The organism is Nonomuraea sp. NPDC049400 (genome assembly GCF_044466425.1).
Classification (GTDB): domain Bacteria; phylum Actinomycetota; class Actinomycetes; order Streptosporangiales; family Streptosporangiaceae; genus Nonomuraea.
Map to the genome: position 1 here is coordinate 1 of NZ_JBITMP010000006.1, position 55,617 is coordinate 55,617.

Annotated in this window: 56 protein-coding genes and 1 pseudogene (1 of these 57 only partly in view); 26 read left to right on the plus strand and 31 right to left on the minus strand. The window is 71.1% G+C overall.

Features of this window, described 5'->3' with window-relative positions; translation table 11 throughout:
- Positions 1-91: 91 nt before the first annotated feature.
- Together ACIBVN_RS10005 and ACIBVN_RS10010 are read right to left on the minus strand one after the other, a co-directional pair.
- Positions 92-1,345: an extracellular solute-binding protein gene (locus tag ACIBVN_RS10005; RefSeq protein WP_397134636.1), complete on the minus strand. Its 1,254-nt coding sequence runs from the start codon at positions 1,343-1,345 to the stop codon at positions 92-94.
- A gap of 11 nt (positions 1,346-1,356) precedes the next feature.
- Positions 1,357-2,241, minus strand: coding sequence for a MurR/RpiR family transcriptional regulator (locus ACIBVN_RS10010; RefSeq protein ID WP_397134638.1), 885 nt, complete (start codon positions 2,239-2,241; stop codon positions 1,357-1,359).
- Between the two features lie 111 nt (positions 2,242-2,352).
- Between ACIBVN_RS10010 and ACIBVN_RS10015 the strand changes: the two genes are divergently transcribed.
- A complete protein-coding gene (locus ACIBVN_RS10015) occupies positions 2,353-3,993 on the plus strand; it encodes a bifunctional metallophosphatase/5'-nucleotidase (RefSeq protein WP_397134640.1) in 1,641 nt (546 codons plus the stop codon).
- Positions 3,994-4,062: 69 nt separating this feature from the next.
- Here the strand turns inward: ACIBVN_RS10015 and ACIBVN_RS10020 are convergent, their stop codons facing one another.
- Positions 4,063-4,809: a lysophospholipid acyltransferase family protein gene (locus ACIBVN_RS10020; protein ID WP_397134642.1), complete on the minus strand. Its 747-nt coding sequence runs from the start codon at positions 4,807-4,809 to the stop codon at positions 4,063-4,065.
- 18 nt (positions 4,810-4,827) lie between these two features.
- Positions 4,828-5,994, minus strand: coding sequence for a cytochrome P450 (locus ACIBVN_RS10025; RefSeq protein ID WP_397134644.1), 1,167 nt, complete (start codon positions 5,992-5,994; stop codon positions 4,828-4,830).
- Between the two features lie 53 nt (positions 5,995-6,047).
- On the opposite strand from ACIBVN_RS10025, the gene dhaK reads away from it, so the two are divergent.
- Genes dhaK through ACIBVN_RS10040 form a run of 3 tightly spaced genes read left to right on the plus strand, consistent with a single transcriptional unit; the run spans position 6,048 to position 8,063 of the window.
- Positions 6,048-7,028 carry a dihydroxyacetone kinase subunit DhaK gene (gene dhaK, locus ACIBVN_RS10030; protein WP_397134646.1) on the plus strand — a complete coding sequence of 327 codons (981 nt, stop codon included), beginning with the start codon at positions 6,048-6,050 and terminating at the stop codon, positions 7,026-7,028.
- Positions 7,028-7,645: a dihydroxyacetone kinase subunit DhaL gene (gene dhaL, locus ACIBVN_RS10035; RefSeq protein ID WP_397134648.1), complete on the plus strand. Its 618-nt coding sequence runs from the start codon at positions 7,028-7,030 to the stop codon at positions 7,643-7,645. Before dhaK ends, dhaL begins: the two co-directional genes overlap by 1 nt.
- A 43-nt stretch (positions 7,646-7,688) precedes the next feature.
- Positions 7,689-8,063 (plus strand): phosphoenolpyruvate--protein phosphotransferase, encoded by a 375-nt coding sequence (locus ACIBVN_RS10040; protein WP_397134650.1) that lies wholly within the window; start codon positions 7,689-7,691, stop codon positions 8,061-8,063.
- A 73-nt stretch (positions 8,064-8,136) separates the two neighbouring features.
- On the opposite strand, the gene ACIBVN_RS10045 is transcribed toward ACIBVN_RS10040, so the two are convergent.
- From ACIBVN_RS10045 to ACIBVN_RS10075, 7 genes and pseudogenes are all read right to left on the minus strand, one after another.
- Positions 8,137-9,795 carry a thiamine pyrophosphate-binding protein gene (locus tag ACIBVN_RS10045; protein WP_397135293.1) on the minus strand — a complete coding sequence of 553 codons (1,659 nt, stop codon included), beginning with the start codon at positions 9,793-9,795 and terminating at the stop codon, positions 8,137-8,139.
- Positions 9,792-10,367, minus strand: a complete 576-nt coding sequence (locus ACIBVN_RS10050; protein WP_397135295.1) for a cyclase family protein — start codon at positions 10,365-10,367, stop codon at positions 9,792-9,794. The genes ACIBVN_RS10045 and ACIBVN_RS10050 overlap by 4 nt, the downstream gene beginning before the upstream one ends.
- Positions 10,368-10,383: 16 nt before the next feature.
- Positions 10,384-10,566, minus strand: a pseudogene (locus tag ACIBVN_RS10055) (cyclase family protein); the annotation flags it as partial.
- Between the two features lie 32 nt (positions 10,567-10,598).
- Entirely contained in the window at positions 10,599-10,871 is a 273-nt protein-coding gene (locus ACIBVN_RS10060) for a hypothetical protein (RefSeq protein ID WP_397134652.1), read from the minus strand.
- Complete coding sequence (locus tag ACIBVN_RS10065; protein ID WP_397134654.1) at positions 10,861-11,736, minus strand: endo alpha-1,4 polygalactosaminidase; 876 nt, start codon at positions 11,734-11,736, stop codon at positions 10,861-10,863. Before ACIBVN_RS10065 ends, ACIBVN_RS10060 begins: the two co-directional genes overlap by 11 nt.
- Before the next feature lie 129 nt (positions 11,737-11,865).
- Positions 11,866-12,498 (minus strand): hypothetical protein, encoded by a 633-nt coding sequence (locus tag ACIBVN_RS10070; protein ID WP_397134656.1) that lies wholly within the window; start codon positions 12,496-12,498, stop codon positions 11,866-11,868.
- Between the two features lie 22 nt (positions 12,499-12,520).
- Positions 12,521-12,949, minus strand: coding sequence for a CBS domain-containing protein (locus ACIBVN_RS10075; RefSeq protein WP_397134658.1), 429 nt, complete (start codon positions 12,947-12,949; stop codon positions 12,521-12,523).
- Between the two features lie 259 nt (positions 12,950-13,208).
- Here ACIBVN_RS10075 and ACIBVN_RS10080 point away from each other — a divergent pair, with 259 nt between their 5' ends.
- The 13 genes from ACIBVN_RS10080 (at position 13,209) to ACIBVN_RS10140 (ending at position 25,734) form a co-directional block, all read left to right on the plus strand.
- On the plus strand, positions 13,209-14,000 hold the full coding sequence (locus ACIBVN_RS10080; protein ID WP_397134660.1) for an MlaE family ABC transporter permease: 792 nt from the start codon (positions 13,209-13,211) through the stop codon (positions 13,998-14,000).
- Positions 14,000-14,854, plus strand: a complete 855-nt coding sequence (locus ACIBVN_RS10085) for an ABC transporter permease (RefSeq protein ID WP_397134662.1) — start codon at positions 14,000-14,002, stop codon at positions 14,852-14,854. The genes ACIBVN_RS10080 and ACIBVN_RS10085 overlap by 1 nt, the downstream gene beginning before the upstream one ends.
- 4 nt (positions 14,855-14,858) lie before the next feature.
- Positions 14,859-15,878, plus strand: coding sequence for an MlaD family protein (locus tag ACIBVN_RS10090; protein WP_397134664.1), 1,020 nt, complete (start codon positions 14,859-14,861; stop codon positions 15,876-15,878).
- A gap of 1 nt (position 15,879) precedes the next feature.
- A complete protein-coding gene (locus tag ACIBVN_RS10095; RefSeq protein WP_397134666.1) occupies positions 15,880-16,914 on the plus strand; it encodes an MCE family protein in 1,035 nt (344 codons plus the stop codon).
- Positions 16,914-17,939 (plus strand): MlaD family protein, encoded by a 1,026-nt coding sequence (locus tag ACIBVN_RS10100; RefSeq protein ID WP_397134668.1) that lies wholly within the window; start codon positions 16,914-16,916, stop codon positions 17,937-17,939. Before ACIBVN_RS10095 ends, ACIBVN_RS10100 begins: the two co-directional genes overlap by 1 nt.
- Positions 17,940-17,947: 8 nt before the next feature.
- Positions 17,948-18,973, plus strand: coding sequence for an MCE family protein (locus tag ACIBVN_RS10105; protein WP_397134670.1), 1,026 nt, complete (start codon positions 17,948-17,950; stop codon positions 18,971-18,973).
- Complete coding sequence (locus ACIBVN_RS10110) at positions 18,970-19,992, plus strand: MCE family protein (RefSeq protein ID WP_397134672.1); 1,023 nt, start codon at positions 18,970-18,972, stop codon at positions 19,990-19,992. Before ACIBVN_RS10105 ends, ACIBVN_RS10110 begins: the two co-directional genes overlap by 4 nt.
- The gene (locus ACIBVN_RS10115; protein WP_397134674.1) at positions 19,989-21,353 is read left to right on the plus strand and encodes an MlaD family protein; all 1,365 of its coding nucleotides are present in this window, start codon (positions 19,989-19,991) and stop codon (positions 21,351-21,353) included. Before ACIBVN_RS10110 ends, ACIBVN_RS10115 begins: the two co-directional genes overlap by 4 nt.
- Positions 21,350-22,129 carry a hypothetical protein gene (locus ACIBVN_RS10120; protein WP_397134676.1) on the plus strand — a complete coding sequence of 260 codons (780 nt, stop codon included), beginning with the start codon at positions 21,350-21,352 and terminating at the stop codon, positions 22,127-22,129. The genes ACIBVN_RS10115 and ACIBVN_RS10120 overlap by 4 nt, the downstream gene beginning before the upstream one ends.
- A gap of 17 nt (positions 22,130-22,146) precedes the next feature.
- Positions 22,147-22,731: a 4'-phosphopantetheinyl transferase family protein gene (locus ACIBVN_RS10125; RefSeq protein WP_397134678.1), complete on the plus strand. Its 585-nt coding sequence runs from the start codon at positions 22,147-22,149 to the stop codon at positions 22,729-22,731.
- A 70-nt stretch (positions 22,732-22,801) separates the two neighbouring features.
- Positions 22,802-23,260: a MarR family transcriptional regulator gene (locus ACIBVN_RS10130; RefSeq protein ID WP_349447845.1), complete on the plus strand. Its 459-nt coding sequence runs from the start codon at positions 22,802-22,804 to the stop codon at positions 23,258-23,260.
- A gap of 60 nt (positions 23,261-23,320) precedes the next feature.
- On the plus strand, positions 23,321-23,965 hold the full coding sequence (locus tag ACIBVN_RS10135) for an LppX_LprAFG lipoprotein (RefSeq protein ID WP_397134680.1): 645 nt from the start codon (positions 23,321-23,323) through the stop codon (positions 23,963-23,965).
- Positions 23,962-25,734 (plus strand): MFS transporter, encoded by a 1,773-nt coding sequence (locus ACIBVN_RS10140; RefSeq protein ID WP_397134682.1) that lies wholly within the window; start codon positions 23,962-23,964, stop codon positions 25,732-25,734. The genes ACIBVN_RS10135 and ACIBVN_RS10140 overlap by 4 nt, the downstream gene beginning before the upstream one ends.
- A gap of 13 nt (positions 25,735-25,747) precedes the next feature.
- Here the strand turns inward: ACIBVN_RS10140 and ACIBVN_RS10145 are convergent, their stop codons facing one another.
- The 6 genes from ACIBVN_RS10145 to ACIBVN_RS10170 form a co-directional block, all read right to left on the minus strand.
- Entirely contained in the window at positions 25,748-26,827 is a 1,080-nt protein-coding gene (locus ACIBVN_RS10145; RefSeq protein ID WP_397134684.1) for a PP2C family protein-serine/threonine phosphatase, read from the minus strand.
- 93 nt (positions 26,828-26,920) lie between these two features.
- Positions 26,921-28,183 (minus strand): aspartate--tRNA(Asn) ligase, encoded by a 1,263-nt coding sequence (gene aspS / locus ACIBVN_RS10150; RefSeq protein WP_397134686.1) that lies wholly within the window; start codon positions 28,181-28,183, stop codon positions 26,921-26,923.
- A 294-nt stretch (positions 28,184-28,477) separates the two neighbouring features.
- Positions 28,478-29,869 carry a ribosome biogenesis GTPase Der gene (der, locus tag ACIBVN_RS10155; protein ID WP_397134688.1) on the minus strand — a complete coding sequence of 464 codons (1,392 nt, stop codon included), beginning with the start codon at positions 29,867-29,869 and terminating at the stop codon, positions 28,478-28,480.
- Positions 29,870-29,908: 39 nt separating this feature from the next.
- Entirely contained in the window at positions 29,909-30,631 is a 723-nt protein-coding gene (gene cmk / locus ACIBVN_RS10160; protein WP_397134690.1) for a (d)CMP kinase, read from the minus strand.
- Between the two features lie 115 nt (positions 30,632-30,746).
- Entirely contained in the window at positions 30,747-32,102 is a 1,356-nt protein-coding gene (locus ACIBVN_RS10165) for a carotenoid oxygenase family protein (RefSeq protein WP_397134692.1), read from the minus strand.
- On the minus strand, positions 32,099-32,773 hold the full coding sequence (locus ACIBVN_RS10170; protein ID WP_397134694.1) for a TetR/AcrR family transcriptional regulator: 675 nt from the start codon (positions 32,771-32,773) through the stop codon (positions 32,099-32,101). Before ACIBVN_RS10170 ends, ACIBVN_RS10165 begins: the two co-directional genes overlap by 4 nt.
- A gap of 77 nt (positions 32,774-32,850) precedes the next feature.
- Here ACIBVN_RS10170 and ACIBVN_RS10175 point away from each other — a divergent pair, with 77 nt between their 5' ends.
- Both ACIBVN_RS10175 and ACIBVN_RS10180 read left to right on the plus strand, forming a co-directional pair.
- The gene (locus ACIBVN_RS10175; protein ID WP_397134696.1) at positions 32,851-33,696 is read left to right on the plus strand and encodes a glycosyltransferase family 2 protein; all 846 of its coding nucleotides are present in this window, start codon (positions 32,851-32,853) and stop codon (positions 33,694-33,696) included.
- A gap of 88 nt (positions 33,697-33,784) precedes the next feature.
- On the plus strand, positions 33,785-33,979 hold the full coding sequence (locus ACIBVN_RS10180) for a DUF2795 domain-containing protein (RefSeq protein ID WP_397134698.1): 195 nt from the start codon (positions 33,785-33,787) through the stop codon (positions 33,977-33,979).
- Here ACIBVN_RS10180 and ACIBVN_RS10185 read toward each other — a convergent pair.
- The 10 genes from ACIBVN_RS10185 to ACIBVN_RS10230 form a co-directional block, all read right to left on the minus strand.
- On the minus strand, positions 33,954-34,277 hold the full coding sequence (locus ACIBVN_RS10185; RefSeq protein WP_397134700.1) for a hypothetical protein: 324 nt from the start codon (positions 34,275-34,277) through the stop codon (positions 33,954-33,956). The genes ACIBVN_RS10180 and ACIBVN_RS10185 overlap by 26 nt on opposite strands.
- 138 nt (positions 34,278-34,415) lie before the next feature.
- The gene (locus ACIBVN_RS10190; RefSeq protein WP_397134702.1) at positions 34,416-35,516 is read right to left on the minus strand and encodes a prephenate dehydrogenase; all 1,101 of its coding nucleotides are present in this window, start codon (positions 35,514-35,516) and stop codon (positions 34,416-34,418) included.
- Between the two features lie 64 nt (positions 35,517-35,580).
- Complete coding sequence (gene aroH / locus ACIBVN_RS10195) at positions 35,581-35,940, minus strand: chorismate mutase (RefSeq protein ID WP_397134704.1); 360 nt, start codon at positions 35,938-35,940, stop codon at positions 35,581-35,583.
- 68 nt (positions 35,941-36,008) lie between these two features.
- Complete coding sequence (locus ACIBVN_RS10200; RefSeq protein WP_397134706.1) at positions 36,009-37,796, minus strand: pseudouridine synthase; 1,788 nt, start codon at positions 37,794-37,796, stop codon at positions 36,009-36,011.
- The gene (gene scpB, locus ACIBVN_RS10205) at positions 37,793-38,431 is read right to left on the minus strand and encodes an SMC-Scp complex subunit ScpB (RefSeq protein WP_397135297.1); all 639 of its coding nucleotides are present in this window, start codon (positions 38,429-38,431) and stop codon (positions 37,793-37,795) included. The genes ACIBVN_RS10200 and scpB overlap by 4 nt, the downstream gene beginning before the upstream one ends.
- A gap of 508 nt (positions 38,432-38,939) precedes the next feature.
- Positions 38,940-39,758: a segregation and condensation protein A gene (locus ACIBVN_RS10210; protein WP_397134708.1), complete on the minus strand. Its 819-nt coding sequence runs from the start codon at positions 39,756-39,758 to the stop codon at positions 38,940-38,942.
- A complete protein-coding gene (locus tag ACIBVN_RS10215; protein WP_397135299.1) occupies positions 39,755-40,690 on the minus strand; it encodes a ParA family protein in 936 nt (311 codons plus the stop codon). The genes ACIBVN_RS10210 and ACIBVN_RS10215 overlap by 4 nt, the downstream gene beginning before the upstream one ends.
- Positions 40,691-40,813: 123 nt before the next feature.
- Positions 40,814-41,719: a site-specific tyrosine recombinase XerD gene (locus ACIBVN_RS10220; protein ID WP_397134710.1), complete on the minus strand. Its 906-nt coding sequence runs from the start codon at positions 41,717-41,719 to the stop codon at positions 40,814-40,816.
- A gap of 15 nt (positions 41,720-41,734) precedes the next feature.
- On the minus strand, positions 41,735-42,337 hold the full coding sequence (locus ACIBVN_RS10225; RefSeq protein WP_397134712.1) for an NUDIX domain-containing protein: 603 nt from the start codon (positions 42,335-42,337) through the stop codon (positions 41,735-41,737).
- Complete coding sequence (locus tag ACIBVN_RS10230) at positions 42,334-43,998, minus strand: CTP synthase (RefSeq protein WP_397134714.1); 1,665 nt, start codon at positions 43,996-43,998, stop codon at positions 42,334-42,336. The genes ACIBVN_RS10225 and ACIBVN_RS10230 overlap by 4 nt, the downstream gene beginning before the upstream one ends.
- Before the next feature lie 110 nt (positions 43,999-44,108).
- Between ACIBVN_RS10230 and ACIBVN_RS10235 the strand changes: the two genes are divergently transcribed.
- Both ACIBVN_RS10235 and ACIBVN_RS10240 read left to right on the plus strand, forming a co-directional pair.
- A complete protein-coding gene (locus tag ACIBVN_RS10235) occupies positions 44,109-44,771 on the plus strand; it encodes an acyltransferase (RefSeq protein WP_397134716.1) in 663 nt (220 codons plus the stop codon).
- Between the two features lie 77 nt (positions 44,772-44,848).
- Entirely contained in the window at positions 44,849-45,979 is a 1,131-nt protein-coding gene (locus ACIBVN_RS10240; RefSeq protein ID WP_397134718.1) for an NAD(P)H-dependent flavin oxidoreductase, read from the plus strand.
- Here the strand turns inward: ACIBVN_RS10240 and ACIBVN_RS10245 are convergent.
- The 3 genes from ACIBVN_RS10245 to ACIBVN_RS10255 are packed head-to-tail and all read right to left on the minus strand — an operon-like array spanning position 45,924 to position 49,968.
- Complete coding sequence (locus ACIBVN_RS10245; RefSeq protein WP_397134720.1) at positions 45,924-46,919, minus strand: N-acetylglucosamine kinase; 996 nt, start codon at positions 46,917-46,919, stop codon at positions 45,924-45,926. The two genes, ACIBVN_RS10240 and ACIBVN_RS10245, sit on opposite strands and share 56 nt — an antisense overlap.
- Positions 46,916-47,818: an N-acetylmuramic acid 6-phosphate etherase gene (locus ACIBVN_RS10250; protein ID WP_397134722.1), complete on the minus strand. Its 903-nt coding sequence runs from the start codon at positions 47,816-47,818 to the stop codon at positions 46,916-46,918. Before ACIBVN_RS10250 ends, ACIBVN_RS10245 begins: the two co-directional genes overlap by 4 nt.
- On the minus strand, positions 47,815-49,968 hold the full coding sequence (locus ACIBVN_RS10255; protein ID WP_397134724.1) for an alpha-N-acetylglucosaminidase: 2,154 nt from the start codon (positions 49,966-49,968) through the stop codon (positions 47,815-47,817). The genes ACIBVN_RS10250 and ACIBVN_RS10255 overlap by 4 nt, the downstream gene beginning before the upstream one ends.
- Positions 49,969-50,014: 46 nt before the next feature.
- Between ACIBVN_RS10255 and ACIBVN_RS10260 the strand changes: the two genes are divergently transcribed.
- The 5 genes from ACIBVN_RS10260 to ACIBVN_RS10280 all read left to right on the plus strand — a co-directional run bounded on the left by ACIBVN_RS10260 (position 50,015) and on the right by ACIBVN_RS10280 (position 55,179).
- Positions 50,015-51,229 carry an ROK family protein gene (locus ACIBVN_RS10260; RefSeq protein WP_397134726.1) on the plus strand — a complete coding sequence of 405 codons (1,215 nt, stop codon included), beginning with the start codon at positions 50,015-50,017 and terminating at the stop codon, positions 51,227-51,229.
- A 43-nt stretch (positions 51,230-51,272) separates the two neighbouring features.
- The gene (locus tag ACIBVN_RS10265; RefSeq protein WP_397134728.1) at positions 51,273-52,583 is read left to right on the plus strand and encodes an ABC transporter substrate-binding protein; all 1,311 of its coding nucleotides are present in this window, start codon (positions 51,273-51,275) and stop codon (positions 52,581-52,583) included.
- Positions 52,573-53,532, plus strand: coding sequence for a carbohydrate ABC transporter permease (locus ACIBVN_RS10270; RefSeq protein WP_397134730.1), 960 nt, complete (start codon positions 52,573-52,575; stop codon positions 53,530-53,532). Before ACIBVN_RS10265 ends, ACIBVN_RS10270 begins: the two co-directional genes overlap by 11 nt.
- A gap of 2 nt (positions 53,533-53,534) precedes the next feature.
- A complete protein-coding gene (locus ACIBVN_RS10275; RefSeq protein ID WP_397134732.1) occupies positions 53,535-54,350 on the plus strand; it encodes a carbohydrate ABC transporter permease in 816 nt (271 codons plus the stop codon).
- Positions 54,351-54,420: 70 nt separating this feature from the next.
- Complete coding sequence (locus tag ACIBVN_RS10280; protein WP_397134734.1) at positions 54,421-55,179, plus strand: GntR family transcriptional regulator; 759 nt, start codon at positions 54,421-54,423, stop codon at positions 55,177-55,179.
- On the opposite strand, the gene ACIBVN_RS10285 is transcribed toward ACIBVN_RS10280, so the two are convergent.
- Positions 55,157-55,617: the end of an FAD-dependent oxidoreductase gene (locus tag ACIBVN_RS10285; protein WP_397134736.1), read on the minus strand. It continues 1,897 nt past the right edge of the window; 461 of the gene's 2,358 nt are visible here — the last part of the coding sequence; its start codon lies beyond the right edge, outside the window; its stop codon occupies positions 55,157-55,159. The genes ACIBVN_RS10280 and ACIBVN_RS10285 overlap by 23 nt on opposite strands.

Here is a 55,617-nt window from a genome sequence, read left to right on the forward strand (position 1 = left end):
AGATCGGGCCACCAAGCTCGATCACAGGCCCGGCTCAGCAGATCGCGATCGAGATGCAACCGGCCGGGATCGACCGCTTTACACCAGCTACCTAGAGCCATGTGGTCACGCTCTGGTCGAGCTTCTCAGCCGCCTGCCGGGCGGTGATCCGGCCGAGCAGCATCTCCTGCAGGGCCTTGGAGAAGACGGCGGCCGAGCTGGGGTTGCCGTAGGCGAAGTCGTTCATGAAGTAGGTGGCGCCCTTGGTGTCGAACGTGGTGGCCACCTCCTTGAGCAGGGGGTCCTTCGGCGTGACCCCGGGAACGGCGGAGAAGGTCCGCACGGTGTCGGTGTAGAGCCGGCCGTAGTCCTTGGTGGCGAGCCAGGAGACGAACTTCAGCGCCTCGGCCTTGTGCCTGGTCTTGGCGCTGATGCCGTAGGAGCCGTCGGTGAAACCGGGCATCAGGCCCGGGCCCTTGGGTGCGGGCGGGGTGAAGACGCCCAGCTCGACGCCCTTCGCGTTCTCGCCGAAGAAGTTCAGCTCCCACAGGCCACCGGGGAACATGGCGGCTTTGCCTGAGGAGAACAGGATCTGCGCGTCGGTGTAGGAGACGCCGGCCATGTCGTCGGGGAAGTACGGCTTGAGCTTGTTGAGCAGGTCGATGCCCTCGACGAACAGCGGGTCGGCGAACTTCTTCTCCTTGGCCTTGACCGCCTTGAGGAAGTCGTCGCCGCCCCAGTGTGCGGTGCCGAAAATGCTCCCCACGATGGGCAACATCCAGTCGTCCTTGCCGCCGAAGGCGAACGGGATGATCTTCTTGGCCTTGAGCTTCTCGGCTGCCGAGATCATCTCGTCCCAGGTCTGGGGCGGGACGATGCCGTTGTCGGCGAAGATCTTCTTGTTGTAGATGACCTGCAGCGTCTGGACGGCGAACGGCACTCCGTACACCTTGCCGTCCTTTTCCCCCTTGGCGGCGCGCAGCACGCCCTCGTCGAAGTCCTTCAGTCCGGGTACGCCGGCGGTTTCGAGCGGCAGCAGCCTGCCGGCCTCGACCAGGGGCTGGAGCTGTGGGCCCGCGCGCAGCCAGGCCAGGTCCGGGCCGCTGTCGCCGGCCAGGCCGGTGGACAGGATGGTGTCGTACTCGGTGGCGGTGGTGAAGGAGCGGGCGTCGATGTCGACGCCGGGGTTGAGCTTCTCGTACTCGGCGAACATCTTGTCGTAGTTCTCCTCGGGTCCCCAGCCCCAGACGGAGAGCGTGACCTTGCCGGTCTTGGGGCCGGTCGTGGAGGTGGTGGCCGAGGGCGAACTGGGGGCGCAGGCGGCGATGGAGATGAGAGCGGCGGCGGCGAGTACGGCCAGTCGCATGCGGGGGGCTCCTAGCGGTGGGGCAGGCGGTGCTGGGAAACCGCTTCAGTGGCAGCGGTCAGAAGCTGTTTGCTGATTTCGTGGGTGCGCTGGACGACGCCGATGTAGAGGCAGTCGAGGACGAGCATCTGGGTGTGCCGGGCGGCGACGCCGCCGGCCCGGAAGGGGGTGTCCTGGGCCGCGGTGGTCAGCACGATGTCGGCCGTCTCGGCCAGCGGGCTGCGCGGGAAGTTGGTCACCGCGATGGTGGTGGCGCCGCGTTCCCTGGCGATGGCCAGCGGCTCGACGACCTCCGCGGTGGTGCCGGAGTGCGAGATGCCGAGCGCCACGTCGCGGTGGTCGCGGGCGTTGGCGCTGCAGACCGCGCTGTGCACGTCGGTCCACAGGACGCACGGCCGCCCTATGGCATGAAGCCGGAGGTGCAGGTCCATGGCGACGCCCGCGCTGCCCGAGACGGCGAAGAAGTCGATGAACCTGGCCCGGACCAGGGAGTCCACCGCCCGCTCCACGGCCGCGAGGTCGAGCTGCGCCGCGGTCTCCTCCATCGCCCGCATGTCGCTGGCGAGCAGGCTGCGCAGCACCAGGCTCATCGGGTCGTCGGGCGAGAAGGCGATCAGTTCCTGCTCGCGGGGGCTGGCGTTGCTCCGTCCCAGCTCGGCCGCGAGCGCCAGCCTGAGCTCGGGGTATCCGGCAAGGCCGAGCTCGCGGCAGAAGCGGGTGATCGTGGTCAGCGAGGTGCCGCACCGTTCGGCCAGCTCGCCGATGGTGGAGGCGGCCACGGCGGCGGGCTCCGCGAGGATCGTCTCGGCGATGCGCCGGTGGGTCGTGGTCAGGGTGGGCACGACCCCCCGGATCCTGGCCATGATCGGTGTATAGCTCTCTGCGGCGTCAGCCATGAGGGGAACTTTCCCGCTTCGCCGTGCCGATGTCAATATTTCACCCTTGGCACACAATGTTAGAAAATTTCCCCCTTGTGTGATCCATTGGGAGTATGTCACCTTCGGCGCATGCGCAACTTCCTCCTGGCGCTGGTGCTCGGCGGCACCAGCCTGGTGCCCGCCCGCGCGGATGCCGTCGACATCCAGTTACTCGCCTTCAACGACTTCCACTCCGGCCTCCCGACCAGCTTCGCCATGACCCCGACCGGCCCCGTCCCGGCCGGCGGCGCCGAGTACCTGGCCGCCCACATGGATCGGCTCCAACAGGACAATCCCGACGGCACTCTGCGGCTGTCGGCCGGTGACAACATCTCCTCCAGCACGATGAACGCCACGGCACAGCACGACGAGCCGGGCATCCAGGCGCTGAACCTGATGCGCCTGGACGCCTCCTCTGTCGGCAACCACGAGTTCGACGAGGGCCTGGCCGAGTTCCGCCGCATGGAGGAGGGCGGCTGCCATCCGATCGACGGCTGCGCGCTCCCCAACTTCAAGGGCGCCGACTTCCCCTACCTCGGCGCCAACATCATCGACACCACCACGGGCAAGCCCGCTGTCACGCCCTACGTCGTCAAGGAGGTCAAGGGCGTCAAGGTCGGCATCATCGGCGTCAGTTACAAGAACACACTGAAGGAGGCGCCCGGTCCCACCGCGCCGCTTGAGGGCCGCGACGAGGCCGAGGCCGTCAACACCTACACCGCCGAGCTCAAAGCCAAGGGTGTGCGTACCATCGTGGTCCTGATCCACCAGGGCGGCGGCCAGACCGGGGGCGGCCTGCCCAACCAGTGCAACAACCTGGCAGGGCCGATCAAGGACATCGTGCCCAAGTTCGACCCCGAGGTCGACGCCGTGATCTCCGGGCACACCCACAACCCCTACAACTGCACGATCAACGGCATTCCGGTCACCCAGACCTCCGGCCACACCCGCGAGCTCACCAAGATCGCCCTAACCGTCGACCGGGCCACAGGCAACCCGACCTCCTCGAAGGCCGAGAACATCACGGTCACCCACGACATCAAGCCCGACCCGCAGATCGCCGCGCTGCGCCGCAAGACCGACGAGCACGGGCAGCAACTGCTGGACCGGCCCGTCGGCCTGCTCGATCGCGACCTCACCGCCCAGCGGAACACCGCCGGCGAGTCGACCATCGCCCATGCCCTGGCCGACGCCCGCCTGTATGCCACCTCCGCCCCGGAGAACGGTGGCGCCCAGATCGCCATCCAGCCTCCCTACGGCGGAGGCATCGGTGGCGACCTGATCGTCAACCCGACCGGCAACGAGATGTCCAACCTTGTGACTCACGGCAAGGCGCTGCGTGTGCAGCCCTTCAGCAACATGCTCGTCACCATGACGCTCACCGGAGCCCAGCTCGAGCAGCTGCTGGAGCAGCAGTGGTGCGGGCAGAGCACCGCACGGGTGCTCGGCGTCTCTCAGGGGCTCACCTACACCTATGACAACGCCAAGCCCGCCTGCGACAAGATCGATCCGGCCACCATCAAGCTCAACGGCACCGTCATCAGCGCGGGGGGCAAGTACCGGCTCACGGCCAACTCCTTCATCGCGACCGGCGGCGACGGCTTCAGCCTGCTGACCAAGGGCACCGAGCGGGTGGAGAAGGTCCGCGACATCGAGGCCTTCGAGACCTACATCCGAGCCAAGTCCCCGCTCCGGGCGCCCGCGCTGGGCCGCGTCACCCGGGTCAACTAGGGGCCCTTCATCAGAGTGGCCGGCCCCGCACCCACCGGGATCGGCCGCCGCGTCGCGGGCCGAGGGGGATCACTCCTTCTTGGCCCGGGCCTCGGCCTCTGCCGCGTCCATGGCCGCCGCCTCCTCCGGCGTGGGCGCGGTGCCGCCCAGGTGGGCGGGCTGCCACCAGACGCCCGGCGGCACCTCCGGGTACGTGCGCTGCGCCCGGTCCACCAGCTCCGACAGCCGGTTGTGCAGGTCGGCCGTGTGGTCGTTGACGTTCTCGCCGCGCTTGGGGTGCATGGGCTCCCCCACCAGGATGGTGAGCGGGACGTGCCGTTGCATGAGCTTGCGCGGCCGGCCCTTGGTCCACAGACGCTGGCTGCCCCACAGCCCGACCGGGATGACGGGCGTGTTCGTGGCCTGGGCCATGCGGATGGCGCCGTTCTTGATCTCCTTGACGGTGAAGGAGCGGCTGATGGTCGCCTCCGCGAAGACGCCCACGACCTCCCCCGCCTTGAGCATGCGCAGAGCCGTGGCGTACGAGCCCGCACCCGCCCCGCGGTCGACGGGGATGTGGTGCATGCCGCGCATCAGCGGCCCCGAGATCCGGTGGTCGAACACGTCCTGCTTGGCCATGAAGCGCACCAGCCGGCGAGAGGGCAAGGCGGCGAACCCGGCGAAGATGAAGTCGAGGTAGCTGATGTGGTTGCTCACCAGCACCGCTCCCCCGGTCCGCGGCACGTGCTCCGTCCCTTCCAGGTGGAATCGGACGTCGAGCACGCGAAACAGGGTCCGCGCGGCGGCGACCACCGGCGGGTACACGATCTCAGCCATGTGCAGAAGGTAGCCTACTCAGGCAGGTGTCACGGTAGTCGGGAGCCGCAGCATCCCCCGTACGTTGGTGTGCACGGTGCGCCGGATGCCCTCCTGGTCGATGTCGTAGTCCATGGAGACCGCCTTCGTCAGCTCCTCCAGCGCCACCCGCGCCTCCAGCCGGGCCAGCGGGCCGCCGAGGCAGTAGTGGCGGCCGACGCCGAAACTGATGGCCTTCGAGGTGTCCCTGCCCAGATCGTAGAGGTCAGGGTCGGGGAAGACGGACTCGTCCCGGTTGGCGGAGCCGATCAGGATCCACACCTTGGCGCCTGCGGGGACGAGGACGCCGTGCCACTCGATGGGTTCGGTGAGGCGGCGGGCGAGGCCGTGGGCCGGGGTGTCGTAGCGCAGCGACTCCTCCGCCCACTGCGCGATCGCCCCGCCGAAGGCGGCGGCGCGCTGGGCGGGGTTGCGCCATGCCCAGTACCAGGCCGCGCTGAGCAGGTGGGTGGTGGTCTCCGAGCCCGCCCCGATCAGCAGGAACAGGAACGCCACGATCTCCTCGACACTCAGCCCGCCGTCTCCGACGAGCGCCGAGACGAGGTCGTCGCGTGGCGCCGCCTGGCGGTCGGCGACGATCGAGGCGTAGTACTCGCCGAGCGACAGGAGGCTCTTGAGCCCCTTGTCGCTCATCTTCCCGTCCGGGTCGTAGTTGACCAGCACGTCGGACTTGCGGCGTACGTCGGCCCGGTCGGACGGCGGCACGCCCATCAGTTCGGAGATCACGTCGAGCGGCAGCTTGGCCGCGAAGTCGCGGGCGAAGTCGAACGTCCCGCGCTCGAGGCCCTCCTCGATGTAGCCGCGGGCGATCTGCCTGATCATGGGCTCGAGCGCGGCCACCCGGCGCGGGGTGAAGGCACGCGAGACGATGGCCCGCATGCGGGTGTGCTCCGGCGGGTCCATGGCCACGAACGACAGGTACGTGCGCGCCTGCGGCCCCCACGCGCCCGGGTCGAGCATGGGGCCGTGGTCGCTGGACAGCCGGGCGCTGTCGCCGAGCGCGGCGGCCACGTCGGCGTGCCGCGACAGCGCCCAGAAGCCGAGCTCGGCGTTGTGATAGATCGGCGCTTCGCTGCGTAACCGCTCGTAGACGGGGTACGGGTCGTCGTTGACGCCCGGGTCGTACGGGTTGTAAGCGACATCCACCCGACCACGCTACGACGCTTGCGCCCTCGTGAAAATGGGCAGATCTTCTGACCATGAAGAAGCTCATCAACACGGCCGACTCCGTCGTTGAGGACGCACTGAACGGCATGGCCGCGGCCCACCCCTCGCTGCGGATCCGCGACCGGGTGGTCTACCGGGCAGAGGGCCCGCGAGCCGGGAAGGTCGCCCTGGTCTCGGGCGGGGGCTCGGGGCACGAGCCGCTGCACGCCGGTTTCGTCGGGTACGGCATGCTCGACGCCGCCTGCCCCGGTGAGATCTTCACCTCGCCGGTCCCCGACCAGATCATCGACGCGACCAGGGCGGTCGACGGCGGCGCGGGCGTCCTGCACATCGTCAAGAACTACACCGGCGACGTGCTGAACTTCGAGATGGCCGCCGAACTGGTCGAGGACGTCGAGGTGGTGAGCGTGCTGGTCGACGACGACGTGGCCGTCCAGGACTCCCTCTACACGGCGGGCCGCCGCGGCACCGGGGCGACGGTGTTCGTGGAGAAGATGGCGGGCGCGCTGGCCGAGCAGGGCGCGCCGCTGGCCCAGGTCGCGCTGGTGGCGGGCGAGGTCGACGAGCGCAGCAGGTCGTTCGGCATCGCGCTGACGTCGTGCACGACGCCGCACGCGGGCAAGCCGACGTTCGACCTGCCGGAGACGGACGTGGAGCTGGGCATCGGCATCCACGGCGAGCCTGGCCGGGCCCGCGTGCCGATGGCGTCGGCGCGCGAGCTGGCCGCGATCGCCATGGAGGCGCTCCACGGCGATCTGCCGCTCCGCGGCGATCTGCTGGTCATGGTGAACGGCATGGGCTCGACCCCCCTCATGGAGCTGTACGTGGTCTTCGCCGAGGTGGCGGCGTTCGTCAAGGACAAGGGTGCCCGGGTGTCGCGCTCCCTGGTGGGCAACTACGTGACGAGCCTGGACATGCAGGGCTTCTCCGTGTCGATCTGCCTGCTCGACGACACGCTGACCCGCCTGTGGGACGCGCCGGTCGAGACGCCGGGGCTGCGCTGGGGGCGCTGATGGACGCCGAGGTGTTCGTGGCCTGGTTCGAGGAGGCGGCCAGGCTGGTGCACAGGGACCGCGACCGGCTCACCCGGCTGGACGCGGCGATCGGCGACGCCGACCACGGCACGAACCTCGACCGCGGCCTCACCGAGGTCCGCGCGGCGCTGGCCGGGTCGCCGCCGGAGACGCCGGGGCAGGTGCTGGCCACGGCGGGCGCGACGCTGATCCGCCGCGTCGGTGGCGCCTCAGGGCCGCTGTACGGGTCGGTGTTCCGGCAGATGGCCAAGTCGCTGGAGTCGCCGGTGACGCTGGCCGGGTTCTCGGCGGCGTTCGAGGACGGGGTCGTGGCGCTCGAACGGCTGGGCAAGGCCGCGCTGGGCGACAAGACCATGGTGGACGCGCTGGCCCCGGCCTCGCGGGCGCTTGCCCTGGCCGTACGTGACGGGGTGGGCGTGCGGGAGGCGTTCGAGCAGGCGGCCAGGGCGGCCGAGGAAGGGGCGAAGGCCACGATCCCGATGCAGGCGCGCAAGGGGCGGGCCAGCTACCTGGGCGAGCGCAGCATCGGGCACGAGGATCCGGGTGCGGCGTCGGCGGCGCTGTTCATGGCGGCCCTTGCCGCCGTGGTGGCGTGATGGACTCCCTGATGGCGGCCGCCGTCGAGGTTGGAGGCGTGTGATGGTGGGCCTGGTGCTCGTGGCGCACAGTGCGGGGCTGGCGGCCGAGGCGGCGGCGCTGGCCCGCGGGATCGCAGGTGCCGGCGCGCCGGTGGCGGCCGCCGGCGGCACCGCGGACGGCGGGCTGGGCACGAGCGTGGACCTCATCGAGGCGGCGCTGCGCAGCGTCGATCAGGGGGACGGGGTGGTGCTCATCCCCGACCTGGGCAGCTCGGTGCTGACCGCCCGCCTGCTTGAGGAGGACGGGAGGGTGGTGGTGGCGGACGTGCCGTTCGTGGAGGGGGCCATCGCGGCGGCGGTGGCGGCGGGCGCGGGCGTGCCGCTCTCCGACGTGCTGGAGGCGGCCGAGGAGGCCCGCACCTACCGCAAGCTCTGACCCGTCGCAGGCCGGTCGTCGCGCCCGGCGTACGCTCTGACGCCCGAAAAGTCAGTGGCTGACGCCCGAACGGTCAGTGGCCCTTGAAGGCCTCCTCGAGCCACCAGGAGCCGTGCTCCCCCGCGACCTTGGCGTGCACCATGAGCGGCCGGTCGCGCGGCCCGTCCACCCATTCGGCCACGCCCGCCAGGCCGGACGGCTCGGTGACCGTCACGGCGGCGAAGCCGTGGCCCCGGGCGATGGCGGCGAAATCGGTGGGCGGGAACGTGACCGTGCCGAGCGGGTGCCCGTGCGGCCGAAAATGGTGGACTTCCGCCCCGTACGCCGCGTCGTCGTACACCACGACCACCATCGGCAGGCCGAGCCGGACGACGGTCTCCAGCTCCGCGATGCCCATGAGGGCGCCGCCGTCGCCGAGCGCGGCCACCGGCAGCCGGTCCGGACGGGCCAGCGCGGCGCCGATCGCCGTCGCCAGCCCCAGCCCGATCGACTGGAACGCCTGCGTGAAGCAGAACCCACCCTCATCTGGGACATCCATGAACATCGACGGATATCCCATGAAATTTCCGGAATCGACGGCGACGACGCGCTCCCGCGGCAGGAGGCCGTCCAGCCCGATGGTGAGCGTCCTGGGGTCGATCCGCCCGCCGCCGCTCTCGTCCTCGTACGGCACGTCCCGCCAGCGCCCCTCGTCCCGGACGCGCCGCGCGATCTCGTCCGACCGGTACCCCTGCCGCGGACCGAGCCGGGCGGCGAGCGCCCTGGCGACGGCGGCCACATCACCCGCCACGCCCAGGTCGGCGGGCACATGAGCCTTGAAGGCCGCCCGGTCGAGATCCACCTTGACCACCTTGGCACCCGGCTGGATCAGCGTGCCGTGGCGCGTGGTCCACATGTTCAGGGCGCAGCCCCACGCGACGATCAGGTCGGCGTCGCGGATGAGCTCGGCGGCCAGGGGCGTCGCGAAGCCGCCGCTCACGTCGAGGTCCCACGGGCTGCCGCGGAACAGGCCCTTGGCGACCGCCGAGGTGGCGAGCAGAGCGCCCGCCACCTCGGCGAGCTCTTCCAGCTCACGCCGCGCGTGCCGGGCACCGCGCCCGGCGACGAACACCGGCCGCCGGGCCGCACCGAGCAGCCGCGCCAGCTCCGCCACCTCGCCCGCCGAAGGCACGGCCGAGGTCACGGCCGAAGGCCCGGCCGAGGTCACGGCGGCCGCAGGCACGTCGATGGGGCCGTCGATGGGACCGTCGAAGGGGGCGGCCTGGACATCGAGGGGAAGGTTCAGCAGGACCGTGCGCCGCTCCGCCACGGCCACCCGGTACGCCTCCGCCGCCCGCGCCACCGCCTCCCCCGGCGCGGCGACCCGCATCGGCACCGCTCCCACCGCCGTGGCCAGCGCGGCCTGGTCGATGTGGAAGTTGGACTGGACCTCGGTGGCCTCTCCGGCGAGCACGATCAGCGGCGTGCGGCTCTTGGCGGCCTCGGTGAGGCCGGTCATGGCGTTCGTGAGCCCGGGCCCCTGGTGCACCGACACGACCCCCGCCCGGCCGCTCATGCGCGCGTACGCGTCGGCCATGGTGGCGGCCCCGCTCTCGTGGCGGGCGGCGACGAAGCGCACGCCGTCGGCCACGAGGGCGTTGGTGACGTGGAAGTTGCCGCTGCCGACCACCCCGAAGGCGGTCCCGACGCCGCAGGCGGCCAGGGCCCGGCCCACGGCCTCAGCGACGATCAACGCTCCACCAGGGCCAGCACGCGTACGGGGCTGCCGGAGCCGCCCACGATGGGCAGCGGCGGCGCGACCACGACGGCGCCGGTCACGGGCAGCCGGTCCAGGTTGCGCAGCTGGGTGAGGCCGTACTTGCCCGCCCCCAGCAGGTAGGAGTGGCACGGGAAGGCCGGGTCGAAGGAGTGCGCGGCGCCCGCGTCGGTGCCGACGGTCTCGACGCCGACGCCGGCGATGGGCGTGTCGGAGGCCAGCCACGAGGCGCACTCCACCGAGATGCCGGGCGTGTGGGGGCCGGTGTCGTCGGCGTTCAGGAAGGCCGCCTGGTCGCCGGCCCGGGCGTCCCAGCCGGTGCGGTAGAGCAGCCAGCCGCCGTCGGGCAGCGGCCCGTTGGCGCGCTCCCACTCCTTGACGTGGTCGATCTGGAGCAGGAAGTCGGGGTCCTTGGCCGACTCGGCGGAGAAGTCGAGCACGACGGCGGGCGCGATGAGGCTGCGCGCGGGCACCTGGGAGACGTCCTGGCCGTCGCGGCCGGTGATCCAGTGGATGGGGGGCGTCGAAGTGGGTTCCGGTGTGCTCACCGGTGTGGATGTCGTTCCAGTACCAGGCGGGGCCGCGGTCGTCGTAACGGCTGATCTCCTCCAGACGGAACGGGATCGTGTTGCCGAACGGCCCTGGCAGCTGGAGGATCGGCGTCTCGGACGAGAGGGGCGCGGTGAGGTCGATCACCTCGATCGCCCCGCTGCGCACGCTGTCCACGAAACTCTGCAACACCGACATGGCGTCCTCCTTGGTGGGCTGTGCGCATCCTCCTATCCGGCGGTCAACCCTTCAAGCCGCCGAAGCTCATCGTGGCCACGAAGTGACGCTGCGCCAGTACGAACGCCCATATGCCCGGCGAACGCGGTCCGCAGGCCCAGCCGGGCCGCCCCGCACGCGGTGATCGCGCCGGACCCGCCGAGCACGGGGTCGCCGCCGGAGACGAGCTGCTCCCGCTGGCCGTACGCCGGCCCGCGCGGCGCCCCGGAGAGCACGACGTCGGGGTTGGCGTCACCAACGACCAGCAGGGCGAAGTCACGCGCCACGGCAGGGCACGCGGGAGGCGTCGAGCTCGTACTTCTTCTTGAGCGAGTTGAAGTTCTGAGCGTTGGACTTGGCGCAGAAGGCCGAGGTGGCGAGGTTGTACTCGACGTTGAACACGGCCTTGCCCGCCTTGACGAACTGGTCGTAGCCGTAGCCGCCGTTCTGCGCGGTGGTGCACTCGGAGTGCTCCCAGCACTCCTCGTTCAGCGCGAAGTCGAAGTACGGCAGCAGCTGCCGAATCTGCTCCACGTCGTTCTTGAGCGCGACCGACAGGCCCCGCTTGTGTGCCTCGTTGGCGAGCCAGGTGTTGTAGGCGAGCTGGTCGGCCGCCTTGAGCGGGAAGCCGCTGTCGTTGCTGTAGCCGTCGACGTTGTCGGGCTCCACGGCGTCGAACCCGGCCGCCTTGCACATGTCGAGCCGGGCCTTCATGATCTGGCCGAGCTTGCCGGTGTACTTGCGGATGTCCAGCCAGCGCTCGCCCTCCCACTCCTCCAGCGGCTTGCCGAGCACATCGGCGGGGAACTGACCGGCGTCCGGGCGCCAGTCCTCGAACGTGCCGGCGCTGATGTAACAGACGACGCCACGGCCCGGCTTGTCGGCCTTGAGCGATTTGACGATCGCGCCGTCCTTGGCCGCGAAGCCGTCGATGTCGTACATCTGCACGTTCGGGTACGGCTTCTTCGGCAGGGAGGAGAGCTGCCACTGCCAGGACGTGTTCAGCGCGGGCTTCCAGCAGCCGGCGCAGGACACGGGAGCGGGCAGGGCGGTGGTCTGGGCGGTGGCGGTCTCGGCCATGGCGGGCTGGGCGGGGACGAGCGCGGTGGCGGCGGCCAGCGCCGTCAGAGAGACGAGCACAGAGGGTCGCATGTCACTCCTCGCGAACGGTCGGGTTCGGGATCAGTGGCGATGCGCGCTGTTCCGCACTCTTCGCACCGCGTCCGCGCCAGGGACGTGCGCGTTCCTGCTCTCTTGTCCAGAGTTTGACGCATAGAAACGTCAGGCCTTCGTCCACTCCGCGCATCCGCCGGTCACGAACGCCTTGTCCGCGGCCTCGATGGTGACGCTGGCCGGCCCCTTCGGCATGCCGGTCGCGACGATGTCGGTCGCGCCTCTCACCCTGGCCCAGTAGCACATGCCGGACCCCGCGACCGGGCCGGTCGTGCGGTAGGTGCCCGGCTGGATGTCCGTGCCCACGACGAGCGTGCGCATCGAGGCCGGGTTGATGGCGGGGCCGCTGCTGGTCCCGGCGTCGGGCACGCCGGTCTGTCCCGGCCGCGTCTGGCCAGGCGGCTGCGTCTGGCCGGGCTGGGTCTGCCCCGGTTGTGTCTGGCCGGGCTGCGTCTGACCAGGCTGCGTCTGGCCGGGCTGGGTCTGGCCGGGCACGGGCTGGCCCGTCTGCGACGGTGACGGCTCGGTGGGGGCCGTGGCCTCCGGGTCCGCGGGCAGGCTGTCCTCGACCGTGACCGTGACGCGGGGCGCCGGCTCGTCCGCCGACGTCGAGGACGCGCCGAACCCCACGAAGATCCCCAGCAGGAATCCGAGCAGCGCGGCGAGCCCCGCCACGAGCACGATGATCGGCGGACTGCTCGTCGCGCGCGGATATTCAGGGGGAGGCGGCCCGTACATCACGGGACCAAGCGTGCCATCCCTGTCAACGGTGGAGATAGTCGACGAGCGACGCCTTCTCCGTCTCCAGCTCCTCGATGGCGCTCTTGACCACGTCGCCGATGCTCACGATGCCCACGAGCCGGCCGTTCTCGACCACGGGCATGTGCCTGAACCGCTGCGTGGTCATGGTCCGCCGCAGCGAGTCGACGTTCTCGCCCGGCCCCACCGTGCGCACCTCGGTCGTCATGATCTCCGACACCGGGCCGTCCAGGATCGCGGGGCCGCGATCGTGGAGGCGGCGTACGACATCGCGCTCGGACACGATGCCCTCGATGGTGGAGCCGTCCGTGGAGACCACCACGGCTCCGATGTTGCGCTCCGCGAGCGTGCCCAGCAACTCGCGCACCGTGGCCCCTGGCGTCACGGTCGCCACGTCGCTGCCCTTGGCGCGGAGGATCGTCCCGATGAGCATCTGCACCACCTCTGCCCCTCAGTGTTCCAAGACTGGCTCCAGGCAAACAATCCCTGGGGGACGGCGTCAAGGGGGGTCGGCGGTGTAACGGCGCGATCACGTTTCGTACCTGACTGACAAGAGGTGACCTGGGTCTCATACCTTTCGCGCAAATTCCCACGAACTCATCGACTACCAGATAACCCCTCAGTAGGGTTGCCACTCATCCGTAGGCGGCGGAGGTGGTCATGGCGGTTGTTCACGCCCGGACGGGCGGCCGATGACCCTGCCCGGATACATCGGACGCCGGGCCGGGTCGGCACTCGGCCAGGTCGGCGAGCTGTTCGTCATCGTCCTGGAGGGGTTACGCAGGAGCTGGGACGTCAGGCGCTGGTGGTGGGAGTTCGTCGAGCAGTGCTGGTTCCTCGCGCGCGTCACGAGCGTGCCCGTCCTGCTCGTCGCCCTGCCGCTGGGCGCCACCGTGGCGCTGCAGGTGGGCGAGCTGGCCAGGCAGCTCGGCGCGAGCTCCGCCACGGGCAGCGCGGTCTTCGTCGGGCTCATCCGCGAGGTGGCGCCGCTGGCCAGCGCGCTGCTGATCGCCGGGGCCGGCGGCAGCGCGATGACCTCCGACATCGGGGCGCGGCACATCCGCGACGAGCTGAGCGCGATGGAGGTCATGTCGATCAACCCGATCCACCGTCTGGTCACGCCGCGCATGTGGGCGGCCAGCACGATCGCGGTGTGCCTGTGCCCGCTGGTCATCCTGGCCGGCGCGGCCGGCGGCTACTTCTTCAACGTGGTCGTGCAGGGCGTCACCCCCGGCGCGTACTTCGACGGCGCGTTCTCCCTGGTGGTCGCCTCCGACCTGTACGTGACGCTGTTCAAGGCGTGGATCTTCGGGTTCATCGCGGCGGCGGTCGCCTGCTACAAGGGCATGACCTGCGCGACCAGCCCGGTCGGCGTGGGGCGGGCGGTCAACCAGGCCACCGTGGTCACGTTCATGCTGGTGTTCACGTTCAACTACGTGATCTCGGCCGTCTACTTCCTGGCCTACCCGCCGAGGTCCCTGTGATGGTGGCGCGGACGGCTGGTCTCAGGCTCGCCCTGCGGGGGCGGGACGTCGCGGAGCGGTTCGCGACGCTGGCCGACTGGCCGCTGTTCGTGTGGAAGGTGCTGTTCTACTCCGTACGCGACGTCATCCTGCGCCTGAAGTACGTCAAGGTCGTCCTCAGGCAGGTCAGCGACGTCGTGGTGGGCGTCGGGGCGACCGTCATCGGCGGCGGCATGGTCTTCGTGGTGTTCACGATGGCGTTCGTCGTGGGCGCGACCGTGGGCCTGCAGGGCTACCAGGGGCTGCAGGCGATCGGCGCGGAGTCGTTCATGGGCCTGGTGGGCAGCTTCGCCAACGTCCGGGAGATCACCCCGATCATCGCGGCCACGGCGCTGGCCGCCCAGGTGGGCTCGTCGTTCACGGCGGAGCTGGGCGCGATGCGGATCTCGGAGGAGATCGACGCGCTGGAGGTGATGGGCATCAACGCCTTCACCTACCTGATCTGCACCAGGGTCGTGGCCGCGCTGCTGGCGCTGGTCCCCATCTACCTGATCGCGCTCTTCGCCAGTTTCTTCGCCACCCGGCTGATGTGCACCGTGCTGTTCGGCCTGGCGCCCGGGGTCTATGACTACTACTTCTACCTGTACCTGCCGGTCAGCGACATCGCGTTCAGCGTCGCCAAGGTCGGTGTGTTCGCCTTCGCGGTCATCGTCATCCACTGCTACCACGGCTTCCACGCCACCGGCGGCCCGGTGGGCGTGGGTGTGGCGGCGGGCCGCGCCATCCGCCAGTCGATCGTCACGATCGTGCTGCTCAACCTGCTGCTGTCGTACCTGTTCTGGGGCGGCGGCGGCAACATACCGCTGACGGGGTGAGCCGGTGACCCGATTCCAACTCCCCCTGGCCACCCGGATGGGCATCGCGCTCGCCGTGCTCGTGGTCCTGGCGGCGGCCACCCTGTACGTGGTCCGCACCGCCACCGAGGTCAGCGGCACCAGGATCGACGCCGTGTTCGCCCGCGCCGGGCAGGGCATGGACCCCGGCTCCCCCGTCAAGATCCGCGGCATCACGGTCGGCGAGGTGACCGGTGTGTCTCTCGACGCCAAGGGCAGGGCCGTCGTCACCATGCACGTCGACCCCGGCGTCAAGGTGCCGCAGTCGACGGTCGCCGCGGTCGAGCCGGCGTCGGTGTTCGGTCCCAAGTTCCTCAATCTCAAGCCGGGCTCCGGCGAGACCACCGGCCCGTACCTGGCCAGTGGCGCCGTCATCACCACCACCGAGGGCCCGCTGGACCTGTCCGACACGCTCGGCGTCGCCTACCGCGGACTGGACGCCGTCGATCCCGGCGAGGTCACGGTCATCGTGCACACCCTGGCCAAGGGCCTGGACGGCGAGGGCGGGAACCTGCGCGAGCTGATCGGCGACGCCGGCACACTCGTCGGCGTCGCGCACCGGCAGCGCGGGCGGGCCAGGCAGTTCCTGCACGACGCCGCCTTGCTCGGCACGACCCTGCAGGACAAGGGCGACGATCTCGTCGCGATCTCCTCCGACGTCAACGTCATCACCCCCGACCTGCTCGCGCGGGCCGACAAGGTACGCGTCCTGCTCCAGAAGGTCACCTCCGTCTCGAACCTGGGCGCGCACGGGCTGGCCAAGCACCGGCAGAACCTGCGGGCCGGCGTGCACTCCGGCGAGCGGGTGGCCGCGCTCATCTACGCCCAGCTCGGCCTGGCCGGCGACGGCGTGCGCGGCCTGAACCGGCTGGTGGACCTGCTCAACGAGCTGATCGAGGCGCCAGGACCGGGCAACAGCCGCCAGCTCCAGGTGGAGGCGTTCGTCGCGACCGACCTCTGCGAGCTGGTCGTCGGCGCGTGCGGCCCGACCGACGGGAGGCGCTGACATGCGGCGCGCCTGGACGTTCGCCCGGTTCCTGCTCTTCGTCGGCCTGTGCGTGGCGCTGATCGTGGTGGTCGCCGTGCAGATCGCCAGGGTGGACACCGGGGGCGGCTACCGCCTGGTCGCCGTGTTCGACGACGTGTCGGGGCTGGTCGAGGGCGACCAGGTGAAGATCGCCGGAGCGCCCGTCGGCCAGGTGGAGACCATCAAGGTGGTGGACGGCCGGGCCGAGGTGACCATGGACGTGCAGAAGGGCGTCACCGTGCCGGTGGACACCGAGGCCGCCGTCCGCTGGCGCAACGCCGTCGGCCAGCGCGTGGTCTACCTGCTGCCCGGCACCGCGCCCGGCAGGCTCCCGCCGGGGTCGCGGATCACCCGTACGTCCTCCGTCGTGGACATCGGCCAGCTGGTCAGCGACCTCGGGCCGCTCACCCGCAGCCTCGACCCCGACCAGATCAACCAGCTCCTCACCGCCGCCGCCAAGTCGCTCAAGGGCAACGAGCAGAACATCCCGAGGCTGCTCGACAACGTCAACGCCATCACGACCACGGTCAACCAGCGCAAGCAGACGATCGAGCAGCTCCTGAAGGACTACGCCACCGTCACCGACGTGGTCGCCCGGCGCGACAAGCAGATCGAGCAGCTCGTCGACAACCTCGTTGTCCTCTCCGAGGCGTTCGCCGACAACCGGGAGCTGATCGACCAGGCGCTGGTGGAGCTGTCCACGACCGTCCACACCTCCAACGAGGTGCTCGGCAAGAACGCCGACGAGCTCGGCCGCCTGGTCGACAACCTGTCCGGGCTGACCGGGGGCATCAGGCGGCACGTGGGCGAGATCGACAGGACGGTCAGCACGTTCCAGCCGTTGTTCGCGCGGGCGTACAAGAGCGTGGAGCGCGGCCACTACTTCATCACCGCGGTCCCGTGCGTGGCGCTGAGCGCCGCGCCCTGCCCGTACGGGATGCAGTCGCCGCCGCCGCTGCGCAACACCAGGGTCCAGAGCACGAAGGACCTGCAGAAGCTCATGGTGGGCGAGTGATGGCGCTCAAATCCTTCCGTGACCGCAACCGGATCGCCGTCGGCCTGGTGTCGCTGGCCACGCTGGCCACGATCCTGGTCGCCACGTTCCTGGTGGGCAACCTGGGGCTGCTGGAGGGCGGCTACTACATGTCCGGCGTGTTCGTGGACTCCGGCGGGCTGCGTACCGGCAACGACGTCAGGGTCGCCGGGGTGCGCGTCGGCAAGGTCACCGAGGTGCGCGCCGACTACGGCCAGGGATACGTGATCGTCACCTGGAAGGTGGACGACGGCGTGCGGCTCGGTCGCGGCACCCGGGCCGACATCGCCCTGTCCAACCTGCTCGGCGGCCGGTACGTCAAGCTCACCGGCGCCGTCTCCGCCCCGTACATGGACCAGCTGCCGGAGAGCCAGCGACGCATCCCCGTGACGCGGACCGGCGTGCCCACCCTCATCAACGACGCCATCAAGGACGCGACCCGGCTGGTCGAGCGCCTCGACACCGACGCCGTGGACGACCTGCTCACCGAGCTCGACAAGGTCGACCTCGGCAGCCGCGGCCGCATCACCCGCCTGCTGCGCAACATCGGCGACCTGTCGGACACGATCAGCAAGAGCGAGCCGCAGCTGCAGCGCCTCGTCGACAACGGCACCAGGATCATGAACGTCCTGGAGAAGAAGGACAAGCAGCTCGGGCGGCTCATCGACGCCATCGAGGTCATGCTGGCCGAGCTGCGGGCGCGCCGCAACGAGCTGCGCACGCTGCTGGGTGACGGCAGCGACCTGGTACGCAGCACGACCCGGCTGATCAACGAGCACGAGAAGACTCTCATCCAGGTGCTCGACGACAACGCGGCCATCACGACGCGGCTGAGCGGCAGCAACAAGCAGTTCAACTCGCTCCTCGCGTGGGCGGGCCCGACCTTCTCCGGCCTGTCCACGATGGGCGGCCAGGGCCCGTGGGTCGAGGCCATAGCCACGGGCCTCGGCCCGATCAACCCGGAGGTGCTCGGCGCCATCAAGAAGGACAGGAAGAGCGCCAGATGAGACGACCCGTGAGACGACTGGTGGCGGTTCTGCTGCTCGGGGCGTTACTGACGTCGGGGTGCACGGTGCTGGGCGAGGAGCCGTACCGGCTGGTGGCGATCTTCCGCAAGGCGCCCTCCCTGTACGAGCAGGCGCGGGTGAAGGTGATGGGCCTCGACGCCGGATATGTCGAAAAAATCCGCATTGATGGGGATAAAGTGCGCGTTGACCTGCTGGTTGATCGGCAGGTGCCGCTCCCGGCCGGCGTGAAGGCCGTGGTCGCGCCCCAGAACACGCTCGGCGAGCGGAACGTCGTCCTGTATCCCCCGTGGAAGCCCGGCGACCAGAAGGTCACGCCGGGGACCACGATCCCGCTGAAGCGGACGGACCTCCCGGTGGAGATCGACGACGCGCTCGACGCGTTCACCAAGCTCACCGACGCGCTCGACGACAGGAAGCTGGGCTCCGTGGCGAGCACCCTGGCCGACGGGGTCAAGGGGCGGGGCAAGACCATCAACAACGCCATCGCCGACACCGCCGAGCTGACCGGCACGCTGGCCAAGCAGGACCAGCAGCTCGTCGATCTGGCCAAGGGGCTGAACCGGCTGGCCACCAGCCTCAACAATCGGGAGAGCCAGGTGACCGGCGCGATCGACGCCTTCGCCGAGGCCAGCTCGATCCTGGCGGAGGAGCGGCGGCGGCTGCGCACGTTCGTCTCGGACATGGCGGGCTTCGTGCGGCGCGGCGACGTGCTCATCGAGCAGTACTCCGAACGGCTCCCGCAGGCCGCGAGCACGCTGGGCGAGCTGGTGCTGACGGTACGGGCCAACAGCGCGTCCATGGCGCGGACGGTCAAGGGCGCGGCCGACTTCGCCGACGTGCTCATCGACTCCTGGGACAGGAAGCAGCACGTGCTGAAGATCCGCGTCGTCCTCAACGCGATGACCAGGGCGTGGCTGAGGCCGCTGTTCGATGCGCTGAACCTGGGCGACGTGCCGTGCCTGCCGGGCAAGCTGAGCAACTGCCCCTTCCAGCGGCAGGGGAGGCAGCGATGAGGACCCGCCTCCTGGCCGCCGTGCTGGCGCTCGCGACGTCGCTGTCCGGGACGGCTTCGTGCTCCCTTCAGACGCTCGGCGCGACCACCGGGGACATGACCCTGCACGCGGTCTTCGACGACGTGCAGAGCCTGGTGGCCGGGCACAGCGTGCAGATCTCCGACGTACGGGTGGGCACGGTCACCGACATCCGGCTGGAGGGCTACCGGGCCAGGGTGACGATGTCGGTCCAGTCCGCGCACCGGGTGCCGGAAGGCAGCACGGCCACCGTGGCCAAGACGTCGGTGCTGGGCGAGAACTACGTCCTGCTCACGCCGCCCCCGGGCAAGGACCTGGCCACGGGGCCGTACCTGAAGGACGGCGCCACCATCGCCGAGACCTCGGTCGAGCCGGACATCGAGCAGGTCACCGCGAAAGCCGGGCCGCTCATCGAGGCGCTCGGCGCCCAGGACGTGAACGCCATCCTGGACGCCGCCTACAAGGGGTTCGGCGGGCAGGGCGACGACGTCAACAAGCTGATCAAGCAGACCGCCGAGGTGACCGACGCCTACACCGCGGCCCGCCAGGACATCGCCACCAGCATCGACGCCCTGGCCAGGCTGGGCGACGACCTCGCCAAGGGCAGCGGCGAACTGGACCGGCTGCCCGGAACCCTGGCCTCGGCCACCGCACGCATCGCGCACGGGCGCAAGCACGTGAAGAAGACGATCATCGCGCTGACGAAGCTGGCCAAGGAGGCGAACCTCACCGTCTACCCGCGGCACGCCGCCCGGCTCAGGAAGCTGCTCCTGGAGCTGGAGGCCATCTCGTCGGCCATGCAGCGGGGCAAGGAGGACCTGAAGACGCTGGTGGTGAGGCTCCAGAAGTTCATCGACGCGCCACCGATCACGGTCAACGGGCAGGTGCTGATCTATCTCTGGCTGAAGGGCGTTCTGCTGCCCAAGAGATCGTCCGGGAACGACGGGCTGCTGGCGAACCGGGTCGAGGACTTCCGCCTGCTGCTGGAGCCGCCACGATGAGAAACCGGATTTATCTGAATTTAGGGTTCTTTGTCGCCCTGGGTGTTGTGATGACCGTCTGGGCGTTCAGCACGATCATCCGGCTCGACGCCATCGAGCGGCCGTACCGGGTGTCGGCCGAGTTCGTCTCGTCGCCCGGCCTCATCCGGGGGTTCGACGTGGCGTACCTGGGGGTGCGGGTCGGCAAGATCGGCGATGTGCGGCTGGCGCCGGGCAAGATCGTCGTGGGGCTCGACGTCGACAGAGGGGTCCGGCTGCCGAAGGGCGCCACGGCGGAGGTGCGGCGCAAGTCGGCCATCGGGGAGCCGTACGTGGAGCTCTCGCCGCCCGCCTCCGGCGTGACCGGGCCGTCACTCGCGGCCGGTGACACGATCCCGCTGGCCAGGACGTCGGTGCCGCTCGACTACAAGAAGTTGTTCGAGGGCGTGGGCAAGCTGCTGAACGCGGTGCCGCCCGAGGACGCCAAGACGATCACGCACGAGCTGGCCGTGGCCCTGGACGGGCGGGCTCCGGCGATCAGGAACATCATCGACGACGCCCACTCGCTGACCGGCACGCTGGCGGACAACGCCGACGTGCTCGACTCCCTGTCGGTGCAGCTCACCCACCTGACCCACACGCTCGCCGGGAAGCGGGGCGAGCTGGCCTCCGGCATCACGGACCTCCGCACGGTCACGGGGACGCTGCGCGACTCCCGTACCGACCTGAAGACCTTCCTCGACCGGGGACCGGGGGTGTTCGCCCGGCTCGACACGGCGATCAAGAAGTCGCGCCCGGGGTTCTCGTGCCTGCTGACGGCGGCGGGACTGCCGCACCAGCCGGCGTTCTCAGCCCAGACCGAGCGGAACGTGCACCACATACTCAGCAGCATGCCGACCGCGCTCAGCCTGGCGGACGACATCACCGTCCGGACCGGCGACACCGTTTACGGGAAGGTGTCGTTCATCTTCAGCGTGCCGGGCGGGCCGAACCCCGCCGAGGAGTACGCGAGCGCCATCGGGCCGCCCACCGTGCCCGCGCTGCGCTCCTGCCCCGCTCCTTCCCGCGACTCGGGCGGCTCCGAGGACTCCGAAGACTCGGACGACTCCCGTACGGACGACCGCCGGGACGCCGCCGGACGGCCGGACACCGCCTCACCCGCCGCGTCCGCCCACCCGGTGGCGAAGGACACCGAGAAACCGAACAAGAGCCCGGAGACCACCCCGTCGCCCAGCGGCGCGGCGGCCACCGGCCCCGCGTCCCCCGTCCCGCTGAACACCACCCCGCTGATTGTCGGGATATTCCTCGCCGTGGTGGCCACTGGTGGGATCGTGGGCTGGATCGCGACGGGCCGGGCCGCCCGCCGCCGTGAGGAGTCATGATGACCACCAAGCAGGACCTCGCCGAGGAAACCCGCACCGAGGAGGCCCAGCCCGGCACGGCCCCCAGCGAGACCGCCGCCTCCGCCACGACGGACCCGCCGGTCGAGCCCGCGGACGCGAGCCCAGAAAGCGAGCACCCGCCCACGGCGGACGCCAGCCCCGAAGGCGAGCAACCGACGGCGTCCGGGGAGGGGGCGACCGGCGTCAAGGGCCGGGAGCGCGTCACGCGGGCCAGGATCCTCGGGACGCTGGCGGCGATGCTGGTGGCCGCGCTCGCCGCCACCGCCGTCCTGCAGTGGATCTCCGCCACCCAGGCCGACGACGCGCGGGCCAGGCTCGAGACCGAGCGGGCGCTGCGGCTGGAGGTGTCCGGGGCGGCGAGCGCGTTCAGCAAGGCCCTGCTCAGCTACGACTACCAGAACCTCCAGACCACCCGCTCGACCCTCGCCGCCCAGGCCACAGGCGACTTCCTGGCCACCTACGACGCGGCGTTCGGCGGCGCGATGGCGCAGGTCATCGTCAAGCTCAAGGCCACCTCGCAGGCCACGGTACGCGAGGTCTACCTGGCCGACGTGGACGAGGCCACCGCGCACGCCATCGTCGTCGTCGACCAGCAGGTGAACACTTCTGAGGCGATCCGCTCCGTCAAGGACTCGCACCTTAAGATCGGCCTTGTGAAGGAGAAGGGGACCTGGAAGATCCATGACGTGACCGTGCTCGGCGCGGCCTCGGAGGACCAGTACAACCTCACCGGCGACCAGAAGAAGAAGGACTGACCATCGGCCCCTTAGCGATGGGCGGCCGCCCCGACGAGGTGCGCGCCCCGGAGGACTGGCTCACCGAGGTGGAGGTGGAGCGAGCCGCGCGGTTCCGTTTCGAGGGGGATCGCGCCAGTTACGTCGCCGCTCACCTCCTCGTACGGCTCTGCGCCGCCGCCGCGCTCGGCACCGAGCCGTACGAGCTGACGCTGCGGCAACGCTGCGAGCTGCACGGCCCTGGACACGGCAAGCCGTACATCGAGGAGGCGCCCGAGCTGGGCGTCAGCTTCAGCCACACGCGCGGCTATGTGTGCGCGGCGGCGGGGCCCGGCAAGGTGGGCGTGGACGCCGAACACGTGCCGCCCGGGGCGCTGGACCTGGCGCTCGCCGACCGGGTCTGCACCCCGCGCGAGCGCGCGCTGGTCACCGGGAACGACGAGCTGATCAGGCACTGGACGCGCAAGGAGGCGCTGATCAAGCGCGGCGAGCTGACGCTCGACAAGCTCCACGCGGGCGGCGACGACCTGTCGGGCCGCCACCTGCTGGAGTGGAGCGCCGGTCCTGACATCAGAGTGGCCGTCGTCACGGACGCCCCTGCCAGGCGGGTGCCGATCCCCTGACGGTCCCCAGGCTCTCCCCCGGCTCCCGCCGCCCCATGGCGCCGCACTTTTGTGCGCTACATTGGGGATCATGAGCGCGCCTCGCTGGCTTTCACCCGCCGAACAGCGTGCCTGGCGCACGCATCTGGCGCTGCACAAGCTGCTCATGCACCGGCTCGACCGCGAGCTTCAGGCGCATGAGCTCTCGTTGAACGACTACGAGATCCTGGTCAACCTCTCGGAGAGCCAGGGCCGGCGCATGCGGATGAGCGACCTGGCTGACGCGACGATCCAGTCACGCAGCCGGTTGTCGCACCAGATCTCCCGCATGGAGGCCAAGGGCCTGGTGACCAGGGAGGACTGCCGTGACGACCGGCGCGGCACGTTCGCGGTGCTGACCGACGAGGGCTGGGAGACGATCCAGCGGGTGGCGCCGCACCACGTGGCGAGCGTGCGCGAGCACTTCGTCGACCGCCTCAGCGACGACCAGCTCGAAGCGCTCGAGGCGGCCTTCGAGCCGATCGTCGAGCATCTGAAGAAGCTGCGCTGACATCCAACCGATATCCGCGACGGCTCACGGACGTTCCCAAGCGCTCGCTACGATCCGCTCATGCTTCGAAAGCTTCTGATCGTGGCGGTTCTCGCGCTCGTGTCGGCGTGCTCGTCGGGCGGCGGCGACGCGCTGCCCGACGGTCCCGGCCTGATGAAGAAGGCCGCCGAGGCCATGAAGGGCGTCAAGTCGGCCAGCTTCTCGATCGCGACGGAGGGCAAGCCGAAGGTGCCGGTCAAGAAGGCCGACGGCAGGCTCACAGCCGCCGGTGACGCCGACGGGACGATCACGATCGAGGTGCTGGGCCTGCAGGAGATCAGCTTCGTGGTGGTCGGGGACACCGTGCACTTCAAGGGGCCGACGGGCGGCTTCCAGAAGATGACGCGGCAGCAGCTCGCGCAGATCTACGACCCCTCGGTGATCCTCGAGCCGACCAAGGGCATCGCGCAGCTGCTCGCCTCGGCCACGGATCCCAAGGTGGAGGCGCTGGAGGGCGACTCGTACCGGGTGGCCACGACGTTGCCCGGGCAGGTGCTCGGCCAGATCGTCCCGGGCGTCTCCCAGGGCGTGAACGCCCAGGTCTGGCTCGACAAGGCGACCAGCCGGCTCACCAAGGCCAGCCTGCCGTTGCAGGACGGCACGGTGACGGTGTCGTTCAGCGACTACGACGCGCCGGTCACGATCACGCCGCCCGCCGCCGGATGAGGGGCACCCGCCGGGTCGTGCTCGGCGCCGGTGGCGCAGTGGTGCTGCTGGCCGCGCTCGACGCGTACGTGGTGGTGACGGTCCTGATCGACGTCGCCGCCGACGTGGGCATCCCGCTGAACCACCTGGAGCGGGCCACGCCGATCGTCACGGGCTTCCTGCTCGGGTACGTCGCCGCGATGCCCCTGCTCGGCCAGCTCTCCGACCGGTACGGCCGGCGGCCGCTCATCCACGCCTGCCTGGCCGCCTTCGCGCTGGGCTCGGTGCTGACCGCCCTGGCCGCCGGCGAGGTGATGGTGGTGGCCGGGCGCAGCGTCCAGGGGATTGCGGGCGGGGCGCTGCTGCCGATCACGATGGCCCTCATCGGCGACCTGTGGGACGAGCACGAGCGGCCGGTGGCGCTGGGGGCCGTCGGGGCGGCGCAGGAGCTCGGCAGCGCGCTCGGGCCCCTGTACGGCGGGGTGCTGGCGGGGATCCCGGCCACCGTGGTGGCGGGGGTGGAGCTGGGCGGCTGGCACGCCATCTTCTGGATCAACGTCCCGCTCGCCGCCCTGGCCGCCGTCGCGGTGCAGCTCACCGTGCCATCCGGTACGGGGGGCCGTACGGACTCCGCCGGCGACCGTCCCGTCCTGCCTCCAACCGCCGCCCGCCCTTTGACGAGCACCGCCGGCGCGGCGGAACACACCGGCAGCGTCACAGACGGGACGGCGGCGCGGCCGGCGGGCGCCACGCGCGTGCCGCACGGGTCGTCCGGCCCCATGAACGCGGCCGGGCAGGAGGCGGGCAGCCAGGAGGCGGGAGGCCAGGAGGCGGGCATCGAGGGCGGGGATGGGCAGGAGGCGCAGGCCAGGGGCGGGTCCGAGCCGCCGGCGAGGCGGATCGACGTCGTCGGCGGCGCGTTGCTGGCCCTGGCGCTCGGCCTGCTGGTCGTGGGCCTCTACAACCCCGACCCGGCAAAAACCGTGCTCCCGCCGTGGGGCCTCGTCGTCATCGCGGCCGGTGTGGTGGTGGCCGGGATCTTCGTCTGGTGGGAGATCCGCTCCCCGGTACGCCTGCTCGACCTCTCCACCACCCGCAAGGGCCCCCTGCTCGCCACCTTGGCCGTGAGCTTCCTGGCCGGGGCCGCGCTCCTGGTGACCATGGTGTTCGTCCAGCTCACCGCCCAGACCCTGCTCGGGCTGGACGCGCTGGCGGCGTCGCTGGTCCTCGCCAGGTTCCTGGCCGCGCTCACCGTCGGGGCCCTGCTGGGCGGCCTCCTGGGCCGCAGGCTGGGCGACCGCGCCGTGGCCGTGGCGGGCATGGCGCTGGGGGCGGCGGGCTACTGGCTGATGAGCCGGTGGCCGCTCGACCTGCGGAGCGCGGGTCTCGTCGTGGACCTCGACCTGGTGGTGGCCGGTCTGGGTCTGGGCCTGGTCATCGCCCCGGTCTCGTCGGCCGTGCTGCGGGTGAGCCCGGCGGTCCAGCACGGCGTGGCGTCGGCGGCGGTCGTGGTGGCCAGGATGATGGGCATGCTGATCGGCATCGCGGCGGTGTCGGCGTGGGGCTTCTACCGGTTCCAGTCGCTGACCGCGCACCTGGACACGCCGCTCCCCTTCGGCGTGGACGCGGTGACGTACCAGCGGCGACTGGCCGAGTACACCGCGAAGGTGCAGGCGGCGCTGCACACGGAGTACACGGAGATGTTCCTGGTCACGGCGTTCGTCTGCCTGCTGGGCGCGGCCGTGGCGCTGCTGATGCCACGTCACGAGGGTTCTCGCAGAGCCAGGTGAGCCCGGCCACCCCTCAGGCCGGCCTGGTGATCGCCATGATCGCCATGTCGTCGTCGCGCGGGCCGCCGGTCCAGCGCTCGACATCGCGTACCAGGACCTCGACCACCTCGTCCGGCCGGCGGAACGGGCCCCGCCCGCCGAGCCGGCTGGCCGGTTCGTAGAAGGTCCCGGAACGGTCTCGAGCCTCCGTCACTCCGTCGGTGACCAGCAGCAGCGTGCCCCCGGCCGGGAACGGCCAGTTCTCGGGCTCTGCCTGCGGCCCACCCAGGCTGCGCATGCCCAGGGGAAGACCCGGCTCGCCTGGATCCAGCGAGGACACCGTGTCGCCCTCGAGGAGATACGGCGAGGGGTGGCCGCAGTTCAGCAGCCGCACGCGGTCCGCGCCCGGTGTGATCTCGCCGAGCACCGCCGTGACGAACCCCTCCATCCGGATGTCCTCCTCGCGCGCCGAGGCCGCCTTGACCAGTGCGCGCTCCATACGTTCTGCCAGCGACACGAGGTCGGGTGCCTGGTCTGCCGCCTCCCGGAACGCCCCCAGCAGCACGGACACCGTGCCGACCGCGCCGAGGCCCTTGCCCCGCACGTCTGCGATCAGCAGCCTGGTGCCGTACGGCGTGTCCTGCACGGCGTACGCGTCTCCGCCGATCAACGCCTCGATCTGCGCGGTCTTGTAGACGGCGGCGATGGCCAGCGGGCCGACACATGCCGGCGGCGCGGGCAGCACGGCACGCTGGGCGGCCTCGGCGACGGAACGCACCGCTTCGAGCCGGCGCCCGTGGCGGGCGATCACGCGGTTCACCCCGAGGCCGACGAGCGCGGTGAACACCGCGTTGATCAGAGAGTAGGTGCCGGGGGCATGACCGAAGTAGCCGTCCTTGACCAACAGCGCCACCTCGGCCAGGACGAGGGCCGCCGCGACCGCGATCGTGTGCCGTAGCGAGAGCAGTGCTCCGGCCAGCACGACCGCGGCGCCCAGCTGGTAGTCGCCCCAATAGTCACGCGGAGACAGGATGTTCACGAAGGTCCCGCTGACGATCAGGGCGTACGGGATGAACGAGGCGTACCAGGGCCATCTGGTGGAGATTCGGTTCATCCGCGCCCCGATTCCACATCATTCCCTCAGGTCCTGGCTTTGGTCCTTTCTAGTGAATGGCCGAATCGCGTGTCGAGGCGACACTCCCAGGGCCTAGGGCGAGAGCCGGTGCAGGTCGCGGGGGAAGGCGGTGGTCTGGCGGATGTTGGCGGCGCCCGTCAGCCGAGCCGTCCACCGTTCCAGCCCCAGCGCGAACCCGCCGTGCGGCGGCATCCCGTACTGGAAGGCCTGCAAGTATCCTTCGTACGCCTCCGGCCCCTCGCCCCGTGCGGCCAGCGCCGCCAGGTAGTCGGAGTGAAGGTGCAGCCGCTGACCGCCCGTCACCAGCTCCAGCCCCCGAAACAGCAGGTCGAACCCGTTGGAGTACCCGGGCCGCGCCGGGTCGGGGTAGGTGTAGAACGGCCGCTTGGACATCGGGTATCCGGTGACGAACAGGAACTCCGACCCGTGCTCCCGCACCGCCCACTCACACAGCCACCGCTCCTGCGCGGGCGACAGGTCCGGCTCCGAGGAGCCGGTCAGCTCCTGCGCCTCGGTGAAGTGGATGGCCGGGATCTCGGCGGGCACCTCGGGCAGAACAGCCCCGAGGAGCTCGACGGCGGAGGAGGCGCGGCGCCGTACCGACTCCAGCATGCCGGCCACCACCTCCCGCAGCACCGCCATCACGTCCCGGTGGTCCCGGACGAAGCCCAGCTCGGCGTCGAGGCTGGTGTACTGGGCCAGGTGGCGTACGGTGTCGTGCGGCTCGGCGCGGAAGACCGGCCCGACCTCGTACACCCGCTCGAACACCCCCACCATCGCCTGCTTGTAGAACTGCGGCGACTGCGCCAGGTAGGCGGGCCTGCCGAAGTAGTCGATGCCGAAGACGTTCGCGCCCGACTCGGTGGCCGAGGCGACGATCTTCGGGGTGTGGATCTCGGTGAACCCGAGCCCGTCGAGCGCCTCCCGGAACCCGGCCACGCTCGCGGCCGAGATCTCCAGCGGCGCCCTGAGCAGCGGATGCCGCAGCGCGACCGGCGCGTGGTCGAGGACCGTCGGCAGCCCGGCCGGCACGACGGGCCGGTACAGGTCGAACGGCGGTGCCGCGCACGGCTCCGCCAGCACCTCGATCTCCGGCTCCACCAGCTCGACGCCCCCGGGCGCCTGCGGGCTGGCCTTCACGGTGCCGGTGACCTCGACGACGCTCTCCTCGCCGGGGAGCTCGCGCGCGGCCACCACCTGGGAGAGGCCGGCGCGGTCCCTGACGACGAGGAAGGACACGGATTTCAGCTGCCGGCGGCGATGGACCCAACCGGCGATCGTCACTCGTTGCCCGGCGTGCTCAGCGAGCTCCGCCGACATGACACGAGAGATCATTACAGCTCCTCACGAGGAATTGCATGATCCCTTGGGAGTGCGGGGGAGAAGGGAGCTCCCGGTGCCACCGCACTTTCGCCGCCGCTGGACAGGCGGCCTCGACGACCCGATGACGGGGGTCAGACCGGCGGGGCATTTCCTCCCCGCACTCAGGAGTGTCTTCACCAGCGGGGCACGGGACCGCCTTCGCAGCTACCGGCGGCTCTCTGGGCCCCTGCGGGTCCGCTGGCTACTCGTCTCCGTCGACGCGTTGCCGTAGATCCTACGATCAGGCGCAGGTGAACGGCAAAGCCATTACTTGTCCTTCTTGCCGCGCTTTTCCCGGATCTTCATCGTGACCTCGATCGGCGACCCCGCGAACCCGAACTCCTCCCGGATCCGCCGCTCGATGAACCGCCGATAGGTGTCCTCGAGCCACCCGGACGTGAACAGCACGAACTTCGGCGGCTCGACGGAGGCCTGCGTGGCGAAGAGGATCTTGGGCTGCTTCCCGCCCCGCACCGGCGGCGGCGTCTGATGCACCAGCTCCGTCAGGAAGGCGTTGAGCCGCGCCGTGGGAACCCGGGTGGACCACGAGTCCAGCGCCTTCTCCAGTGCGGGCACCAGCCGGTCGACGTGCCGCCCGGTCTTGGCGGAGATGTTCACCCGCAGCGCCCACGGGGTGCGGACGAGCTGCCGGTCGATCTCCTTCTCCAGGTAGTAGCGGCGATCCTCGTCGACGAGGTCCCACTTGTTGAACGCCACGACCATCGCCCGCCCCGACTCGATGACCAGGCCGATGATGCGCAGGTCCTGCTCGGTGAGCGGCTCGCTGGCGTCGATGAGCACGATCGCCACCTCGGTGCGCTCCAGCGCCGCCCGGGTGCGCATGGCCGCGTAGTAGTCGGCTCCCTGCAGCTCTCGGTCGCGCCGCCGGATGCCGGCCGTGTCGACGAACCGCCAGGTGCGCCCGCCCAGCTCGATCAGCTCGTCCACCGGGTCGCGGGTGGTGCCCGCCATGGGGTCGACCAGCACCCGCTCCTCGCCCGCCAGCTTGTTGAGCAGCGAGGACTTGCCGACGTTGGGCTTGCCGAGCAGCGCGACGCGGGCCGGACCGCGCTCGCCCTCGAAACTGACGGCAGGGGTCTCGGGCAGCGCGTCGAGCACCACGTCGAGCAGGTCGCCGCTGGAACGCCCGTGCAGGGCCGATACGGGGTACGGCTCGCCGAGCCCGAGCGACCACAGGGCGGCCGCCTCCAGCTCGAGCTGCTGGTTGTCCACCTTGTTGGCGGCCAGGATGACCGGCTTGCCGGACTGCCGCAGCACCGAGCCGACGATCTCGTCGGCGTCGGTCGCGCCAACGGTGGCGTCCACGACGAACACGATCGCGTCGGCCAGCTCGACGGCGACCTGGGCCTGCTCGGCGATGCGCAGGTTCATCCCGGTGGCGTCGGGGTCCCATCCTCCGGTGTCGACCACGGTGAAGCGGCGGCCGCGCCAGTTGGCGTCGTAGGTGACCCGGTCGCGGGTGACGCCCGGCACGTCCTCCACGACCGCCTCGCGGCGGCCGATGATGCGGTTGACCAGCGTGGACTTGCCGACGTTAGGCCGCCCCACGATGGCGACGACCGGCAGCGGCGTGGTGTCGCCGTGCTCGGTGATCTCAAAGTCGTCGAGGTCGGCCTCGACCCAATCCCCCGTTGGCACGATATGAATTCCTTAATGTGAGTACCGCACCTGAAAGCCTCAGGTGCGCTCGCGGACATGGTCGCGGCCGCTTCGGAACTCGTTGGCTTCGCTCTCTCCTTCCGAGCTCCTCCGCTCCGAGACCAGCCTCAACACCTCGGCGATCACCTCGTCAAGAGAGAGCGCGGTGGTGTCGACCTCGACGGCGCCATCCGCCATCGAGAGTGGGTCCGTCTTACGTGTCGAGTCCAGGTTGTCACGCCTGGCCATGGCCTCTTGCTGCGCCTCCACGGTCGAGCCGGCCAGCTCGGCGTGGCGCCGCCTGGCACGGGCCTCGGCGCTGGCCGTCAGGTAGACCTTGACGGCGGCGTCGGGGCAGACGACCGTGCCGATGTCGCGGCCTTCGACCACGATGTCACCGGCGCCGACGATCTCCCGCTGGAGCGCCACCAGGCGCGCCCGGACCTCGGGAACGGCGGCCACCGCGGAGACCGCCCCGGTGACCTCGGCCTGCCTGATCGGCCCCGCCACGTCGACGTCGTCGACGTGGATCGTGGGGCCGTCGGGATCGGTGCCGGAGTCGAGGCGGGGCTCGCCGCAGCGGGCCGCCACGGCGGCGGGGTCGGCCAGGTCGACGCCCTGCTGGAGCATCCACCAGGTCATCGCGCGGTACATCGCCCCGGTGTCGAGATAGCGCAGGCCCAGCGCCTTGGCGACCCCGCGCGACACGCTCGACTTACCCGACCCCGAAGGGCCGTCCATGGCGACGACCAGACCGGTCACGGCCTCTCCCTCTTCACGAGCTTTCCAGCGAACACCAGGTCCTCGCCGTGTGGGTGGACCGGCCGGATGCGTCGATCCCGTCACCGCATCACCAAGAGAGAGTACCGTGTCCGGCTCAATCGGCGATCCAGCTCCCGTGGAAGCCGAGCGGCACCCTGGCGGGCAGATGCACGGTGGCGACCGGCTCGCCGGTGAAGTCCTGCGCCGAAAGGATCACCAGGTCGGCCGCGCCTCTTGCCTCGTTGTTGACGTAGGAGAGCACGTACCCGTCGTCCTCGGCCTCCCCGGAGGCCACGAACACCGGCTCGCCCACGTAAGCGCCGCGCCCGAACTGCCGCGCCTGCGTCGTCCCCCGCTCCAGGTCGTGCTTGATGAGCGTGTTGTCGAACGCCTCGTCGGGCAGGTCCTCCAGCTCGGTGTCGGTCCTGCTGAGCACGCCGTCGAGGTCGCCGCCGGCCGAGGTGTAGCCGTAGCGGTACGGCCGTCCGGTGCGGCGCTCGTCCATGCGCGGGAACTCCTGCGACCGGTCGTCCAGCCGCGTCTCGCGGACCTTGCCGGCGGCCGGGTCGATCCGCCACCGGTCGAGCGTCGGCAGGCCGCCCTGGTCGAGCCGGGCGTCCACGAACCGCTTGGGGTAGCGGACCACGTCCACGACCACCTCGTCGCCGTCGTCGTAGGCGTTCAGGGTGTGGAAGACCCAGCACGGATCGACGTCCACCCAGCGCACGTCGCCGCTCTCGCGCGACATGAGCCCGAGCCGGGCGCCGTGGGCGTCGTTCCAGGCGTACGGCAGCGGCCGGCCCTGCTCCGCGTGGGCCATGCTGAACGTGACCGGCAGGTCGTAGATCACCACGTACCGCTCGGTGAGCGCGAAGTCGTGCAGCATCGGGGCGTCGGCGATCGGGATGTTCCTGACCTGCGTGACCGTGCCCTCAGGGTTGATCACGATGTGCTGGTGGTGGTCCCAGCCGAAGAAGTAGGCCAGCGCGTGCAGCTCGCCGGTGGCCGGGTCGAGGTGGGTGTGCGCGGCGTACCCGCCGGGCAGGCCGCCGTCGAAGTCGCACGGGCCGACGGTGTCGAGCTCGTAACTCAGCTCGTACGGCCGCGCGCCCGCCTCGACGAGCGCGAACGTGCGCCCGGCCAGCCCGATGACGTGGGTGTTGTTGGCGAAGTCCATGCCCTCGTGCACCGGTCCAGGCCTGGGCGGCTCGCCGAGCCGTCCGGCGACGCCGGCGCTGCGCACCCAGCGGTTGCGGTACCACTCGGCGCGGCCGTCGCGCAGCCGCACGCCGTGCACCATGCCCTCGCCGAGGAACAGGTGGCTCGCGCTCGGGTCGTCGAGGCTGAGCGGGTTGGGGCCGTTACGCAGGTAGCGGCCGTTGAGCTCGGCCGGGATGCGTCCGGTGACCTCCAGGTCGAAGGCGGTGACCTCCTCGGCCACGGGGGCGAACCCGCCGGTGTAGTCCGTCATGATCCGTTCCTCTCGTCGGGCCTCTCGTCGGGCCTCTCGTCGGGGGCCAGGAAGGGGGACAGCACCGAGTCGTAGAGCAGCCGGTAGCGCCGCGCCGCCGTGGGCTCGTCGAAATAGCCCAGGATCTCCAGGCTCACGGCGCCGTGGATCGCCATCCACAGCACGTCGGCGATCTCCTCGGCCTCTCCCCCGCGCAGCGCGCCCGCCTCCAGGCACATCCCCACGCCCTGCACCAGCAGGTCGAACGTGCGCCTGGCGGACCCCACGGCCTCGTCACCCGGCTTGAACCCGGCCATGGCCCCCAAGAACATGACCCGGTAGTACTCGGGCTCGGCCAGCGCATAGGCGCGGTAGGCGTCCAGGCCCCTGCGCAGCGAGGTCAGGGCATCGTCGTCCCCGAGCACCTCGAGCATCCACCGCTCGAACCTCGCGAACCCCTCCAGCCAGAGCGCCTCACTGAGCCCGTCCTTGCCGCCGAAGAGCGTGTAGATCACCTTGGTCGAGCAGCCGACCTCGCCGGCGATCCGCCGCACGGTCAGCGCCGCCGGCCCCTCGGTGACGAGCAGGTGGGTGGCGGCGTCGAGGATCGCGGCCCTGACGACGTGCTGCCCCTCCTGCTGGGCCTGCTGGTACGCGCTGGTCACGGTAACGCCGTTTCTGCTCGGTAACACTGTTACCCACCTTTGTACGCTCACCCGCGAGGGCACGTCAAGGACTAAGAACGGCCGTCAAGGTAAGTGGGCCCCATGTGAGCGAGGCGAGAGTCACCGTGGTGGTGGCCAGCAAGGACAGGCTGCGGGCGCTGACCCGTACGCTGCCCATGCATCCCCGCCCGGTGATCCTGGTCGACAACGGCTCGACCGACGGCACGGCGGGGTTCGTGCGACGCCACTTCCCGGACGTCCACCTGGTCGAGGCGGGCACGAACCTGGGGGCGCCCGCCCGCAACATCGGCGTCCGGCTGGCCGGGACCCCCTACGTGGCCTTCGCCGACGACGACTCCTGGTGGGCCCCTGGAGCGCTGGAGCGGGCCGCCGACGTGCTGGACGCCCATCCGCGGCTGGCCGTCCTGGGCGCGCGTGTGCTGGTGGGCCCCGAGGAGCGGCTGGACGCGGTGTCGGAGCAGATGCGCGACTCGCCGCTCGGCGTGGAGCCGGACCTGCCGGGGCCGAGCGTGCTGGGGTTCCTGGCATGCGGGGCGGTGGTGCGCAGGGAGGCGTTCCTGGCGGCGGGCGGGTTCGACGACGTGATCTTCTTCTTCGGCGAGGAGGAGCGGCTGGCCGTGGACCTGGCCGCGCGGGGGTGGGGGCTGGCGTACGTGGACGACGTCGTGGCCCACCACCATCCCGCTCGGGCCAGGGACCCGCGTGGCAGGCAGGTGCTGGCCGCCCGCAACTCCGTGCTGACCGCGGTACTGCGCCGCCCGTGGCGGGTGGTGGCACGCCGGTCGTTCGACGCCCTGCGGGGCGGCCCCGTGGGCTGGGAGGGGCTGCGCAGCGCCGTGCCGAGGCTGCCGCGGGCGCTGGCCGAGCGGCGGGAACTGCCGCTCGCCGTGGAGCAGGCACGGCGGAGGCTGGAGCGGTCCGGTGGGTGATCCGCGAGTGGAGGCGAAATCTACCCGCATTTTCCGACAAACTCCACAACTGATGTTACGTGGCGTGAACAGCGGGCAGCAGAGAGTTATGAAGACAACAATTAACCCGATCGAGCTGCAGAAGCACCTCGGTGGCATCGACTACCCGGCCAGCAAGCAGGAACTGATCAGAGCGGCTCGCGAGCACAACGCGAGCCAGGAGATCATCAGGGCCCTCGAGGCCCTGCCCGACCGTGAGTACGACGGCCCGAACGCCGTCAGCGCGGCGGTGACCAAGCGCTGATCGCGGGGAGTGCGCCGGGCGGGGCCGTACGGTCCCGCCCGGCGTGCTGTTCAGGCGCGCCCGCCGTGCTGTCCAGGCGCGCCCGGCGCTCAGCGCGAAGGCCCGGACCGGCACCGGACCGCGCTTGGCGCACCTCGACGCCCAGTCGCCGCAGCGCCGCGTCCAGGCAGGCGCGGGCCCGCTCTCCCGCCATCGAGCCGGTCAGCCCACCGCCGGCCACGACCACCGTGCCACTCCCGAACGTGCCACTCCCGAACGCGCCGAGGTGCTCGGCGAACCGTACGGTGCCCGCGACCACCTCGCTCAGCGAGTGGCCGCCCAGCGGCCATCAGGTGAGACGCTCGGCGACTCTCGGCGAGGCGTTCACCAGCCTCACCCGACCGCCGTGCGGCGGTTCCTGACGGCGGCCCCGGATGGCCGCCGCGACGCCGTGCCCTCAGGGAACCTGCCAGCCGCGCTCGCGCAGGGCGTCGGTGAGCGTGGGAATCGCGTCGGGCTGCACCGACAGCTCGGCGATGCCCAGGGGCAGCCCGGGGGCGTGCTCCAGGCGCACGTCCTCGACGTTGACCCCCACCTCGTCGCACACCTGGAACAGGCGGGCGAGCTGGCCGGGGCGGTCGCCGATGACGACCTGGACGACGGAGTAGGGGGCGGCCGGGCCGCCGTGCTTGCCGGGGATGCGGTCGTGGCCCGCGACGCCGCGCTTGAGCAGCTGGGTGATCTCGCCGGTGGCGGTGCCGTCGCCCTCGGCCAGCGCGCGCAGGGCGCCGGCGGCCTCGGCCAGGTCGGCGGCGACGGCCTCGAGCACCTCGGCGACCGGGGCGGCATTGCCCGACAGGATGCCGAGCCAGAGCCCGGGATCGCTGCCCGCGATCCTGGTGACGTCGCGCACGCCCTGGCCGGCCAGCCCGAGCGCGACGTCGGTGGCGTCCGTCAGGCGGGCGGCCACGGCGGAGGCGGCGACGTGGGGCGCGTGGGAGACGACGGCGACCGCGCGGTCGTGGTCGGCGGCGCTCACCTCGACGGCGTTGGCCCCGCACAGCTCGATCAGCCGCAGCACCGCCGCCTTCGCCTCGGTGCCGGAGTCCTCGGTGGGGCACAGCGCCCATGGCCGGCCCAGGAACAGGTCGGCCCTGGCCGCCCCCGGGCCCGACTTCTCACGGCCGGCGAGGGGGTGGGAGGCCACGTAGGAGCCCAGGTCGCAGCCGAGCTGCGCGGCCCGGTGGAGGGGCTCGACCTTCACGCTGGCGACGTCGGTGTAGAACCTGGCCGCGCCGATCCGCTGCAGCTCCAGCAGCTCGCTCGCCACGTGGGCGGGAGGCACGGCGATGACCGCCAGGTCCACCTGCTCGGCAGGCCCCTCGCTCTGATCCTCGCCCGCCTGCCACTCCTCGCCGGCGCCGAGCTCCCGCGCCAGCCGTACGGCGCCCGGGTCACGGTCGGCGAGCAGCACGCGTACGCCGCGCTTGCGCAGCGCCAGGGCCGCGGAAGTGCCGATGAGACCGGTGCCGACGACGAGCACGGTACGAAGTTCCATGTCGGTGTCCTGATTTATCCGGCTATTGGAGGTTTGAGCGTCTCGTGGTGCGCTTTTCAGCTGCTTACTGCGCGATATCCTGCCGCAACGCCACCGCGCCACGCAGGTAAACGTGCTGGATCTCGGACCGCGGGCGGTCGGTCTCGACGTGGGCCATCAGGCGCACCACGCGGGGCAGCGCGCCCGGCACGGCGATCTCGGTGCAGCAGATCAGCGGCACCTCGTGAAAACCCAGTTTACGCGCCGCGAGTGCCGGGAACTCGGCCGTCAGGTCGGGCGTGGCCGTGAACAGCACGCTGATCACGTCTTCCGTGGTCAGCCGGTTACGCTCCATGATCGCATTGACCAGCTCGGTCGTGCCCGCGATGATCGAGTCGCGGTCGTCGGCGTCCACCTGGATCGCCCCACGGATCGCGCGCACCATGTGGTTCGTCCCCTTCTATAGCGGGAGAGCCCGTGCGGAGTGCGCACGGGCTCCTGCGTCCAGCCAGATTACAGCTTTACGGCAGCGTAAAGTTCGCCGACCTCTTTCAAGGTCAGCGCCCTGACCGTGCCGGGCTTGGTCCGGCCCAGCTTCACGGGGCCGAACTCGATCCTGGCCAGGTCGATCACCCGGTGCCCCGCCTCCTCCAGCATGCGTCGTACGACGTGCTTGCGGCCCTCATGCAGGACGACCTCGACCAGCGCCTGCTGGCCGTGCTCCTGCACGATGGAGAACTCGTCGGCCCTGACGATGCCGTCCTCCAGCTCGATGCCCTGCTTGAGCCGGCGCCCCAGGTCCCGCGGGATCGGGCCGGGCACCTTGGCCCAGTACTTCTTCTGCACGCCGTAGCTGGGGTGCGTCAGCCTGTTGGCCAGCTCGCCGTCGTTGGTGAGCAGCAGCAGGCCCTCGGTCTCGGTGTCGAGCCTGCCCACGTGGAACAGCCTCGGCGCCAGTTCCTCGACGTAGTCGGCCAGGCACGGGCGGCCCTGCGGGTCGTTCATGGTGGAGACGACGCCGATGGGCTTGTTCAGGGCGTAGTAGACGAGGTCGGGAGCGGTGGGGATGCGCTTGCCGTCCACGTGGATGACCTGCGTCGCCGGGTCGACCTTGGCGCCGAAGCGCCGCACGACCTGGCCGTTCACGGTGACCCTGCCGTCGCCGATCATCTCCTCGCACGCCCTGCGGCTGGCCACGCCCGCCTGGGCGAGCACCTTCTGCAGCCGCACCCCGTTCGGGACCTCGGTGGTGTCGCGCTCGTCGGCGTAGTCGTCGGGGTAGAAGTCGCGGTCGCGGAGGGGCTGGCGCGCGGCCTTCACGCGGTCGTGCTGAGGGCTGCCGCTTCCGCTGGTCCGGCGGTCGCGCTGGGGGCCGCCGCTCGCGCTCGTCCGGCGGTCGCGCTGAGGGCCGCCGCCTCCGATGGTCTGTACGTCGTCGCGCCGGGTCGTACGCGGGGCCCGGTCGGTCCGGGCGTCGGCGTCGCGCTTGCCGTACCTGGAGCGCGAGGAGGCCGGGGCGGCGCCATCCCTGCGCCCGCTCCGATCGACCCGGAACCCGCCGCGCTCGTCCCCACGCCCGGCACCGTAGCCACCGCGCTCCTCACCACGACGCTCAGCGCCGTTGCCACCGCCACGCTCGTCACGACGCCCGGCACCGTAACCACCGCCACGCTCGTCACGACGCCCGGCACCGTAACCACCGCCACGCTGGTCACCACGCCCGGCACCGTAACCACCGCCACGCTCGTCACGACGCCCAGCGCCGTAACCACCGCCGCGCTGGTCACCACGCCCGGCACCGTAACCACCGCGCTCCTCACGACGGCCGGCACCGTAACCGCTGCCGCGCTCGTCGTCGCGGCGCTCGGGGCGGTATCCGGTCCGGTCGCCGCCGCGGGGCCGCTCGTAGCGGTCGCCCTCATAGCGCCGCTCCTCGCGCCCGTAACGGCCCTCACGGCCGTCGGAACGACCCTCACGGCCGTCGGAACGGCCCTCGCGGTCGCCGTAGCGGCTGCCACGGTCGTCGCGGCGGTAACGGTCGTCGCGCTCGCCACGCGATGGCCTCTGCTCACGCGCACCGGACCCGTACCCGGCACGCGATCCACTCCGGTCGGCGCGAAGGGAGTCACGGGATCCGCCGCGGGAGTCGTCGCGCCGACCCCCACTGCGGGCGTCGTTGGAGCGGAAGCCCGAACCGGAGTCGGAACGGAAGGCGGGACGTCCGCCGCGGCCCTGGGCCGAGCCGCCGGTACGTCCACGACCGCGTCCATCACCGGACGGGGTGCTTCGCCTGTTGATCACTTTGTTGTCTCCTCGAGATTTTCCACGTCGTCGGGGAGGAAGGGCGCGAGCTCGGGGAGCTCGCTGAGGTCCCGCAGTCCCAGACGTTCAAGGAAGTATGAGCTTGTCCGGTAGAGCACTGCCTGGCTCTCCGGGTCGGTGCCGGCCTCCTCGACCAGCCCTCTTGCGACGAGCGTCCGCATGACGCCGTCGCTGTTGACGCCGCGTACCGCGGCTACGCGAGCCCGGCTCACCGGTTGCCGGTAAGCCACGACCGCGAGTGTCTCAAGCGCGGCCTGAGTCAGCCGTGTCTGCTGGCCGTCGCGTACGAACCGCTCGACCAGGGGTGCGCAGTCGGCCCGCGTGTAGAACCGCCAGCCGCCCGCGACTTCTCGCAAGTCAAAACCCCGGCCGGCAGCGGTGTATTCCGCCGCCAGCCCCCGCAGTGCCGCAGCGACCTCGTGAGTGGGCCGCTCCAGCACCTGAGCCAGAGTCACCTCGGCGACGGGCTCGTCAACGACCAGCAGGATAGCCTCCAGCGCCGCCTCCAGCGTCGGCCCCTCCCCGCCGCCTTCCTGCCCCGGGTCTTCCTCGCTGCCTTCCTGCGCTGCCCCCTCACCGGCCTCCGGGGCGTCCAGGTCCTCGGACGCGCGCATCGTGCCCGACTCGGCCACGCCACGACCCGCCGGCCCCGCGCCCGATGGATCCGGCACGGCGGCGGCCTCGGAAGCACCCGCAGGTGGGGCAGCCTCCACTTGAGCCACCTCCGCATCGGCGTCCGAAGCATCGACGTCGGGAGCATGGACGTCCAAAGCATGGGCGTCCGGAGCATGGACCTCCGGAGCATCAGCCACAGTTGCGACGCCCACCTCGCCCGCCGCGCCACCGCCGCCGGCGGGCTCCGCCTCACCGGCCTCCGGAGCGTCCACGTCCTCGGCCGCGCGCGACGCTCCCGGCTCCGCCACCTCACCGTCGACGGACCCGCCGCCGGAAGGGGCGGCGGTCGCGGGAGACAGTGAGCCGTCGTCCGGCAGCACGTCGTCCTCAAGCACCTCATCCTCCACAGCCGGGGCGGAGGGCTGGGCGAGGGAGCCCGGGAGGGTCATCCAGGCGGGCAGTGGCGGATCGGAGTCGGGGGATCGGCGGGGGGTGGGCAGTGGGTTGTCAGTCATTGCGTGGTTTCTCCGCGGATTCCTCGTAATCGTCGCCCACCGTGACGTCGCCGTCGTCAGCGCCCGTCCAGGTTATGTGCAGGTCCCCCAACGGCTCGACTTGCTCGAACGTCACCGCGGACTCCCTGAAGAGCTCCAGCACCGCCAGAAACCGCGCGATGACCTCGAAGGTCCCGTCGCAGTCGGCCACCAGCGCGCGGAAGGTGGCGCGCCGGAGCCGGCGCAGGTGCATGACCAGGATGGCCGCCTGCTCCTTGACGCTCGCCAGGGGCTGGTAGATGTGCCCGACGTTGACGGTGGGCGGGAGCTTGGGGGTGAAGGCCTTGGCGGCGATCCTGGCGAGCTGCTCGGGCCCGATGCCCAGGATGAGCTCGGGCAGCAGGTTGGCGAACTGCGGCTCCATCGGCACCGTACGGGGAAAGCGCAGCGCCTCCTCCGCCATCCGCCCGGAGAAGAGCTTCGCCACCTCCTTGTACGCCTTGTACTGGAGCAACCGCGCGAACAGCAGGTCCCTGGCCTCCAGCAGCGCCAGGTCCTCCTCGTCCTCCACCTCGCCTGAAGGCAGCAGCCGGGCCGCCTTCAGGTCCAGCAGGGTAGCCGCGACCAGCAGGAAGTGGCTGGTCTGGTCGAGATCCCACTCGGGCCCGCGCGAGCGGATGTAGGAGATGAACTCGTCCGTGACCTTGGAGAGCGAGACTTCGGTGATGTCCAGCTTGTGCTTGGCGATGAGGCCAAGGAGCAGGTCGAAGGGGCCCTCGAAGACGTCCAGGTGAACCTGGAACCCTTGAGGAGTCTGCTCTGCCGCGCTCACCTGGCCATTGTGGCAGGCGCCGGCCAGCGCGACAGCACTTCGCGGGCCAGCTCACGGTAGGCGCTGGCGCCCAGCGAGGACGGGTCGAAGGTGGTGATGGGCTCGCCGGCGACCGTCGCGTCGGGGAAGCGGACCGTACGGTTGATCACCGTGTGGAACACCTTGTCGCCGAACGCCTCCACCACGCGGGCCAGCACCTCGCGCCCGTGCAGCGTGCGGGCGTCGTACATGGTGGCCAGCAGCCCCTCGATCTCGAGGTCCTCGTTGAGCCGCTCCTGGACCTTGGAGATCGTGTCCATGAGCAGCGCCACGCCGCGCAGCGCGAAGAACTCGCACTCCAGCGGCACCATCACGCCGTGGGCGCAGGTCAGCGCGTTGATCGTGAGCAGGCCGAGCGACGGCTGGCAGTCGATGAGGCACACGTCGTAGTGCGGCAGGAGCGGCTTGATCACCCGGCCGAGCACCTGCTCGCGGGCCACCTCGGTGACCAGCTGGACTTCGGCGGCCGACAGGTCGATGTTGCTGGGCAGCAGGTCGAGGCCCTCGACGCCGGTCTCAAGGAGCACGTCCTCGGCGGTGACGCCACGCTCCATCAGCAGGTTGTAGACGGTCAGGTCGAGCTGGAGCGGGTTGATCCCCAGGCCGACCGAGAGCGCCCCCTGCGGGTCGAAGTCGACCAGCAGCACCTTGAGGCCGTATTCGACGAGCGCGGCCCCCAGGTTGATGGTCGTCGTGGTCTTGCCGACGCCACCCTTCTGGTTGACCATCGCGACCACGCGCGCCGGGCCGTGCACCGAGGGCGGCACCGGCTCGGGGAACACGGGTCGGGGCCGCTGCGTGGGCCCCAGGTTGACGCCGTTGGAAGGCGCGTTGGTCTTCGTGTCGCCCCAGGGGTTGTCGGGGGTCCCCGGGGTCGAACCCTTGGTCGTCACAGTCACCAGCTCGAACCTCCCTGACGATCCCGAACCGGACCGTCCGGACGGACACTATGGCGTCGCCACTTTATGCGGCAAGGCGGCACGCCGAGGGTGGCGCACGTCGCAAAAGACTATAGATCACTGCCGGGCGCGCGGATGCGCGGCGGCATAGACCTCGCGGAGCTTGTCGACCGTGACCAAGGTGTAGACCTGGGTGGTCGTCACGGAGGCATGGCCGAGCAGCTCCTGGACCACCCTAACGTCGGCGCCGCCGTCCAGGAGATGGGTTGCGAAGGAATGTCGGAGAACGTGGGGACTTATCCCGGCAAGGCCGGCGCGTTCGGCGGCGGCCTGGAGCACCTCCCACGCTCCCTGCCTGGTCAGCCGGCCTCCCCTGGCGTTCAGGAACACGGCGGGGGTGCCGCGCCCGTGCGCGAGCAGCCCTGGACGGGCCCGTACGAGGTACGCGTCGAGCGCGGAGCGGGCGTAGCGGCCCAAGGGCACGACGCGGGTGCGGCCGCCCTTGCCGCGCAGGCGTACCTGGTCGTCCTCGAGGTCGTCCACGGCCAGGCCGACGGCCTCGGAGATGCGGGCGCCGGTGCCGTACAGGACCTCGAGCAGCGCGCGGTTGCGCAGCGTGAGAGGCGCGCCGTCGGGGCCGGAGGCGGCGATGAGCCGCTCCACCTCGTCCACGGCGATGGCCTTGGGGAGCCTGCGCGGCTGGCGCGGCGGGCGCACCTCGTGGGCGGGGTCGTGGGCGGTGACGCCTTCACGCAGAGCGAACCGGTGCAGCCCGCGCACGGCGGAGACGGCGCGCGCCGCCGAGCTGGCGACCAGCGCGGGGTGCTCGCCGTCGCCCTCGCGCAGCGAGGCGAGGAAGGCCAGCACGTCGGCCTCCCCCACCTCGTCGAGCTCCATCCTGCCGCGCGCGTGCAGGTGTTCGACGTATCGCCGCAGGTCACGACGGTAGGACGCGAGTGTGTTGGCAGCCAGGCTCCGCTCCACCGCCAGATGGGCGAGGTAGCTGGAGAGCACCGCCTCCACGAGCTGGTCCTTCCGTCACGCCTCAGGGGCGTCGGCGGGGCGCAACAGGGCGAACCCCTCAACCGAAGCCGCGTACGCGGCGAGGATACCGGCCACGGCCGGGGAATTGTGGATCATTCCCATGAGCGCCTTCTCGACCGCGTCCGCCAGCGGCACCCACTCGACCGGCATGTCGATCTCTTCATGCCGGTGCACGAAGTCGGTCTCGACCTTGGTGAGGTCGCGGGCGAGGAACACCCTGATCCGCTCGTCGCTCATGCCGGGCGAGGTGCGCAGGTCGACGAGCGTGTGCCAGGTGTCGGCGCGGTAGCCGGCCTCCTCCGCTAGCTCGCGGGCCGCGCCGGCGACCAGCGATTCGCCTTCGACGTCGCGGATCCCGGCGGGCAGCTCCCACATCAGCATGCGGGTGGGGTGGCGGTACTGCCTGATCAGCAGGACCCGGTCCTGGTCGTCGAGCGCGAGCACGGCGACCGCGCCCGGATGCACCACGTAGTCGCGGTCGGCGACCTCGTCGCGGGGCATCTTCACCGTGTCCGTGACCACGCTGATGATGTGGCCACGGAACCGCTCCTTGGAGTCGACGACGTCCCAGGCCTCGGGCGTGTCCTCCGTTTTCACCGGCTCACCTTCGCGCCGACCCTGGCGTCCGCGTACTCCAGGGCGGCGGAGATGAGGCCCTTGAACATCGGGTTGGCCCGCGTGGGGCGCGAGCGGAACTCGGGGTGCGCCTGCGTGCCGATGAAGAACGGGTGGATGTCGGTGGGCAGCTCGGTGTACTCGACCAGGCGGCCGTCGGGCGACAGACCGGAGAAGACCAGTCCGACCTTCTCGAGCTGCTCGCGGTAGGCGTTGTTGACCTCGTAGCGGTGGCGGTGGCGCTCGTCGGCCTTGGCCTTGCCGGCGTACAGCTGCCTGGCCAGGGTGCCCTCGAGGAGCTTGGCGGTGTAGATGCCCAGCCGCATGGTGCCGCCCATGTCGCGCTCGCCGGCGACGACGTCCTCCTGGTCGGCCATGGTGGAGACGACCGCGTGCTTGGTGTCGGGGTCGAACTCGGTGGAGTTGGCGCCCTCGATGCCGGCCAGGTGGCGCGCGGCCTCGATGACCATGCCCTGCATGCCGAGGCAGATGCCGAGCAGCGGGATCTTGCCCACGCGGGCGTGGCGGATCGCGCCGATCTTGCCCTCGATGCCGCGCACGCCGAACCCGCCGGGGATCAGCACGCCGTCCACGCCGTCGAGCTCGCGCTCGGCGCCCTCGGGGGTCTCGCAGTCGTCGCTCTTGACCCACCGGATGTTGACGCGCGCGTCGTTGGCGAACCCACCGGCCCGCAGCGCCTCGGTGACCGACAGGTACGCGTCCGGCAGGTCGATGTACTTGCCGACCAGGGCGATCGTGACCTCCTTGGCCGGCCGGTGCACCCGGCGCAGGAGCTGCTCCCACTCCTTCCAGTCGACGTCCCTGAACGGCAGGCCGAGCCGGCGCACCACGTACGCGTCGAGCCCTTCGGAGTGCAGCACCTTCGGGATGTCGTAGATCGAGACCGCGTCCACGGCGGAGACGACGGCGTCCTCGTCCACGTCGCACATCAGGCTGATCTTGCGCTTGATCGCCGCCTGCACCGGCCGGTCGGAGCGCAGCACGATCGCGTCCGGCTGGATGCCGATGCTGCGCAGCGCCGCCACGCTGTGCTGCGTCGGCTTGGTCTTGAGCTCGCCCGACGGGCCGATGTAGGGCAGCAGGGACACGTGCAGGAAGAACACGTTGTCGCGCCCGACCTCGTGCCTGATCTGCCGCACGGCCTCCAGGAACGGCAGCGACTCGATGTCGCCGACGGTGCCCCCGACCTCGGTGATGACGACGTCCACGTCAGGACCGGCCATGCCCCTGATCCGGTCCTTGATCTCGTTTGTGATGTGCGGGATGACCTGGACGGTGTCGCCCAGATATTCACCCCGCCGCTCCTTGGCGATGACGTTGGAGTAGATCTGCCCGGTGGTCACGTTGGCCGAGCCGTGCAGGTCGGTGTCGAGGAAACGTTCGTAGTGGCCGACGTCGAGGTCGGTCTCCGCGCCGTCGTCGGTGACGAACACCTCGCCGTGCTGGAACGGGTTCATGGTCCCTGGGTCGACGTTCAGGTACGGGTCGAGCTTCTGCATGGTGACCCTGAGACCGCGGGTCTTGAGTAGGCGACCGAGGCTGGATGCCGTGAGCCCCTTGCCGAGACTGGAGGCGACACCGCCGGTGACGAACAGATGCTTGGTTTGCGATGCGCTGCGCAAAGGGGCTCCCGTGGCTCGAGGTGTGGTCGAAGTGTCCACGGGCTCTCAGGATATCAAACAACGCCCCCGACATGCCCGAACGGATTAACCTAGCGGTAACTTTGGTCCCTATGTCATTCGTACGGCGGGCAGTGGGGGCGCTGATTCACCGTGCCTACGGGGCGATTCGCCACGCCGGCGCCATCACCCCGCTGAGCTCCGCGGGCTATCGGTTCGGCCGGATCGGCGACGGAGTCAGTATCGCCTTCCCCCCGGGCGCGATCTTCGGCGAGCAGTGGATCGAGATCGGCGACCACACGCTCATCGGCGAGCGCGTGTCGATCTCGTGCGGCATGATGCCCGGCGCGGACCTCGGGCCCGACTCCATCCTGCGCATCGGCCGCGGCTGCTCGATCGGCCGCGGCTCGCACATCGTGGCCCACCAGTCGATCGACATCGGCGCGGACGTCTTCACCGGTCCGTACGTGTACATCACCGACCAGAACCACGTCTACGACGACCCGGACGTCCCGATCGGGCGCCAGTGGCCCCGCAACAGCCCGGTCTCGATCGGCTCCGGCTCGTGGCTGGGGGCCGGCGCGATCATCCTGCCCGGCACGACGCTGGGCCGCCAGTGCGTGGTGGCGGGCGGGGCGGTGGTCCGCGGCACGTTCCCGGACCACAGCGTCGTCGCGGGTGTCCCGGCCAAGCTGGTCCGCGGCTACACGCCGGAGCTCGGCTGGCACGCCCCTTCCGGCCCCATCCCTCTGAACCGCCGCGCCACCGCCTCCTGACGGGACCCCTCGACGCCGGGCGAAGGGGACGAACCGGGGGATGGACCGAACAAGCTTCTGCCGGATAGCGTCGAATCATGCGGACCGCCATCTGTGAGCGCCTGGGCATCGAGTTCCCGTTGTTCGCCTTCAGCCACTGCCGCGACGTGGTCGCCGCCGTCACCAACGCGGGCGGGTTCGGGGTCCTGGGCGCGATCGCGTACTCCCCCGAACAGCTGGACACCGAGCTGAGCTGGATCGACGCCCAGGTGGGCGGCCGGCCGTACGGCGTGGACGTGCTCGTGCCCGGCAAGGTCGACGCCTCCGCGCTCGACCGGCAGGCGCACCTCATGGACTTCGTCCCCGACCGTCACCGCGACTTCGTCACGCACCTGCTGTCCAAGTACGGCGTGAGCGCCCCCGTGCAGCCGCTGACGGCGGTGGCGGACGAGCTCGGCAGGCGGGTGACGGCGGCCGGGGCGACAGGGCTGATCGACGTGGCGCTCAAGCACCCGATCGGGCTCATCGCCAGCGCGCTGGGGCCGCCCCCGCCCGAGATGGTCGCCAGGGCCAGGGAGGCAGGGGTGCCGGTGGCCGCGCTGGTCGGCACGGTCGAGCACGCCCGCAGGCAGGTGGCGGCGGGCGCGGACCTCATCGTGGCGCAGGGCACCGAGGCGGGCGGGCACACCGGCGAGGTCTCCACGATGGTGCTGGTGCCGCAGGTCGTGGACGCCGTGGCCCCGATCCCCGTGCTGGCCGCGGGCGGGATCGCGTCGGGCCGGCAGATGGCGGCGGCCATGGCACTCGGCGCGCAGGGCGTGTGGTGCGGCTCGGTCTGGCTGACCACGGAGGAGGCGGAGACCGTACCCGCGGTCAAGCGCAAGCTGCTGGCCGCCTCGTCGCTGGACACGGTCAGGTCCAGGTCCCGTACGGGCAAGCCGGCCAGGCAGCTCAAGTCGGCCTGGACGGAGGAGTGGGACTCCGGCCAGGAGAGCCCCGGGCCGCTGGGGATGCCGCTGCAGCTGCTGGTGGCCGAGGGCGCGATGGCCCGCATCGAGGCGGCGGCCGAGAAGGGCGAGCCGGGGGCGCTGGAGCTGGTCAACTACTTCGTGGGCCAGGTGGTGGGCCAGCTCGACCAGGTCAGACCGGCCCGCGAGGTGGTCTACGACATGATCAGCGAGTTCGGGGAGGCGGTGGAGCGGCTCCAGCGCCTGTCCGGCTCGGACTAGCCGCGAAGACGTACACGTACGGGTCGCGCGGCCGGACTTCGCCGCCGGCGGCGGCCCTGGCCAGGGCGAGCGCGCCGTCGGCCGAGGTCCCGCGCGGCGGTGTGAAGCGGGCCGCCGGCAGCAGGTCCCTTACGGTGCTCTGGAACGGCTCCATCAGCAGGTCCGCCGCGTCGAAGAGGCGGCCGCCCCAGGAGAACACCGGTTCGAGCCCGGTCGCCGCGGCGGCGGCGGTCTGGCCGAGCTGGCGGCCGGCCTCGGTCCAGATGCCGCGCGCGACCGGGTCTCCCGCGCGGGCCGCGTCGGCGACGTGCGGCGCGAACGACGCCAGCTGGTGCGCCGGCGAGCCCGACTCGTAGACGAGCGCCACCAGGTCCAGAGGGTGCCCGAAGCGGGCGGTCAGGTGGTCGAGCAGGGCGGGCGAGCCGCCGGCGCGGCCGTCGTGAGCGCGCAGTGCGGCCTGGAGGCCGTGCATGCCGATCCAGGCGCCGCCGCCGTGGTCGCCGAGCAGGTGGCCCCATCCGTCGGACTGGTTCCACACGCGGTCGAGGTCGGTGCCGAGCGTGATGACGCCGGTCCCGGCGGCGACCACCACCCCCGGCCGGAACCCGAGCGCTCCCACGTGCGTGGTCACCGTGTCCCCCGCGACGACGAGTGTGCCGAGCCCGAGCCGCTCCCCCAGCGCACGCCACAACGTGCCCGGCTCCCTGACCAGCCCTGGCAACCCGGTCACTCCGACCGCCATCCCGGCGAGCTCCGCGGGGATACCACAGGCGTTCTCGACGACCGTCGCGATCCGGGTGGCGAGCCGTTCGAGGTCCACCCGGCCCCCCTCGCGGGGCACCGGGGCTCCGTCCTCCCCGTACGCGTCCTGCCCTCCGCTCTCGATCCGCACCCGGATCCCCCCGCCGCCGACGTCCACGCCGGCGAAGCCGTCGCTCATCCGGCGTGCCCGCCCAGCGCGGCGACGGCCGTGCGCACGCCCGGGTGCGCGACGAGCGCGGCGCGTGCCTGCTCGGCCGGGCAGCCCGTGAGCAGCCGGACGAGCGCCTCGGGGATCCGCCCGCCCGACTCCTCCAGCGCGGCCCGGCAGGCCGCCGCGTCCTCGCCGGACGCCTCCGCGAGCAGGCTCACCGCCCGCTCGCGGAGCTTGGCGTTGGTGGCGACCAGCCCCACCATGAGGTTCGAGTACGTCCGCCCCGCCTTGATCATGAGGGCCGTCGAGAACGCGTTCAGCAGCGCCTTGGTCGCCGTGCCGGCCTTGAGCCGGGTGGACCCGGCGAGCGCCTCGGGACCGGTGTCCGCGACGACGACGATCTCGGCCGACTCCCGCAGCGGCGCCAGGGGGTTGCAGGTGACCAGCACGGTGAGCGCGCCGGCGGCCCGGGCGGCGCGCAACGCCCCGGCCACGTACGGGGTGGACCCGGATGCCGTGACGCCGACCGCCACGCTGGTCTCGTCAAGGCCCTGCGCGTCGGCGGCCCCGAGCTCCTCGGCGTCCTCCCGATCGACGGACGAGTCCGTCAGCGCGGCGGCGCCGCCGGCGAAGTGCGCGGTGAACAGACCTCGCTCCACCCCGAACGTCGGCGTGATCTCGGTGGCGTCCAGCACCGCGAGCCGCCCGGACGCGCCGGCGCCGAAGTAGTGCACGCTCCCGCCCCGGCTCAGCCTCGCATGCGCCTCGTCCACCGCCCGGGCGAGCCGATCGGTCGCCGCGCGGGCGGCCTCGACTGCCCTGGCGTCCTCGTCCAGCAGCAGCCGGAGCACGTCGCTCGACGCCAGGGTGTCGATGGCGGCGGTGCGCGGATTTCTGCGCTCGGTGGGTGGTGCCGGCCGGGTCATCGTGCTCCTCGTGGTTCGTGCGATTCGAATGCGCCCGCGTACGCGTCGTGCAGCCGGCGCGACCCCGCGACCAGGTCGCCCGGCTCGACCGGCGCCGCCCCGTCCCGCAGGAAGCCCTCGGCCCGCTCGCGGAGCCGTTCCCGCAGCTCCGCCTCGGCGCCGGGGTCGCCGGCGAGCGCGCCGCCGAGACCCCGCGCCCACAGCTCCCAGCGGTCGCGGTAGTAGCCGCCGACCAGCCCCGCCCAGTGCCGGCCCGCGTAGTCGTCCAGCAGCGGGCTGTCCGCGGAGCCCCACACGGTGATGATGCGGCGGGCGTTGTCCCGCAGGACCGCGCGGTCGTCCGGGCCGGTGGCCCACGACAGGGCCTTGGCCTCCCAGTGCTGGAAGGTGTACTCGGGGCGGCAGGCCAGCATCCGGTCGAGGTCCTCGAAGACCCTGAGGAACCGGGCGATTCGTTCCGGGCTGCCCGCCGAGTCCAGGACGTCGAGGCAGAAGCGGTCGGCGACCCTGGCCAGGTACGCGATGCCGGTCTCGACGAGGTCGTGCCCGAGCGGCCCCGCGGCCAGGCCGGGGTCGCGCTCGGCCGCCTCGATCAGCCGCTCCCAGGCCGTGGCGAGGGCTTGCGGGCGGTACCACAGGACATCGGCGACCCCGGCACGGAGCTCCGCGAAGCCGCGCTCGTACGAGGGCGCCGCGGTGATGACGCCTTCGAACGCCTGGGGGAGAATCGGCAGGCCCCGGGTGTCGTAGACGGTGTCCAGCAGCCCGTGCCAGGCCGCCCGCAGCTCAGGCTCCCGCACGCCGTAGCGCTGGGTCACGAAGGCGTCGAGCCAGGCGTCGAGGTCAGGGACCCGGTTCCAGATCTGGTCGGCCACCAGCTCGAAGAAGACGGGGTTGTTGCGGGTGGCCTCCATGGACAGGCCGAGCCCTGCGGGCGGGCTCGCCGCCGCCAGGGCCGCGTCGATGCCGGCCGGCACTCCGCGCAGGTCGGCGGCCGGATCGGTGCGTCCGCCGAAGTTGAGCAGCGCGCACCACAGCCATGGTTTGCCGGAGAACTCCTCGAAGCGGCCCCAGAGCGGATCGTGCTCCGCCCACAGGTCCGCCAGGAGCATCCGCTCGTCCGGAATCGCGCCGAGAAAGGCGGTGACGCGGTCCTCGGTCCAGAACTCCGGCTGGTAGGAGAACGGCCAGGCTTGCATGAGCCAGACCGCGTCCGGGTCGGCGGCCCGCAGGCCGGCCAGCGTCGCCGCCGCCACGGCCCCGGGGAAGGCCGGGTCGGCGTCGATGGGGATCATCTCGATGAACGGGTCGGCGGCGTACAGGTGGTCGGTGCCGAAGAGCTCGATCTGGGCGCGGGTGATCTCGGCGCCGATCCGCTCGTACAGCGGGTCGGCCGGGTCGAGGACCCAGGTCTCGAACCCCTGCCATTCGCGGCGGCCGGCGCGCGCCTTCGACGCGATCTCACGTGGGACGTGTCCGGTGAAGGCCGGGAGCACGGGCGTCATGCCGAAGGCGCGCTCGCGGTCGAGGATGCGCGCCCCGAGCTCGCGGTGGCCCTCGATCCACGACGGGGAGAGCGGCCCGGCGAAGCCGTCCAGGCAGCCCATGAACTGGAACGGCAGGTAGCCCGGCCCGCCGAGGAACGCCCGGATCGTCGCGTCGTCGAGGCCGAGGCGGGAGTAGGCGGCGTGCAGCGCGGCCTCGTGACCGGTGACGGCCAGCGGCATCGTGATGCCGTGCAGGGCCATCCAGTCGATCTCGCGCTCCCAGTCGGCCCAGTCCCAGTAGGGCGTCGTGTAGCTGAAGGTGCAGAAGTTGAGGTAGTAGCCCTCGCGCACCCGCGCGCAGCCGCGACGCGGAGGGCTGCCGGGCAGGGACGTCACGGGGAGCGGCAGCACGGTGTCCCAGCCCACGGACAAGCCGCAGCGCTCGCGCAGGTAGTGGTGGAGCCCGACGGACGCGCTCACCCCGTCGGTCGCGGCGACGGTCAGCTCGCCGCCCCGGGCCTCGTAGGCGTACTGCCGCCCAGTGCCCTCCAGCGCGGTGAGACGGATCGACTCGGCCGCGGGCCCGAGCACTCGGCGGGCGAGCCCGCGGACCGCGTCCGCCCAGGTGGGGAGCGCTCGACGAATTAATTCCGTACGGTCCATAATTAATATGCTAGCGTGCCTCCAACCTGCGTAGAGGGAGAGGTTCATGGAGCTGGTCGCCGCGGGCACGCAGTTCATGCGGGAGGTCAACGCGGCCGCGATCCTGCGCCGGCTGCGGGCCGAGCCCAGCATGAGCGTGTCGGCGCTGGCCAAGTCGGTGGGGTTGTCCAGGCAGGCGGTCACCCGCTCGCTCAACGCGCTGGCCGAGGAGGGCCTGGTCGAGTTCGGCTCCCTGGACCGGGACTCCAACCGGGCGGGACGGCCTGCCCAGCTCGTCCGGTTCAGGGCGGAGGCCGGCCACGTGCTCGGTCTGTCGATCAGCCCTCAGGACCTGCGCGTGGCGGTGTCCGACCTGGCCGGGACGGTCACCGCTGCGGACACGGTGCGGCTCCCCGCCGGTTTGGCCGGCGAGGAGGTCATAGACAGGCTGCTCGCCGCGGTCGAAAGAGCGGGCGCCGGCGATCTCTGGTTCGCCTCGGTGGGCACTCCCGGCATCGTCGACCCGGCGACCGGCGTCATCAAGCTCATCCCGAGCATGCCGGGCCTGACGGGAGACCTCCTCGTACGCCGTCTCAAGGACGCGCTCGGCTGCCCGGTCTACCTGGACAACGACGTCAAGCTCGCCACCCAGGGCGAGCGCTGGCGCGATGCGGAGCGACGCGAGGACTCCCTGGTGATGCTCCACTGGGGCGAGCGCGTGGGCGCCGGGATCGTGCTGAACGGCGAGCTCTACCGCGGCGCCTCCAACGACGCCGGCGACGTCGGCTTCCTCGACGTGTTCGAGGACGGGCACGGGCAGGACGGCCTGGGCCCGTTCGAGGCCCGCGTCGGCGGCGCGGAGATCGTCCGCCTGGCCAGGGCGGCGGCCGAGCGCGACGGCGAGGCCGCCTTCGCCGCCCGGATCGAGGCCGCGGGCGAACGCGCGCTCGACGCCGTGCTGGACGCCGTCACAGAGGGTGCGCCGCCGGCCGTGGAGGCGATCGACGTGGTCGCGCGCCGCTTCGCCAGAGGCGTCGCCGCGATCAGGGCGATCCTCGATCCGCGGCTGGTGGTCATCGGAGGGCCGCTGGCCAGGTGCGGCGAGCGGCTGCTCGACGCCGTCCGGCGGCACCTGTCCGGCCTGCCCCTGGAGCAGCCCGCCCTGGAGGTCTCGCGGCTCCAGGACGACGCCGTCGTCCTGGGCGCCCTGCGCCATTCGCTGGACGAGATCGAGCGGACCAGGTTCGGCCTGGTCAGAAGCGGTCGCCAGGAGGGCCGTTGAAGCGACGACGCCCCCCACCCGACACAGGAGAAAGGTCATGCGCATGACGAGACCGGCCCGGCGCGCGGCGGTCGCGGCGCTCAGCGTCACGACGGCACTGGCTCTGACGGCCTGCGCGGGCACCAGTAGCCCGGCAGGAAACACGGCGAAGAAGATCGACGTATCGACCACCATCCCCAGCGACCCGGTGACGCTCACGCTGGCCTACTCCAACGACCCGCCCACCAAGGCACTCATCGACGGCTTCACCAAGAAGCACCCGAACGTCACCATCAAGCCCCAGATGACCCCGTTCAACGACTACATCAAGTCCATCAAGCTAGCGATGTCGTCCGACGCGGCGCCGGACATCGCCCAGTACAACCCGGGTGCGATGAACTCCCTGGTCCCGGCCGGCCTCATCCTGGACCTGAGCCCGTGGGCCAAGGCGTACGGCTGGACCGGCAAGTTCCCGCCGGCGAGCCTCGAGGTCCTCAGCTCCGACAAGGCGGCCAAGCAGTTCGGGACCGGCAGTCTGTACGCCGTGCCGGGCGGCCTGTCCGTGCTGGGCGTCTTCTACAACAAGAAGATCGTGAAAGCGGCGCCGAAGACGCTGGCCGAGTTCGAGGCCGCGATGCAGAAGGCCAAGGACGCCGGGCAGACGCCGCTGAGCAACGGCGCGCTCCAGGTCGGCGGGTTCCACCTGTGGAACGCGCTGCTCAACGTGACCGGCGACGTCAACGACTACCGGTCGTGGGTGTACGGCAAGCCGGGCGCGACGATCGAGAACCCGGCCGCGCTGAAGGCCACCCAGACACTGGCCGACTGGGCGAAGAAGGGCTACATCCCCAGCGGGGCGAGCGCCACGGCCGACGCTGACGCGCTGGCGAGCTTCGCCAAGGGCGACAGCGCGTTCCTGATCACGGGCAACTGGGTGGCCTCCGCCCTGGAGACCGAGATGAAGGACGACGTGGGCTTCTTCCTCATGCCCACGCCGTCGGGCGAGCCCGCGAAGGTCGCCTCGGGGGCGAGCGTGGCGTACGCCATCTCGTCGAAGTCGAAGCACCCGAACGTCGCCGCGGCGTTCCTCGATTACCTGAGCTCGCCGGAAGCAGCGAAGATCGAGTTCGACGGCGGGTTCATGCCGGTCGACACCAAGGCCGAGCTCGGCGCCGAGGGGCTGCGCGGCGAGATCGCGACCGCCTTCGCGCCGGTCGCGCAGAGCAACGGGATCGTGCCGTTCCCCGACTACGCCTCCCCCGGCATGATCGACAAGCTGACCCCGGGCATCCAGGGCCTCATCAGCGACAAGATGACCCCCGACGCCTTCCTGCGCTCCCTGCAGGAGTCGTGGGACGGACACCATGGCTCGTGAGCTGACACCGTCCATCTCCCCGCCGCGAGCCGCCCGGGCCCGCGGCGGGGAGCCGGCGGCCGACAGGCGCGCCCGCCCCCCGCGCCGGCTCGGCCGGCGGGCGCGCGGCTGGCTCTACGTGCTGCCCGCGCTCGCGGTGTACCTGGGATTCGCCATCTGGCCGGCGCTGAACACGCTGCGCCTGTCCCTGCTGAGCTGGGACGGCATCCTGCCGCCGACCTGGGCGGGCTTCAGCAACTACGTCAAGATATTTCGTGATTCGGCGCTGTACGAGGCCATCCTGCACAGCCTCGTGCTGATCGTCTTCTTCTCGGTCATCCCCATCGGCATCGGGCTGCTCATGACGGCCCTCCTGATGGGGAAGGTGCGCCGGGGGATGACGTTCTTCCGGATCGTCTTCTTCCTGCCCAAAGTGCTGCCGCTGGTCGCCGTCGGCATCACGTGGCGATGGCTCTACAGCGAGTCCGGCGTCGTCAACCAGTTCCTGGACCTCACGGGATTGGGGGCGCTCACCCGCGCCTGGCTGGGCGACTACCAGCTGGCGCTGATCGCGCTCGGGCTCATCGGGACCTGGGCGATCAGCGGGCTGTGCATGATGCTCTTCCTGGCCGGCGCGCAGAAGATCGACCCGGCGCTGTACGAGGCGGCCATGCTCGACGGCGCGGGAGCCTTCCGGCAGTTCCGGCACGTCACCGTGCCCGGGCTGCGCAGGGAGATCACGGTCGCCGGCGTCATCACCACGATCGACGCCCTGGCCAGCTTCGACCTCGTCTTCGTCACCACGAACGGCGGCCCGGCCGGGCAGACCAACGTGCCCGGCCTGCTCGTCTACCGGCTCGCCTTCAACGAGGGGGACATCGGCGGCGCCAGCGCGCTGGCCGTCGTGCTCACCGTGATCGTCATCGCCGTGGTCAGCGCGGTCCGCCACTTCACCAGGGATGAGAGTTGAGAATGCGCGGCGGTGTCAGCGTCCGGTACGGCGTGCTCGTCCTGCTGGCGGTCATGGTGCTGGTGCCGTTCCTCGGCATCATCCTGGCCGCCCTGCATCCTCCCGGCGCGCAGCTCGACGGGCTGAGCATCCCGGACCGGTGGTCGTGGGAGAACTTCGCGCTCGCCTGGGAGCGGGGCAACATGACCGCCCTCATGCGCTCGAGCCTGCTGATCGCGGCCTTCGTGGTGCCGCTCTCGGTGGTGCTGGCCACTCTCGCCGGGTACGGGCTGGCGATCCTCAAGGTGTGGGGCCACCGGACGCTGTCGTTCGGGTTCGTGATGGGGCTCACGCTGCCGATCGAGCTCATCGTGGTGGCGCTCTACTTCAACCTGCGCGAAGTCGGCCTCACCAACAGCTACAGCGGCATCATCCTGGCCGAGGCGGCCTTGTTCATGCCGTTCGGGGTCTACTGGATGCAGACCCACTTCTCGAACGTGCCCGAGGAGCTCGTCGAGGCGGCGCGCATCGACGGCGCCAGGGATCTCGTCGTGCTGGCCCGGGTGCTGCTGCCCATCTCCTGGCCGGCGCTCACCACGCTGTCGGTCCTGTACTTCATGTGGTCATGGAACCAGTTCATGCTGGTCCTGGTGATGATGCAGGACCCGGACCGGCGCACCGCGCCGAGCGGCCTGGGGCTTTTCGTCGGCCAGTACACGACGGACATCCCGTTGCTGGCGGCGGCCTGCCTGATCGTCATCGCGCCGATCGTCGCCGTGTACCTCGTCTTCCAGCGCAGCTTCGTCAGTGGCATCACCCAGGGCGCGATCAAGGGCTGACCACCGGCGGGCGCCCATGGACGGGCCGGCGGTTTGGCGTAAGGGACCGCGGCCGTGTCAAGATGCGCCTGTGGTCGGGACACCGCCTGAGCTGGAGCGTGGCATCGGCGTTCCGGCGCATGTGCAGATCGAGCGGTGGCTGCTGGAGTCGATCTCCAGCGGCGAGCTGGCGCCGGGCGACCGGCTGCCCGGCGAGCGGGAGCTGGCCGGGCGGCTCGGCGTGAGCAGGATGACGCTCAGGCAGGCGCTGTCCACGCTGGAGCGCGACGGCGTGCTGATCAGGGTGCCGGGCAGGTCGGGCGGCGCGTTCGTGGCCGAGCCGCGCATCGAGTGCGACCTGACCGGGCTGGCCGGGTTCACGGAGCAGATGCGGCGGGCCCACCTGCGGGCCGAGGCGCGGATCCTGACGGCCGCGACGGTGCCCGCGCCGCGGGCGGTGGCCGTGGCGCTGGAGGTCGAGGCGGGTTCGCCGGTGCACGAGGTGGCCAGGGTGCGATCGGCCGGGCGCTCGCCCGTGGCGCTCGAGCGCTCCTACTTCCCGCCCCTCGCGGGCTTCCTCGACCAGGACCTCACCGGCTCCCTCTACGCCCTGCTGGCCGCGCGCTACGACCTGGAGCCGCGTACGGCGGTCGAGCAGCTCGACCCGGTGATCGCCCGCCCGGCGGAGGCCGCCGAGCTGGGCATCGCGCCGGGCGCGCCGCTCATGCTGATCGAGCGGACGGCGTACGCGGGGGACGGCACGCCGGTGGAGTTCGCCCGCGACCTGTTCCGTCCCGACCGGGTCCGCATCTCGGTACGCAGCGGGGTCACGGCACCAGAGGGGTCCTGACCACGACGCCCGGCACCCAGACGCCCTCGACCTCGATCTCCACCCGGGCTCCTGGCCCGGCCGGCAGGTAGGCGTAGGCGATGGACTCCTTGGCCGAGTAGCCGTACCCGCCGGAGGTGACCCGGGCCACGACGTGCCCGTCCAGCCGTACAGGCTCGTTGCCGAGCGCGACGGCCCTCGGATCGGCCAGCGTCACGCACCGCAGCCGCCGCCCCGGCGCCGGGTCCAGCGCGTCCCGGCCGAGGAAGTCCTTGTCCAGCTTGACGCAGAACCCGAGCCCCGCCTCGTACGGCGTCGTCTCGGGCCCGATGTCGGCGCCCCACACCCGGTACCCCTTCTCCAGCCGGAGGCTGTCGATGGCCCGATAGCCGCCCGCCACCAGCCCGTACGGCTCCCCCGCGGCCCACAGGGCCTGCCACAACGCCAGTCCGTACTCGC

Excerpts from the sequence above, each read along its gene's own strand:
- ACIBVN_RS10005 (WP_397134636.1), bottom strand. The coding sequence starts at position 1,345 with ATGCGACTGGCCGTACTCGCCGCCGCCGCTCTCATCTCCATCGCCGCC.
- ACIBVN_RS10010 (WP_397134638.1), bottom strand. The coding sequence starts at position 2,241 with ATGGCTGACGCCGCAGAGAGCTATACACCGATCATGGCCAGGATCCGG.
- ACIBVN_RS10015 (WP_397134640.1), top strand. The coding sequence starts at position 2,353 with ATGCGCAACTTCCTCCTGGCGCTGGTGCTCGGCGGCACCAGCCTGGTG.
- ACIBVN_RS10020 (WP_397134642.1), bottom strand. The coding sequence starts at position 4,809 with ATGGCTGAGATCGTGTACCCGCCGGTGGTCGCCGCCGCGCGGACCCTG.
- dhaK (WP_397134646.1), top strand. The coding sequence starts at position 6,048 with ATGAAGAAGCTCATCAACACGGCCGACTCCGTCGTTGAGGACGCACTG.
- dhaL (WP_397134648.1), top strand. The coding sequence starts at position 7,028 with ATGGACGCCGAGGTGTTCGTGGCCTGGTTCGAGGAGGCGGCCAGGCTG.
- ACIBVN_RS10040 (WP_397134650.1), top strand. The coding sequence starts at position 7,689 with ATGGTGGGCCTGGTGCTCGTGGCGCACAGTGCGGGGCTGGCGGCCGAG.
- ACIBVN_RS10065 (WP_397134654.1), bottom strand. The coding sequence starts at position 11,736 with ATGCGACCCTCTGTGCTCGTCTCTCTGACGGCGCTGGCCGCCGCCACC.
- ACIBVN_RS10075 (WP_397134658.1), bottom strand. The coding sequence starts at position 12,949 with ATGCTCATCGGGACGATCCTCCGCGCCAAGGGCAGCGACGTGGCGACC.
- ACIBVN_RS10080 (WP_397134660.1), top strand. The coding sequence starts at position 13,209 with ATGACCCTGCCCGGATACATCGGACGCCGGGCCGGGTCGGCACTCGGC.
- ACIBVN_RS10085 (WP_397134662.1), top strand. The coding sequence starts at position 14,000 with ATGGTGGCGCGGACGGCTGGTCTCAGGCTCGCCCTGCGGGGGCGGGAC.
- ACIBVN_RS10095 (WP_397134666.1), top strand. The coding sequence starts at position 15,880 with ATGCGGCGCGCCTGGACGTTCGCCCGGTTCCTGCTCTTCGTCGGCCTG.
- ACIBVN_RS10100 (WP_397134668.1), top strand. The coding sequence starts at position 16,914 with ATGGCGCTCAAATCCTTCCGTGACCGCAACCGGATCGCCGTCGGCCTG.
- ACIBVN_RS10110 (WP_397134672.1), top strand. The coding sequence starts at position 18,970 with ATGAGGACCCGCCTCCTGGCCGCCGTGCTGGCGCTCGCGACGTCGCTG.
- ACIBVN_RS10115 (WP_397134674.1), top strand. The coding sequence starts at position 19,989 with ATGAGAAACCGGATTTATCTGAATTTAGGGTTCTTTGTCGCCCTGGGT.
- ACIBVN_RS10120 (WP_397134676.1), top strand. The coding sequence starts at position 21,350 with ATGATGACCACCAAGCAGGACCTCGCCGAGGAAACCCGCACCGAGGAG.
- ACIBVN_RS10125 (WP_397134678.1), top strand. The coding sequence starts at position 22,147 with ATGGGCGGCCGCCCCGACGAGGTGCGCGCCCCGGAGGACTGGCTCACC.
- ACIBVN_RS10130 (WP_349447845.1), top strand. The coding sequence starts at position 22,802 with ATGAGCGCGCCTCGCTGGCTTTCACCCGCCGAACAGCGTGCCTGGCGC.
- ACIBVN_RS10135 (WP_397134680.1), top strand. The coding sequence starts at position 23,321 with ATGCTTCGAAAGCTTCTGATCGTGGCGGTTCTCGCGCTCGTGTCGGCG.
- ACIBVN_RS10140 (WP_397134682.1), top strand. The coding sequence starts at position 23,962 with ATGAGGGGCACCCGCCGGGTCGTGCTCGGCGCCGGTGGCGCAGTGGTG.
- ACIBVN_RS10145 (WP_397134684.1), bottom strand. The coding sequence starts at position 26,827 with ATGAACCGAATCTCCACCAGATGGCCCTGGTACGCCTCGTTCATCCCG.
- aspS (WP_397134686.1), bottom strand. The coding sequence starts at position 28,183 with ATGATCTCTCGTGTCATGTCGGCGGAGCTCGCTGAGCACGCCGGGCAA.
- ACIBVN_RS10165 (WP_397134692.1), bottom strand. The coding sequence starts at position 32,102 with ATGACGGACTACACCGGCGGGTTCGCCCCCGTGGCCGAGGAGGTCACC.
- ACIBVN_RS10180 (WP_397134698.1), top strand. The coding sequence starts at position 33,785 with ATGAAGACAACAATTAACCCGATCGAGCTGCAGAAGCACCTCGGTGGC.
- ACIBVN_RS10190 (WP_397134702.1), bottom strand. The coding sequence starts at position 35,516 with ATGGAACTTCGTACCGTGCTCGTCGTCGGCACCGGTCTCATCGGCACT.
- aroH (WP_397134704.1), bottom strand. The coding sequence starts at position 35,940 with ATGGTGCGCGCGATCCGTGGGGCGATCCAGGTGGACGCCGACGACCGC.
- scpB (WP_397135297.1), bottom strand. The coding sequence starts at position 38,431 with ATGCGCGCGTCCGAGGACCTGGACGCCCCGGAGGCCGGTGAGGGGGCA.
- ACIBVN_RS10235 (WP_397134716.1), top strand. The coding sequence starts at position 44,109 with ATGTCATTCGTACGGCGGGCAGTGGGGGCGCTGATTCACCGTGCCTAC.
- ACIBVN_RS10240 (WP_397134718.1), top strand. The coding sequence starts at position 44,849 with ATGCGGACCGCCATCTGTGAGCGCCTGGGCATCGAGTTCCCGTTGTTC.
- ACIBVN_RS10245 (WP_397134720.1), bottom strand. The coding sequence starts at position 46,919 with ATGAGCGACGGCTTCGCCGGCGTGGACGTCGGCGGCGGGGGGATCCGG.
- ACIBVN_RS10250 (WP_397134722.1), bottom strand. The coding sequence starts at position 47,818 with ATGACCCGGCCGGCACCACCCACCGAGCGCAGAAATCCGCGCACCGCC.
- ACIBVN_RS10255 (WP_397134724.1), bottom strand. The coding sequence starts at position 49,968 with ATGGACCGTACGGAATTAATTCGTCGAGCGCTCCCCACCTGGGCGGAC.
- ACIBVN_RS10260 (WP_397134726.1), top strand. The coding sequence starts at position 50,015 with ATGGAGCTGGTCGCCGCGGGCACGCAGTTCATGCGGGAGGTCAACGCG.
- ACIBVN_RS10265 (WP_397134728.1), top strand. The coding sequence starts at position 51,273 with ATGACGAGACCGGCCCGGCGCGCGGCGGTCGCGGCGCTCAGCGTCACG.
- ACIBVN_RS10270 (WP_397134730.1), top strand. The coding sequence starts at position 52,573 with ATGGCTCGTGAGCTGACACCGTCCATCTCCCCGCCGCGAGCCGCCCGG.
- ACIBVN_RS10275 (WP_397134732.1), top strand. The coding sequence starts at position 53,535 with ATGCGCGGCGGTGTCAGCGTCCGGTACGGCGTGCTCGTCCTGCTGGCG.